This is a genomic window from Clostridium sp. AM27-31LB (assembly GCF_003480745.1).
Lineage (GTDB): Bacteria > Bacillota > Clostridia > Lachnospirales > Lachnospiraceae > Butyribacter > Butyribacter intestini.
The window spans coordinates 113,374-167,154 of record NZ_QUJS01000007.1; the positions used below are offsets into that span (position 1 = coordinate 113,374).

Here is a 53,781-nt window from a genome sequence, read left to right on the forward strand (position 1 = left end):
GAATCAGCAGAACGGGAAGAAATCTGCAGAAAATATGAAGAGCGTATGATTCCACAAAGTGATGACGAATCAGATTTTGTAGAAAAGGTAATTGGTTATTTAGAGGAAAATAAAAAAATATCGGATGAAGTATTTAGCAGGACGATATATACTAATTATTTTGATGAATCATTTCATGGGGAGATAAATTCTTTATATGATAAAGAGGGTCTGGCAGAAATAGTTTTGTCAATAAAAGAAAAAGATATTCGATTAATTTTTAAAAAAGATGAGTGTATAGAAGAAAAACATCAATTTGAAATTTTAAATAACTCCATTTATATAGATGACCCTTTTGTTATAGACGAAATGAATCATATATTAACATTTGGAATATCAGAACTTTCGCTTCATAAGAGAAATATTTTACGAAAGTTGATTCAAAAAGAAGACAAAGAAGTAGAGGAAAAGGCGTTTTCTGATTTATTGGTAGCAAATAAACTTGAGGATATTATCAAGATTATTAACAGAGTGGCTGCCGGAAAAGTAGTAAAAAAACAAAAATATATGTACCAGTTTGCTGATGATTCTTCTAAGGAACTGGATGTTGCTTCATTGTCAACGGGAGTCAAAGCGTTTTTGATTTTGAAACAATTATTATTAAATGGAAATCTGAGCGATAAAGATGTTATTGTATTAGATGAGCCTGAAATACATTTACATCCGGAATGGCAGTTGTTATATGCAGAAACAATTGTATTGTTGCAGAAAAAATTTGATTTTCATATTGTTGTAACAACGCATAGTGCTCATTTTATGGAGGCTTTAGAGTTATATTCAAAAAAATATGAAATATCCGAAAGATGTAATTATTATCTGGCAGATATGCAGGAGAATGGAGCAGTTTTTGAAAATGTAACAAAAAATATAAGTAAGATATATAAACAGATGGTTGACCCAACTTTATTATTAAGCAGGTTAAGAGAGGAACTGGAAACAGAAGATGACGAATTATGAGCAGATTAAAGGGTTGTTTCAGAAATTTGCAGACAAATATAAACGACAAATATGTATAGAAACAGAGCTTTCAAGTGCTTCAGAGGATAAGGCAGAAACAAAAAGAACGGGTGATAAGAAACTTGTTTATGAAAATAACAGGCAGGATTTGAAAATAATTGATATGGATGAGATTGCACATAATGTATATCGTATTGCACGGTTTCCGGATTCTGTTAAGGAAAGTGAATCACTTGCTTCAGCAGATGCGTTTGCAATCAGTTCTGAGGATATATGGTATTTTATAGAATTTAAAAATCAAAAAATATCAAAAGCAAAAGACAGCGTAACAAAAAAAGCGTTTCAAAACTGGTATTGGATTGTAGATATATTATATGAACTTAAAGATAAGAATAATATGCAATATAATACATTTAATTATGATAATCCTATTGCGTTTGCAAAAGAAAATGTAGTTTATATTTTGGTGGTTAGTGAGGAAAAAAATATTGTAGATGCTGATAAGATGCGTAAATGTCTTTTGGCTGGTCAAAAGTTTCAATCAGATTACATGAGAAAACTAGAAAAATATATTTTTAAAGAAGCATATATTTATACTCCTGAATTATTGGAAAATAATTTTGTTAAGCATTTTAAATATTAGGAATCATTGGTGAATATATCTCTTGCCATCTCCTAAAAAAGGACTATAATTTCATGCGGAAAAATCCAATAAAAAAGAAAAGAGATGTAAGACATGAAAGACAAAAGACTTATACTTAGAGGAGAGGTAGCACTTATTTTGGCAATCATAATAAACAGACCGTATTCAAGAGTAAAGATTACATTTGATGTGACCTGTCTGTTTGTAACAGCGTGTCTGACATACTTTGCACTTGGAAAAATTCTCGGACTCGAAATAGGTTTTCTGCAATTTTATAAATAATACTTGATGTACGGCAAAGCGTACGCTATAATATAAATGACATAATAGATTTCGTCAATTTGTAAAAGTATGTGTACTATTGACGAAAATGATAACTATATTTGTTTTATTAGCAAAACATATATAGATTTACAATTACGGATGACAATAATATATTATTATTAAAAAAATTTTACTGACGAGACTATTATTTAAAGAGATGTAGAGATTACTTTACTGAAAATTATTATTTTTAATTTAAAATTGAAACTTGATTATTTAAAGGAGATTTATTATGTCAACGATTAATATTACAAATGCAAGAAAGGATCTTTATAATCTTGTGGAAAATGTCAGTGTTTATCACGAGCCGGCATTGATTGTTGGCAAAAAAGGGAACGCTGTGTTAATTTCAGAAGATGATTGGAATGCAATACAGGAAACATTGTATTTAGATTCTATTCCAGGTATGACAAAATCAATTTTGGATGGAGTAAAAGAACCAATGGAGGATTGCATTTCAGAAGATATGGTACAATGGTGATGTATAAAGTTTTTTTACTAAACAGGCTGTTAAAGATTTAGAAAAATTAAAACAGGCAGGTATTTCATCTAAGGCAAAATTACTGGTAGATATTATTAAAAATGCCCCTTATCAGACTCCGCCACGATATGAGAAACTGGTGGGAAATCTTGATGGGATTATTTCGAGGAGAATAAATATACAACATCGGTTGGTCTATCAGGTATATGAAGATGAGTTTACAGAAGATGATATAAAATATCAGGGAACAATAAAAATTATCCGAATGTGGACTCATTATGATAATGTAAGATAAAATTTATAATTTATCTGCACAAAAAATTAACAGGGATGTCGCAAGCAGTACTATAGAATATACTTAATGTGACAGCCTTGTTAATTTTATTTTTACCAACATATTAATCTTCATTTCTGAATTAAGAAATTCTTTTTGCAGCGGTATATTATGATGAAAGAAATCAGGTAGTTCAATGTTTGAAAATGGATTTCAGAGATTTTTTGTTAAGTTTCATAAGTAAAAGCATTTAAGATTGATTTACGGGGGATAGTAAGGAATAACATGAAAAATAAAATTGACAATTTAATAAAAAAACTGATAAGCAGCGGCACCACAATCTCAACTATGGAGAGCTGCACATCAGGTCTTATTGCATCCATGATAACCGACACGGAAGGGGCATCAGCAATCTTTCCGGGCGGATATGTGACTTATCTTAATCAGACTAAGATTTTTGTCGGTGTGGATGAAGGTATAATAAATAAATACGGTGTGTATTCAAACGAGTGTGCTAAGGCAATGGCACAGACTGTTAAGGAAAAATTGAATACGGATATAGCAATCGGTATAACGGGAACGACAGGAAATGTTGACCCCAATAATGCAGACAGTGTTCAGGGAAAAGTATATTTTTGTATAATTGCAGGTGAAAAAGTAAATTCTTTTGAGTTTGATGCTGATGTTAAGGGCATGGACAGACATGAGATTAAGTTGTTGTATGCTGAAAAAGTGTTTGAGAAGCTGGAAATATTAATAACTAAAACTTCCCACACCAATAAGGTGCGAATCCCATTTTAGGTATGGGAAGTCTTAGTAAAATATTGTTTGCGTAAGATAACATATGTTAAAATATAAATAATAAAATAATGTTAGAAATTAACTGTATATTTCAATTATTTCCTAAAAAAATGTAATATAATACAAAAAAATATAAATACATAAACAGGTTATGGTAAAACTGCAAAAGTATAAATATTCAAACAGCACAATACATAATTAGTTGCTGATATTTACATTTGCGGTAAAACATAGGAAAAATTGGAGGAAACAGAAATGAAAGACAAATACGGAAAAACTCTTATTGCGTGTTATCTTGGCTTTATTACACAGGCGATAGCGGCGAATTTTGCACCATTGTTGTTTTTAACTTTTAAAAGAACATATGGAATACCGATAAGCGAGATAGCATTTATATCAACAACATTTTTCTTCACGCAGCTTTTAATAGACTTGTTCTGTGCCAAATTTGTTGACCGCATCGGTTATAGAAAGTGCGTTGTTGCATCTGAAATATTTTCGGCAGCAGGACTTATAGGACTTGCAATATTGCCGGAGATTTTGCCAAATGCGTATGCAGGAATTATTATAAGCGTTATTGTTTATGCTATGGGAAGCGGTCTTATAGAAGTGCTTGTAAGTCCGATAGTAGAAGCCTGTCCGTTTGAAAATAAAGGCAGTGTAATGAGCCTGCTTCATTCATTTTACTGCTGGGGGGCGGTAGGAGTCATACTTTTATCGACAGCGTTCTTTGCTGTATTTGGAATAGAAAACTGGCGGATACTCGCCTGCATATGGGCGTTAGTTCCTATTTATAATGTATTTAATTTCCTTAGTTGTCCGATAGAACGACTGACAGAAGAAGGAGAGGGGCTTGCAATAAGAGACTTGTGCAGACTTCCGATATTCTGTATTTCTATAATATTAATGGTCTGTGCAGGTGCAAGCGAAATCTCAATGGCACAGTGGGCATCAGCCTATGTAGAATCGGCACTAGGACTTTCTAAGAGTGTCGGAGACATTATGGGACCGTGTCTGTTTGCAGTCGCAATGGGGATAAGCCGATTGTTTTATGGAAAGTACGGAGAAAAAGTTGACCTTATAAAATTTATGACAGGTTCAGGCGTGTTGTGTCTTGTATGCTATCTGCTGGCGGGACTTGGAGCCAATCCCATTGCCGGTCTTGCAGGCTGTATAATATGTGGTTTTTCAGTCGGCATAATGTGGCCTGGTACGATAAGCATAACATCAGTAAGGATAAAAGCAGGAGGAACAGCTCTTTTTGCATTACTGGCAATGGCAGGAGATATGGGAGGTTCGATAGGACCTGCAATAGTTGGATTTGTAACACAAAATGCCGGTAATAATCTCAAAGCAGGAATGCTTGCAGGATGTGTATTTCCGATAGTTCTGGTAATATCGGTATGTATGTTGAAAGTTATGAAAGTGAAGCAATGAAACTTCCTGCCATAGTTTTAAACTATGGCAAACTACAAAATAAAGATATTATACATATGTAATGGTGAAATGATAATATAACTTCAGAAAAACAAAAGTATTGTTACGAGCAAGCAGCAGAGCAAATTGCAAATATACGCTTAACATATTGTTACTCGTAAATTAGTATTTAAAACTTTAACATAAGTATGAACAAAGAAACAAACAGGAGGTTATACAGATGAGTACATTAAAAACACCATTCAGATATGATTTTGTAGGAAGCTTTTTAAGACCACAGAAATTAAAAGATGCTAAGGCTGATTTTGCGGCAGGTAAGATTACACAGGACGAGCTTGAAAAAATAACAGATGACTGCGTCCGTGACATTGTCGCAAAGCAGAAAGCAGCAGGCTTTCATGCTATAACAGATGGAGAATTTCGCAGAAAGTTCTGGCATCTTGATTTTATGTGGGGATTTGAAGGTGTTGCTCATGAGAAAAAGGGCGGCGGAGTTCAGTTTAATGGAGAGATGGCAGACCTTGAAGCCACTTATCTTGTTGGCAGGGTTAAGGCAAAAGAACATCCATTTGTGGAATATTTTAAATTTCTTAAGCAGTTTGAGGATGAGAATACAGTGGCTAAATACACGATTCCTGCACCTGCACAGATGTACCAGCAGATGATAGTTCCTCAGAATATTGCTAAGACAAGAGAGTTTTATGAGGCGGATGATGAGCTTATACAGGATATAGGAACAGCATATCAGGAAGTTATCGCACAGTTTTATGAGGCTGGATGCCGTAATCTTCAGTTTGATGATTGCACATGGGGTGCGATTGTAGGGGATGCCGCAAAACAGAGATATAAATCACTCGGACTTGATATTGAAGATGTAAAGGCACAGCTTTTGAAAGTAAATAATCTTGCACTTGAAAAGAAACCGGAAGATATGGTTATAACATCACATATCTGTAGAGGTAATTATCATTCTACATTCTTTACAAGCGGACCTTATGATTCAGTTGCAGATTATGTATTTGCACAGGAAAATGTTGATGCACTTTTATTAGAGTATGATGATGAGAGATCCGGTGGATTTGCACCGCTTGCAAAAGTTTCACCTGATAAGAAAGTTGTTCTTGGTCTTATAACAACTAAGAAACCTGAACTTGAGGACAAGGAAACCGTAAAGGCAAGAATTGAACAGGCTGCAAAATACATTACGCTTGACCGTTTATGTTTAAGTCCACAGTGCGGATTTGCTTCGTGTGAGATTGGAAATAAACTTACGGAAGAACAGCAGTGGGCAAAACTTGCACTTGTGAAAGAGATAGCAGAAGAAGTCTGGAAATAAAGAAAGACTACCGTTAAAACAAAACAGACAGAGGGTTTTAGAGCTGTTACCATTTACACTATATATCGGGCAATAAAGAAACTAATTATATATTGTGTTATGAGCAAGTATAAAAGCAGATTGCAAATATTCGCTTGACTTATGTATATATATATGAAAGTTTTGCAAATGTCTGGAGATATATAGGTGAATAGTAGGCAGAAACCTCTGTCTTTTTTTCTTTGTCAGCGTAAAATTTTATTTGGATAAACAAAAAAAGAAATTATTTTGTGTTTGAATTTTATTTGGATAAACAAAAAAGAAATTATTTTGTATTTAGATTTTATTAGCGTAAAGCTTTATCTGAATAAAGAGAGAAGACACCATTTTGTGTTTGCTTTTTGCAAAGGTAGAAAATAAAAATAAGCAATGTTATAATGTAATGCAAAGGTTGAAATCAAATAATAATGTAACAATCAGAGGTATAAGAATACTTTGAGGTATTATATTGAATACTTTGCGGAGTTGTTAAAAGCAAAGTTTTAATTTTACTATAATTGCAAGTATGACACGGGTTATCAGAATTTGATTTATTTTTAGGAGGCAAAGTTTTATGGATGAAAGATTAAAAAAACAGCTTGATTTTGCATTGGAGATAGATAAGGAAAAAAATATATTCAGACAGACACATCTGTCAGGTCACGGCAGAAATGAAAATGATGCGGAACACGCATGGCATATGGCAATCATGGCATATCTGTTAAAAGAGTATTCAAATGAACCGGTGGATATTGGAAAAGTTATGCTTATGTGCCTGATACATGATATAGTGGAGATTGATGCAGGAGATACATATGCGTACGATGCTGAAAATCTTAAGACACAGAAAGCAAGAGAAGATGCGGCAAAAGAGAGGCTATTTTCAATACTCCCGGAGGAACAGAAAGACGAACTTATAAAGCTGTTTGATGAGTTTGAGGAATTTAAGACAGCGGAGTCAAAATTTGCTCATGCGATGGACAATCTCCAGCCTTTAATCTTAAATAACAGTAACGGTGGCGGTGACTGGATAGAACATGGTGTGACGGCAGAGCAGGTGTACGGCAGACAGAGCAAAACAAAACTTGGCTCTGAGCGTCTGTATGAGGTTATTGACAGAATTATAAAGGAGAACATTGTTAAAGGGAACATAAAGCCGGTTTAAAAGTATTTTATAGGAGTGTTCGTACGCTTTATAGCATCGTGTTTGTCAGCAGATAAAAGTCTGCTATTAGGGAAAAAATGTAATGTCGGGTTCTGTTATCAAGGAACTTCCGGTAGCTCTTGAATGTGAACTTATCAAAGTCATAGATGACAATAAGTATCTTGGCAGAATTAAAAATGTAAGTGTTGATGAGAGCGTATTAGGTGAGGATGGGACGAAGTTGAAATAAGATTTTTGTTTGACTTTTTTTTAAAACACAAATATAATAATTAACGAACGAGTAGCAGACTAGCGTAAATCCAGTTTTGTTACTCGTTTTTTATGTGTGTCTTATCACACATATTGATAAATTATTCTTGATCCAATCATGATTTATGGAATTGGTCCGGTTCCTGAGATGGGAGTAGAGGGTGCTGCATATGCTACTGTAATCGGACAGGTTGTATCTGCTGTATTGTTGTTTATTTTCCATATTAAATTAAATAAGGAATTTGAGCATGGAGTAAAATTCATGAAACCGAATGGCAGAATTATCAGGGAAATCTATGCGATTGGACTCCCTGCAATTATTGCACAGGCATTAATGTCTATCATGGTATATGTGATGAATCTGATTTTGAAGTTCAGTCCGTCAGCACAGACAGCATATGGATTGTTCTATAAGGTACAGCAGTTTGTACTGTTCCTCGCCTTTGGACTTAGAGATGCAATCACACCAATTATTGCTTTTGGGTATGGAATGAGGAGTAAAAAGAGGATAAATGACGGAATCAAATACGGACTTGTTTATACGATTGTACTTATGATTGTAGGTGTGGCAATTACGGAGATTTTTCCGGGGGCTTTTGCAACTTTATTTAATGCAGGACAATCAAGAGGATATTTTGTTGGAGCAATGAGAATTATTTCCATAAGTTTTATTTTTGCAGGAATAAATGTAGCATATCAGGGAATATATCAGGCGTTGGACGGTGGCATCGAGTCACTGGTTATTTCGCTTCTCAGACAATTTGTGATTATTTTACCATTGGCGGGTATTTTTTCAATTTTTGTAAGAAACGGTCAGATGGGAATTTCATTGATATGGTGGGCATTTTCGATAACGGAAGTAGTAGCTTGTGCAGTTGGATATGTATTTTTAAAGAGAATAATAAGAAATAAAGTGGAAAGTATAAGTAAAGTATGATTTGGGTCAGAAAAAGTGCAGAGTAAAGTGTGATTTAGGTTGGAAAAAGTGTAGAATAAGGTGTGATTTAGGTCGGAAAAAGTGTAGAATAAAGTATGATTTAGGTCAGAAAAAATGTAGAGCGGTATGTTGAATAGAACGGAAAAAATGTGATATACTCTTTTAAAGAGGTGATGATGAATGTATAGATTTGCGATAGAAAGTCTTTTGCAGTGGAAAGAAAAAGAAAACAGAAAACCTTTGCTCTTAATGGGTGCGAGACAGGTTGGAAAAACATGGTTAATGAAAGAATTTGGAAAAAAATATTATGATAAAGTTGCAAAGTTTGAAAGCATATTGTGAGAAATATCATCCCGAAAAAGCAGTACGATTTTCATCAAAAAAGTATATTGATCAGGGCTGGATGGAAAATATTCCATTATATGCGGTTTGCAATTTATGATATACTCAACTCCAAAATCCAGATGTTTCGCATCTGTAGCACTTTGTGTTATATGAATTTGTGATATAATAATCATTAGAGAAAAATATAAGGAGACAAAATCATGAACATAGAAATAAAAGAATACACGAAAAACGACCTTAAGACTATGATACAGATATGGAATGAGGTTGTTGAGGATGGAGTTGCATTTCCGCAGGATGAACTTCTTACAGAGGAGAGCGGAAAAGAATTTTTCAGGGCACAGACATACAGTGCGGTTGCAAAGGATAAAGAAAGTGGAGAAGTTTACGAGGAGATAAATGACAGGAAATGGAAAAATGAAAACATATATAAACAAATCTAATGATGAAATCATAAAAAAACATATAGCAAACATGAATGAATTTTGCATTGAAAATATAGATTTTGAGCAGGGAAAAGAACAGCTTCAAATGATATACAGGTATTATGTTAAGAGGTTTTCAAGTGATGAAATATCATATAAAAATCTTATTATATTAAAAGATGAAATGAGTCGCGATGTTAATATCGGTGAAAAATACAACAAAAATACAAGTCACTGGATGAAATATTTTGTTTCATGCAGTGGCAGTGAATGGAAAGAATTGTGGCAGGCATTATAAAATGACTTTATCTGTTCACATCCTACAAGATTTACTCATTGATGCATGGTCTGACAGATAATGGCTAATGTCATGTTCATGTTTGCAAGTGGGCAGTAAGTTTGCTATTGCATCTGCTTATATGCATTACCCCAATCGACCATTGAGTCAAGAATAGGTTTAAGTGACTGACCGAGTTCGCTTAGTGCATATTCAACTCTTAATATGTTGTCAATTAGTTACAAAAAGGTTACCCGGAGATAAATAGTATTCGTAATGATGTATTATTTTGATTTCTTCAAAAATATCAACAGGTCAGTACACTAGCGTAGAGTGCTATATACTTGCCATGATTTCGCACTTTAGCTGCTATTTCAGTATCCATTTCTTGTGATTATTTGACAGGCTGGTGTCCGAGAGTAATACATTTATAAATAATACTAAATAATAGTTTAAAAGTCTTTGCATGGAATTGATATAATAAATAAAGTATAATATCATTGAACAAGTTGTTTAATAAAATAAGCTACATTTATGTTACAGGATATAAGGATGAGGAGGAACATAGATATGAAAAAGAAAATAATTATACCATTAAGTATTATCGTACTTGTATTTTTAGTGGCAAATATTGTTACATACGCATATTCAAATGAAAATTTATTTGAATTTTTCTTTGCTGATAACAACGCTGTACAGAAGAAAATAACAAATAATCTCTTAACAAGAGAAAATCAAAAAATTGAAATTGATAATTATGTTATTGAGTTAGAAGAAGGCCTATGTGAAAAGAAAACACAGCTTGGATATTTGGTGATTTCAGTTTCCGATAAAAATGGTAATAAAGTGGATGCAGATATCGACAAAAAAAATAATACAATAAAATCATTTGGAAAAGATAATCGTTTTACATTTGAGTATGAAGCAACAGGTACATTTACTAAATATGCAGAATATAAAGGGAATAAATTATATATTTATGTTTCTTTTGAGATAAATAATGAAATTTGGCAGGATACAGACTTAAACAAATGCATAAAGATTACAGATACAGCAAAGAGAATCAATAAGAAATATAAGCAGTACAATTTTAATTTAAAATTTGCTGATGATTGCAAAGAATTTAAGTCAAAAGCTGGTGTGTTATATCTGTCGCCTTTAGGTTTGAGATATGTGACAAATAATACTATGGATGAGCTTGTAATCGCAATAAAAGATGAAAATGATAAAACAGTCAATAGTCTGAGCAATAGTGATAATATACTCAGCGAATCCGGTCAAAAGTACAATGGTAAAGCTAAAGTTCAGTATGCTGCCGAATTTGATGAATTGTTAGACTTAAAAAAGGTATATAATATTTATATCAACAAAAATAAATTGGAAGAAGTTAAGTAACAATACGATGTAAAATAAGGAGATTTCTAATGATCATAGACAGAAAAAATGTTGAAGACACTTTTAAAAAATATACTGATAATTATGATACAAGTGATGAGAAGATTAAACTTAAGGTTGACCACACCTACCGGGTGGCGGCTCTTAGTGAGAGGATAGCAATATCACTTGGACTTGATAAAGCTGATACAGACCTTGCGTGGCTTATCGGTATGCTGCATGATATAGGCAGATTTGAACAGTTAAAAAATTATGGGACTTTTTCGGATGCCGACTCTATCGACCATGCACACTATGGAGTTGAACTTTTGCTTGATGAGGGGCTTATATGGAAATTTGTTGATAAAACTAAATCAAAGGCAGATATTGAAGATGATAAATCAGAAGATAAGTTAAAAAAGGAATTTTCGGAGCTTGATATATTAAAAACTGCGATTTTTAATCACAGTGCATATCGCATTGAAGAAGGACTTCCTGAAAAAGTACAGATGTTTTGCAATATTATAAGGGATGCTGACAAGATAGATATATTAAAAGTGAATTATGATGTAACACTTGAGGTTATTTATGATGTAACAACGGAAGCTCTTAAAAATTCTAAAGTGACTGAGGAGGTTATGACGGCATTTATGGAGCATCACGCCGTACTTAGAAGTCTTAAAAAGACACCTATAGACAATCTTGTCGGTCATGCGGCACTTGTGTTTGAACTTGTTTATAATGAGAGTTTTAAAATTGTTAAGGAGCAGGGTTATCTTAAAAAGATGCTTTCTTTTAAATCTGCTAATAAAGAAACGGTAAAACAGTTTGAGTTACTTAACAGAGATATGGACGATTTTTTGAGAACAAAAAATTAATCGGAATATTTCTTCAACTGTAATAAGTTATGACAGATGGATGTTAGAAGATGGAAATAACCATTTAGGCGTTAAAATCGACCATTTAGACATGATTTTCATGAAATAGGGCATTTATATTGGCTTGCGGACAATCCGGTTGAGTCACCGGCGGGATATGATGTGTCTCTTATGAATCATGGACGAAACAGAAATAAAATATATGAGCCACAGGTTTTTGATGTTTCAAATGTAAAAAGAAAATACAGCAGTAAAGCTGCTTATGATATATCAGATAGTATGACTGACGATACCGTAAATTATATAAGTGTAGATGAACCTGAGTACAATAAGGCTTCAAAATTTGTAAAGGCGGCGGATATACTTGTTTCGGGAACTGTTGCTGCACAGGAAACAAAAATGCTTGAAACAGGTACAGATAAAGAGAAAATGCCATATACGATATATAAGATTGAAGTTAAGGATAAATATAAGGGTGATTGCAGCAGTACGATATATGCAAAAAGACTTGGTGGAAAAATAGATGGCAGAGAGAGCATTATGATTTTCCAATGAAATTTATATAAAGAGCAAGCCGAAAGACTTGCTCTTTTATAAATTTTATACATAAGTAATTATCACACTTCCGAATTTAACTTCTCCCGTCAGATAAACAACAGGTGAACCGGTACTTTTATTGCGATTTCGTTCTTCTATAGCACCTGCAAAGACTGAAGCTTTCGGTATAATCTGCCATTCTTTTGGAATGAAAAGCTGTGTAGAACCAAAACTCTGTCTGACATGGATCTCAGCAGACTCAGATATTATCTTTGCACTGTCAAAGTAAACTTTGAGTTCTCCGAATGAGCAGTCGAGGTCTGCTTTTTTAAAATCACCCGTGTTTATATATTTAGCTGATGCTCCAAAGCGGTTACTTCCATAGAAAGTATCGTTTGTATCTTCATTAAATACAGTCTGATGTCTGCCAACTTTGTCAGGGTCATCATAATCGTCCCATTCTGCGTGCTTGTTTTGGTTTGAATATTTATTGTTAAAATTCTTTTTTGGAAACAACATTGAAAAACCTATTGTCAGCAGTAAAGCAACAATAATAACAATTTTTGTTGATATATGCGGAAGTCCTAAAATGTTGTCAAATATTATCCATAAAAAGGCAAGTGAGAAGAAGAAACCTGCGAAACTTCTTTCTATAATTGAATTTATCGCTGTTCCGATAAAGATAACACCTAATATAAGTTTAGTTATGCTTACCGCAAGTGTTACAATGTGAAGCTGGCATAAGATAAGATAGCAGGCTACTGCGATGAGCATAAGCCCCCAAAAAATTGAATTTCTGTTTCTGTTCATGTTTAACCTCTTTTCCGTGCCTGATATGGCACTAAAATGTGTAAAGTTATTGTTGAAATTTTGCCGGTACCGTAATATGACAGGTTTATGTCAAATGATTTAAAATGCTGTGTAATATGTAATGCTATTATTTATGATAATTTAGTGTATGATGATTTTACAATTTGTGAAATCGCCTCTCCTCCATTTTATTTTTCAGCATTTTATAATATGCTCTTGAAACATAAACTTCTTTGTGCGTGTTATTAAATGATATAACACTTGATGCAGCAAGGTTTCTCTGTATTGAGTAGATAAGACTGCTGTTTACTATGGCTGATTTTGATATCCTGATAAAGGCTGCCGGGAGGATTTCTTCAAGTTCATAAAGTTTATATTTGGTTTCATACGCATCTGTTGCAGTATGAGCATATATAACAGAACTTTCTGTTTGAAAAAATAATATATCATTTAGGTTCATATAATATTCGGTATCGCCCTTGTAAAAAATTATCTGGTTTAAACTGCCGTTTCCGGCATCATAGCTGGCAAGCATTTGTTGTAGTTTGATAATATCCGGTGTAAGTTTGTGGCATTTGATGATGATTTCAGGTTCGCCTTCATCTGTCACTTCTAATAGTATTTTCAATTTTTTCATTCTCCCTTTTATGGTATTTCAGGTAATTGCAAAATATCATTTTTCAATATAAAATTGAATTTATTTTAGTCATAGATATGATAGTTTCGCAAATGCCTATATTGATGTCCCTTACATGATAAGATTAAAACATATGAGAGATTTTATGTAAATAGGATTTTGGCAAGAGGTAGATTTTTGATGGTAAGAGGTGAAAAATGATAGATTACCTGCTTGTATGGGCATATGAAAATTGATATAATTTAAAATACTATCAAGGAAATCACCAACTTCTATTGTGCATAGCCATAAATGATTGGTGAGGGCTTGCTTGTATCAGAAGGGTTCTGGTATGTTTACAGCAGAATCACAGCGGATTGCAAATATTCGCTTGAAAGAGGGAGGAAAATGCTTATGAAACATAATCTAAAAAAGAATGAAAAAAAGAAAAAAGTTGTATTTATCAACGGATGGAGAAAGATGTGCAGTATGGTACTTGTATTCAGCATGGCAGTATCACTTGGTGCAGGATATGTATCATCACAGAGGGTTGAAGCTAAGGCTTATGACACATCAATGTCTCAGTTTAACAAACAGTATCTCGATACAAACACTTTTACGGTAAAGGGTGAGGCTTATCTTGTCGGCACTGACAATGTTGCAAAGATAGGAAGTACGCAGACTGTTTATTCGGTGCCGGAGGGTACGAAGATTCAGGGAAAAACGATAAAATCCAAATATCTGCCACAGGATAATAACCAGACTGTCAAATATATCTGGAACGGCAGTGGAAATGTAGTCGGTGGAGGAATAGACTGGATAAGTGATCATAACTCCAGTGCAGCTTTCTTAGAGTATGAAACCACAAAATTCAAGGTACTTGCCTATGATGACCAGTGGGTTATCGTGTGGAGTGAAGGATATACACCATATAAAAACCTTACGGAATTTCAGTCGTGCAAAACTTATCTTGTACAGACGGCACACCGTCCGGGATTTTACCGTGTAAAGAGAGAACAGGTATGGCTTGATATGGGTCGTTATGAAAGCACCACCCCTAAGGATGGGGAGAAAGTTACTATTAAGGCAGAGGGCAAGACAACGAAGGCATTTGTCGGTATAAAACTTTTTAACGGAATACCGTCATGGGGGGATTCGTACCGTGTACCGATTAACACAAAGCTTCAGGTTGTATCTACAGAGCCGATAGAATCTAAGACAAAAGGTGACAAGTCAAAATACTATAAGATATATTTCAACGGTAAAAATTCCGTAGATTATATGACATATAAAAGTTCCGGATATTATTATGTGAATGCGAAGTATGTGAATCTATATAATAAAGATACAAAAGTTCCAAAGGAAGCTAAGGAAGGCAAGGTTTATAAACTTGCTGCAGGTAAAGAACTTAATGTATATGAGGAAAAGAGTACGACAAGTACGGTTCTGGGTTCAATGGAAAACGATGTCACAGTCGAATATTTTGCTGATGAGACAGATGATACATGGACAACTATATGGTTTAACAGTAAAAAGGCATATGTAAAGAGTTCATATTTTTCAAAGTCTACAGCCGTAAGCGGTGGAAGTAAGGTTACTAATCTGCATATAAAAGATATTGTTAATAATCAATATGTCGTTGGCTGGGATGACCTTTACAACAGCACGGGATATAAAGTGGGAGTTATTACTTCATGGGATAAATTTCTTCTTGCAGCGAGTAAACAGATACCGGGCAGCAGAAATTATGAACTTATAGAAGATGCTGATATTGAAACAAATTATTATAAGGTAAAAAAGTCATGCTTTAATAAGAGAAAAACGATAGATATTTTTGTTTACGGACCGTCAAGCAAAGTAAGTGATACAGCACATATGACGCTTTCTGCACCGCCTGAGAGAGATGTAAAACCGATAGCAGAAACGAAATTATCTTATAACAAGAAAAAGAAGAAGTATGTTACGAAAAACAATATTACTAAAAATACAGTAAAGATAGTGAATTTTTATACAGATTATGCAAAGCACCAACTTCAGTATTCTTCAAATAAGAATTTTAAAGATGCTAAAACTATCACTAAGTCAGGTGGAAATGTAAAAAAATATACAAGAAAATCTATTGTTATTAAGGGACTTAAACCTAACACAACATATTATTTTAGACAGAGATACAAGGCAGCGGTCAAGACAGATGCCGGAACAAAGTATCTTATTGCACCGTGGTCTAAGTCATTAAAGATTAAAACGCTTGCTAAGTAAAATAAATGTGTAAGTGCAATAAAAACAGCCGGGTTCGATAAAATCGAATCCGGCTGTTCTATGTTTTTGTTCTGTATCATGCATGGAACAATAGGCAAAATATCCATACATGATAAAGTTTTACTGGTTTTGATATAAAAATATAAGCATAATTTACATGATGAATAAATATTCATATGATGAATGTTATTCATCATGAATACTATCCATCGGTTTATTTTGAAACGGCTTCTACGCGAATAGTGTTTGTTTTTCCTGATACACCGCTCACCTGACCGCCGGTGAGGACAACATTGTCGCCTTTGTTTAAGTTAAATATTTTCTTTGCATGATTCATTGCGTGATAGAACATGACATCAACAGAGTTAAATTCCTCGCTGAGAACAGGAGTTACCCCCCAACTCAAATTTAATTTTCTCCATGCTTTTATGGATGTTGTCATGCCGATTATGTCAACAGGGCAGCGGAAACGGCTTACCATACGAACTGTATTTCCTGAAAGTGAACTTATGACAATACCCTTTGCGTTTGTATCAATAGCCATTGCACAGGTAGCGTGCGATATGGCATCAGTATTATCTTTTATTCTGTATTCAGTGGTTCTGAAGCGTTTCGCATAGTCAATATTCTTTTCCGTATATAATGCGATTTCTGCCATGTTTTTAACGGCAGCGACAGGGTATTTTCCTGAAGCTGACTCACCCGAAAGCATTATTGCCGATGAACCATCATAGACTGCGTTTGCAACATCAGAGATTTCTGCTCTTGTAGGGCGGGGATTCTGTATCATTGATTCAAGCATTTCAGTAGCAGTTATAACTCTTTTTCCGAGAAGTCTGCATTTTTTGATAAGATATTTCTGGATGGCGGGAACTTCTACAAATGGAATTTCCACACCTAAGTCACCTCTTGCAACCATGATTCCATCTGCAATCTCGCAAAGTTCTTCAATGTTTTCGACACCTGAGCGGTTTTCAATCTTAGCGATAATATCAATATCTGAACCGCCGTTTTCATTTAAGAAGTTTCTAAGGTCGAGTAAATCCTGCTTTGTTGAAACAAAAGATGCTGCAACAAAATCGACCTCATTTTTGATACCAAAAAGCAAATCTTTTTTATCCTGTTCGCTCAGATAAGGCCCTGTCATCACATGATTAGGGAAATTCATGCTCTTTCGGTCGGACATTTCTCCTCCGACCTTTACTTTACATATGGCATCATTTCCTTTAAGTTTAACAACCTCAAAAATAAGTAAGCCATTGTTTACAAGGATGGTGTCACCGATTTTCAGCTCATTTATAAGATTTTTGTAACTGACTGATACACGCTTATTGTTTCCCTCAACCTCGTCAGTAGTAAATATAAAGGTGTCACCATCTTTCAAAGTAATTTTATGATTTTCAAATGTGCGTATCCTGTATTCAGGACCTTTTGTGTCGAGCATTATCGCTATTGGAAGACCAAGTTCTTCTCTTACTTTTTTGATTCTGTCTATCTTCTGCTGATGTTCTGGATGAGTTCCGTGAGAGAAATTAAGTCTCGCAACATTCATGCCTGCCATGCACATTTGTTTTAATGTCTCTTCGCTTTCACTTGCCGGACCAATGGTACAAATAATTTTAGTTTTTCTCATGATGAGTAGCTCCTTTCGATTAGCCGATTTACTTTTCAGTGCTTTTATTTATCATATCATCGCCATGTTCGCCGGTAGCATCAACATCGCTGCCCGAAAACCACAATCCAAATGCGGTAAGACCAACAATGAATAATATACCGATAATAATCAAAATGATTCGTAACATAACTTTTCCCTCCTGATATATGTTGGTACAGTGATTTTTTTAACCGTACATATGATAAAAAGCTATGTTAAATTTTCTTTTTTCCATCCTTCATATGTATATAATCGATGATAAAGGCTGTTGACCTCGGCTCACAAGCGACTGAGATATATTCAGAAAGACCTTGATACAGAGGGATATGTATCGTATCAGATATATTTGCCAAATACAGCAGCGACTTGTAGGTGTTTGATAAAGTTCGTATTTTATGAGAAATCTCAGGACGGGATATAAGCTCCTGTCTGCCAAGCATCTCTGGAGTACATATATCTTCGCCGGAAGATGTTATGGATAAATTATATATTGCCTCTTCAGAATGAACAGATGCAGCCTGATCAATAAAAGGTGTGGATATGGTTGATGTGTAAGAAACAAGGCAGGAAAGAATTATACACAATGTAACAAGTAAACTTGTATATCTGCATTGTTTTTCGTTGAAACGCATATCTGCTCCACCTCCTTTTTAAAAAGCCGCTCATAAATTACTTATAAGAATAGCACATTGATATCAATAGGGCAAATATATTTTTGTAAAATTTATTGGATTTATGTAACAGTTCAGCCATAAAAAGATAATTGGCAATACAATGAGCTTGTTCATTGTATTGTTAAGTACCTTTTTATGGTAGAATAGCCTTTCATTTCTGAAATGAAATAAACAAAAGCTGCAAAGCAGCGACTGACAGCTCGCTGGCAGGTTTATGAATGTAAGAAATGCAAGGCTGAACTGTTACGGATTTATAAATGTAAGAAATGTAAGGGTGAACTGTTACGGCTTATGATTCATTTATGATAATGTCCTAATATACCGCAAAGGAAATTGAAAGAGTCTGATTACTCGCGAAATTATCGTCGTTTTTCGACAACTAAAAGAAAAATTAAAAAAAATTTGATTATTTTATTTGTTTTTATGTCGTATTATGATAAAATATGTACAAAAAATACTTGTTTATGTATAAAAATAAGCGGTTATATGCCGTGATTATAGTGGTATAGAATAATAAAAATCATGAATAGTTTTGTGTCTGGGCACACCTGGCACAAATTTTATGTATTAGTGTTCACACTTTATATGAGGGCGTAATCACTAAAGATGCAAAAATGTGTGCAGAAATGAGGCGTATGTATGAAAAGAAAAATATTATCACTTTTAATGACATTCTGTATGGTGTTTTCTTTGACATCCTGTGGAAGAGGAGGGAAAGTCGTCGACATGGTCACTAATGATACCGGCGAAAAGACGGAGGTATCACAGAACTCAGATACGGCGAAAAAAGCTGCCGATACGAACAAAGCCGGAATGAAGACTATTTCTAAAGAAGAGCTGAAGATAGGTGTTCTTTATATAGGAAGTGCATCGGAGACTTCAGGTTATACATATGCACATGAGATAGGTATTCAGGGTATGGCAAACAATATCGGTTTGTCGGATAATCAGATAGTAAGAAAAGAAAGTGTAAGTGACAGTGATGAGAAAGCTATAAAAGCAGCTTTGCAGGATTGTGTTGATAAGAAATGTAATGTAATCTTTGCGACAAGCTGGGGATATATGAACCAGATTGAAAAATTTGCAGAGAAATATCCTGACATATATTTTGCACATGCAACGGGTTATCTGAGCAATGGTAAAAATTTTACGAACTATTTCGGAAGGATTTATCAGACGAGATATTTATCAGGTATAGTTGCAGGGCTTAAGACAAAGACAAATAAGATAGGTTATGTTTCTGCTATGGGTACGGACAACAGCGAGTGTACCGGAGGTGTTGACGCATTTGCGATAGGTGTTGAGTCGGTAAACAAGGCTGCAAAGATAAAAGTTGCCGTGACAAATTCATGGTACGCACCGGATGATGAAAAGAAAGCATCAGATGCACTTATAGCAGCGGGGTGTGATGTGCTGGCACAGCATTGTGATACGACAGCACCACAGGAAGCTTCACAGGACAACGGTACATGGTCGATAGGATACAATTCAGATATGAGTAAGGAAACACCAAAAGCAACGCTCACATCTGTTATCTGGAACTGGAGTGCTTATTACACATCATATATAAGCAGTATCATCAATGCTTCATATGATGGCAAGAATTATTATGGTGGAATGAAAGAGAACCTTGTAAGCCTTACGGAACTGTCATCGCTTTGTGAGAGAGATACAGAGGATAAGATAAAAGAAGCAAAGGAAAATATCATTTCAGGAAAGTTTGGAGTGTTTGACGGAGTGTTAAAGACAAACACGGGAAAGACTGTAGGAAAAGAGGGAAAGACACTTGATGATGCCACTATAACAGGAAAGATAAACTGGTATTATCACAATGTATCGCTGATAAACTGGAAATAGACAGGGGGTATGCCGTTATGAGGATATTTGAAAACTGGAAATTAAAATATAAGATTTTATTTGTGGCACTTTTGCCAATTCTTGTGGTATGTATAGCCGTGATGGTGATTAATAATACGGTTATAAAAAATACTTTACTTGACAAGACAAAAAATGAACTTAAGGCGACGGCAGAGGCTTTGAGTGCCGCTTACAATCAAAATTCAGGTGAGTATTTCCAAAATGATGACGGCGAAATATGGAAAGGTACATACAATGTATCACTTTCACAGAAGCTGGTTACGGAAATGAGCGAGAAAACGGGAAGCAGTCTCACATTTTTCTATGGAGACAAAAGGCTTGTAACTTCCCTAAAAGATAAAAAAGGCGATTACATTCTTGGTTCAAAAGCAGGAGATTATCTAAAGAAAAATGTTCTTGAGGGAGGAAAGGATGTATTTACAAGTCGTGTCAGCGTAGAAGGGACTATGTATTATGGCTATTACATCCCGGTAAAGCAAAATAACAGTGACGACATAATCGGAATGATATTTGCCGGTATGCCGGCAAGGGAAGTTGATAAGACAATAAATCTCGTTAGCGGACTGTTGTTTTTGATATTAGGTATTGTGCTTGTTTTAACGATATTTGTCAGTGTACTTGCATCAAAGGAAATTGCATCGGCGATAGAGGATAGTGTACTTGTCGTACAAAATATGGCATCGGGAAATTTAAATGTAAGTATAAACCGGAAAAATCTCGGCAGAAAAGATGAAGTAGGTAAACTTTCAGCCGGTACGAAAAGCCTTCGTGAAAGTCTTGGCAATATGATAGGTGCAATATCGGATAATACACTTAGTCTTGATGTTGCATCTCAGGATATGAGTAATATCGCAGGGCAGGCAAGTGACGCTATGGACTCGATAAGTGAAAATCTTAAGAGTGTGCTTGAAAGTGCCAAAAATCAGGCAGAAGTGACTGCAAGTGTTGATGACAATGTCAATAATATCAACATGATGCTCAAACAGACCGGGGACGAGGCAGACGGACTTTCAGATGCAGCGGATGATATGCTTGGAACGGGCAGAGAGGTCGATAACAGTCTTAAAAATCTTTACAATTCAAACGAAGAAGTTCTTGATGCGATAGAGAGGATAAGAAAGCAGACGAGCGAGACGGATATTTCTGTTGATAAGATAAAAGAAGCGGTAAATCTTATAGCGTCCATTGCAGAGGAGACAAATCTTTTGAGTTTAAATGCGTCCATAGAAGCGGCGAGAGCCGGGGAGAGTGGAAAAGGTTTTGCTGTTGTAGCTGTTGAGATAAGTAAACTTGCGGAACAGAGTAATGCGGCATCTGCCGACATAGAAAAAATGATAATGGATCTCGGACAAAATTCTGAGAGAACAGTAGAGACTATGGAAATGGTTCAGGATGCGATAAACAGACAGTCGGATGATATGAACAATACCAGAAAGATATTTGAAAAGGTAAAAGACCGCATAAACCTTGTAGCAAAAGGTGTTGCAAATATTAGGGAAGCCACGGAGAGACTGGAAGGCGAGACTACATATATAGCTGAGGATATTAACGGACTTAATACGGCAGCAAACAAGAATATGAAAAATGTAAAAGAGACAATGGAAGCCGGTGAGGAAGTCCTTAAAGTTGTGAAGAATGTCAGTAGTATGTCCGTGAATGTCAATACAGCCGCTAATGAAATGATGCAGTCGGTTGAAAAATTCAGAAAAAAGTAAATATAAGATAGTAAAAGCCTTATCATCAGTGATAAGGCTTTTACTATCTTTAAAGAAAAAAGAGGATTGAACTATCAGTCTTTGCTGATAGTTCAAAAAATAATGTAAAAAATGTGTACTTAATTGTTGATTAAGTACGGTACAAAAAGGAGTTGGTCTGCGATAGAGGGAGCTATCACAGACCCAAATGAAAAAAATGAAAAAGAATCTATCTCAAACATAAGTCAATAAGCTAATTTAGTTGTTGTCGAAACAGGTGACAAAAATAAGAATCACTGTATGTTTAAATTCCTACTTTTGTTTTACTCACCCGCTTCATTTATGTTTATAAGTACATTATATATGTTAATTGTGTTTGTTTTGTGTTTCATTTATGAAGTGATTGTGAAAATAAGCCCTTAAATCTAAACAAAATCTAAAAAAACACCGACAGAAGGTATGTTTTTTGTCGGTGCTTTTAAAAAGTATTATTTTAAAGTAATAAAATAATTTATTTGTACTTGTATAAGTATTGTATATTAAAAATTTAAAATATATAAATATGATTAAATCTGTCCGTATTTCTTAAGAACAGCCTGTATTCTTTCAGTAGGGTTTAACAGATCACTTATTGACTGGTCATGATTGAGTGTGTCAATAAGAAGAGCAACATATTTGCTCATATCAACATTGATATAGTAATCTCTTTTTAGAACTTCTTCAGGCTGATATACAAGATTTGTAGTAAGAACTTTGTCGATAAGTCCTTTTTCGTGAGCTTCATCAAATTTTTCCATTCCGTTTGTGAAAAGACCAAATGTAGCAGCTACAAATATACGGTTAGCTTTTCTTCTCTTTAACTCTGTGGCAACATCTATCATACTTTCGCCTGAAGAAATCATATCATCAATAATAATAACATCTTTTCCTTTGAGGTCTGAACCTAAAAATTCATGTGCTATAATAGGATTTCTTCCATCGACAATTTTACTGTAATCACGGCGTTTATAGAACATTCCTACATCAATACCGAGGACATTTGCATAATAAACGGCGCGTCCCATAGCACCTTCGTCAGGACTTATAACCATAAGGTGGTCAGTATCAATCTTGAGGTCATCGACATTTTTAAGGAGAGCTTTTATAAACTGGTATGTCGGCTGAACCGTTTCAAAACTCTTTAAAGGAATGGCATTCTGAACACGAGGGTCATGTGCATCAAAAGTGATAATACTCTCAACACCCATCTGTGTAAGTTCCTGAAGTGCAAGGGCACAATCGAGTGATTCGCGTGCACTTCTTCTGTGCTGGCGGCTCTCATATAAGAAAGGCATAATAACAGTGATTCGTCTTGCTTTGCCACCGACAGCGGCAATAATACGCTTAAGATCCTGATAATGGTCATCAGGAGACATATGATTTGTCTGACCACATACAGTATAAGTCAGATTGTAGTTACATACATCTACTAAGATATAAAGATCCTGACCTCTGACTGATTCTCTGATAATACCTTTTGCTTCGCCGGAACCAAATCTTGGGCACGCTGAATCAATGATGAATGAGTCTCTGTTGTAGCCTGCAAAAGAAGCCGCGGTAGCATGATTTTGTGCTCTGTCATTTCTCCAGTCAACAATATAGTCATTGACTCTTTTTCCCATGTCCCTGCTGCTCTCAAGTGCAAGAATACCGAGAGTACCATAAGGGATTGTTTCAGCTAATTTGTCATGTCGTTTCATAATAGTTTGTCCTCCATAATGTATTTGGATAAAGGAAAATAAATAATTTTCCCAGGTTAAGAGATAGCAATCTTAATGCGTATATCGTCACCGGCTATCATATAAAAATTATAATATCCGGTAAATCTTGAAAAGATACGCTCACTGTATCGTTCTCTCAATTCCTGAAATGAGAGATTTGTTGATATAATTGTTGATTTTTGTTTCATGTGTCTTTCTTCTATAAAATAATACAACTGGGAAGTTGTAAAACTGTTTGCCAGTTCTGTGCCCAGATCATCAATGATAAGCAGTTCACAGTTTAGAATATATGAGACTTGTTCGTTATTAATATACTCATCAGTCTTATAGAACTTATTTTTTTCTAAAATATCAAAAAGCTGCAAAGAAGTCAAGTACACAACGGTATGCGAAGTGTCTAAAAGCTCTTTTGCTATGCAGTGTGTAAGAAAAGTTTTTCCAACACCGGTTTCACCATAAAAGATGAGGTTATCATATGCCGTGTCAAAATGTTTAACAAAGTCAAGACAAACATCTCTGACTCTGAGAATATTTTCACGCGCTGTTAATGATAAATTTTCTATAATATGACTATTATCATAAAAATCCGGGTTAAAAGTATTAAAATTCTCTTTTTCAAGTATATCAGATAAATTTGAATTGGCATATAAAGAATTTATCTCATATTGTTTAAGACAGTGGCATGGTTTATTATCAATGTATCCTGTGTCCATACAGTCTTTACATGAATAGATAGGCGAAAGATAATCAGCCGGATAACCGTTTTTTGTAAGAAGTTCAATCTTTTTGCTGACAAGCTGTGATTTTTTTTCACGGTATGTCTGTTCATCAAGTTTTTCATCGGGACTAAGAAGTTCCATGCGTGCCTGATTTGTGGAAAGATTGATGATTTCATTTTGAATTTCCTTAAGTTTTGGAATTTTGTTAAAAAGCTTTTCATATCTTGCTGCAACAATGCGTTTGTTTTTTAATCTCAACTGGTCATACTTATACATGATATCACGATATTGAGTGTTTGATAATCCCATAAATTTCCTCCATTATAAAGATATGTACTCTAGGTATCTTCTTAAAACGAGTTGTTTTGGCTGGATTTACGATATACTGTTTTCATTTTTCGTACACTGTGTACGCATTGTGAAAATGTCATTGTGTATCAAAAATCCATCTCGAAATTCTTCGTTCAGAAAATTCCGGGAGCACATAGATGGAAAGTTTTGCTGTTGCTGGTTCAGCGTGCAAATCTTTATTATCTGTTTAAAAGTTTTTTTTCGAGTTCACTTATCTCAGCGTGAGATGTATCTCTCTGTCTGAAAGTGTTAAATTGGTTTTTCTTTACATAACCATTAACGGAGCTGCCTGTTGTGTTATATCTGTAGCTGCCTGAATTTGAGTTATCCTTTTGTGATTTTTTATCAGCTTTGTTCTTGGCATATATTTCGTCAGCTTTTTCAACATCGAGTAATGTTTTTATACCTGATTTATGCCAGTTGTCGAGTATGCCATCTGTATATTTGAAGTCTGCTTTCTGGATTTTTAACATTGTGCGGTTGCACGCTTCAAGAATTACGCTTAAGTCAATGCTCCAGTCTTTCTGCCACTTTTCAACAAACTGTTTTTCAATCATTGCGAGAGGTCTTCCAAGTCCAAACGCTTTTGATATGGCGGTATGTGCCGTATTGTAATCAGTAGATTCTTTTTTTGCATCTTCAGGTGTTTTTACACCGCGCTCATGCCAGGCTAATGCAACAGCCTGTATGTAGCTTGAATTACTCTTTCCGAGTGAGATACAATATTCATAAAGATGAAGAAGTAAGTCGGAAGAAAAGTGCAATGTACCATAAAGATATGATATAAGTTCTATCTCATTTGGCTTGAACGGTCTTTCAAGAAACGATTCGATAACCTGACATGCCCATTTAAAATCCTGATTTGAGGCAAGTTCTTTTAATTGTTTAGGAGAGACAGTAACAGGTTTGCTGTTTAAAAATCTGTTTTCTGTTTCTTTAGTGCCGGAAAAAGGCATCTGTTCAGTACTTGCTATATCATCAATTACTTCGTCAGTCTGTGTATCCTTCTTTATGGATTCATATACATCATCAGGGTTATACATATCTATGGAAATTAAGTTATCTTCATTATCAACAGTGATGCAGATAAGCCCTTTTTTTTCCCAATGCTGTAAAGCACGAATAATATCTCTTTCGGTGCTGTCCATTTTATCAGCAAGCTCGGAAACCGATATGTCCGTTTTTCCAGCCTGGATATATTCTGACAGGTAAAGATAAACTTTTACATAACTGCCGTTTGCATCAAGCATAAAATGCTCGATAAAAGCATTGCTTATCACTGTATTCGGTTTTATATATCCCGTACAGGAGAAAACATTTTCCATGATAAACCTCGTTTCTTTGTAGTATAAAATTTATGATATACATAGTCCACCGAATTGTATTTTATCATGTTTTAAAAATGTTTCAAGTCATTGATGTAAAACAGCTATGTGGATTGATAAAATGTGGATAATGTGGAAAATGTTAATAATAGGACAAAATGCCTGAAATACCTATTATACCGGGAATAAAAATATCCACAATGGATTGTGAAGAATTATTAACAATCTATTGTGGATAATGTGGATAACTTATTTGTTGACGAGTGCTTCGCCTATGGATACTACATTTCCGGCACCCATAGTTATCAACAAATCACCGTTGATACAATTTTCAAGTAAAAATTTTTCAATTTCATCAAAACTTGGAAAATAGTATGCTTTTTTGCCAAGTTTTTCAAGCTCCGCCTGGAGTGTTTTTGATGAAATATCGCCCGGATCCTGTTCTCTGGCAGCATAAATATCAGCAAGAACAATATTTTCTGCAAGTGAAAGAGCCTGTGCAAATTCTTTTAAAAGAGCTCTTGTTCTGCTGTAAGTGTGCGGCTGGAAAACGCACCAGAGGTGTTTGTGTGGATATTTCTGTGCTGCAGCAAGTGTAGCTGCGATTTCTGTCGGATGGTGTGCATAATCATCAATGACAGTAACACCGTTAAATGTACCTTTAAGTTCAAAACGGCGTTCAGTTCCGACAAAATCAGAAAGACCATTTAATATAGAAGCTTCGTCTATTCCATAATATTCTGATAAAGCTATTGCCGAAAGTGAATTTGATATATTGTGCCTGCCAACTACATTAAGCTTAATCTGCATATCTGTTTTCTGACCGTTTCTTATGAGTGTGTAACAGCCATGACCTTTTTCATCAAAGCTGATGTCTGCTGCAGAGTAATCGGCACCATCATCAAGACCGAAAGTGATGACCTTGCATTTGAGTCCGTCTGTTATCTCGTTTAATTTGTCAATATCCTTATTTATAACAAGGACACCGTTTTCTGGTATAAGTTCTGCGTATTTGCGGAATGAATGTCTTATGTCGTCAATGTCTTTGAAGAAATCAAGATGGTCTGCATCGACATTTAAGATGATTCCTGCTGTAGGATGGAATTTTAAAAAGCTGTTTGTGTACTCGCAGGCTTCAGTGATGAAATTCTCTGAATGGCCGATGCGGATATTTCCGCCTATTGCATCAAGAATACCGCCTACTGATATAGTAGGGTCTTTTTTTGCCGCAAGAAAAATCTGTGACAGCATTGAAGTGGTAGTAGTTTTGCCGTGAGTACCGGAAATGCCGATGGCATTTGGATAATTTTTCATGACCTGACCTACCATTTCAGCTCTTTCCATCATAGGAATACCAAGCTCTTTTGCCCTGACAAATTCAGGATTATCAGGATGAATTGCAGCAGTGTAAACCACAAAGTCAATATCTGCTGTAATATTTTCGGTTTTCTGTCCATATATGATATTTATGCCTAAGCTCTCAAGATGATCTGTTATCTTGCTTTCTTTCATATCTGAGCCACAGACATTGAAGCCGTTTTCATGAAGAAGCTGGGCGAAACCGCTCATGCTTATACCCCCGATTCCGATAAAAAATACTTTGCATGGATTATTAAGATTTATTTGATACATAATTCCACCGTCCTATCTGTTTTTATAAGTTATCTCTTCTTATATTAAAACAATGAATGGAAAAAAACAATTACAAAATAAAAATGTAATAAAAATATAAATTATTTGTAATTAAAAGGGATTAAAAAACTTATTATGGATGCACGAATTAAAATTTAGAATTAAAGAGAAAAAGCTGATGAACTAAAGGAACAACAAGGAAATTTTTGCTAAATATATATACATAATAGGTAAATCATGAAAAAATTTGTTAAATATTACAAAAAATAGTTTAAAAAAAATGACGAATTTGTTCACATTTTGTTCATGATGTGTTATAATAAATTGCACGGGGAATGAATATACTATATTGTCACAAAAAAAATCCGTAATTGTGAAATATGAAATTTCGTAAAAGGTCATAAATGGTTTATTCCATTGCCTTGAACTTATAGGTGGACAAGTAATGGGTGACTGTATATATATGAATTTCAAACGAAAAAACATAAAAGGGGTGATAGTGTGATTAAAAAAGAAATGATAGCGATGCTTTTGGCAGGCGGACAGGGCTCAAGACTTGGAGTTCTCACTGCTGATGTTGCAAAACCGGCAGTGTCATTCGGAGGAAAGTACAGGATTATTGATTTTCCGCTTAGCAACTGCATTAATTCAGGAGTAGACACGGTAGGTGTTCTTACACAGTACCAGCCACTTAGGCTGAATACACATATTGGAATAGGTATTCCGTGGGATTTGGATAGAAATGTAGGTGGTGTGTCTATACTGCCACCATATGAAAAGAGTGCAAGCAGTGAATGGTACACGGGAACGGCAAATGCAATCTATCAGAATTTAAAATACATGGAATATTTTAATCCTGACTATGTGCTTATACTTGGCGGAGATCATATTTATAAGATGGATTATGAGGTCATGCTTGATTTTCACAAGGCAAATAAGGCTGATGTTACACTTGCAACGATTCCGGTTCCTATCGAGGAAGCAAGCAGATTTGGTGTAGTGATAACTGATGATAGCGGAAAGATTCAGGAGTTTGAGGAAAAACCTGAGCATCCGAGAAGCAATCTTGCTTCAATGGGTATTTACATATTCTCGTGGCCTGTTTTAAGAGAGGCACTCATAAAGCTTAAAGACCAGCCGGCGTGTGATTTTGGAAAACATATTATTCCTTATTGCCATGAGCAGGGAAAACGCATCTTTGCATATGAGTACAACGGATACTGGAAAGATGTAGGAACACTCGGAGCATACTGGGAAGCAAACATGGAACTTACAGACCTTATACCTGTATTTAATCTTTATGAGGAGTATTGGAAGATTTATACAAAGAGTGATAAGATTCCACCGCAGTTTGTATCAGATGAAGCGTCTATTGACAGATCGATTATAGGTGAAGCTTCAGAGATATATGGCAATGTAAGTAATTCTGTTATAGGTACCGGTGTATATATTGCACCCGGAGCTGTAGTAAGAGACTCCATCATTATGAGTTCATCATATATTGATGAGGGCACTGTTATAGACAAGGCTATAATTGCAGAAAGTGTAAAGATAGGAAAGAATTGCAAGATTGGTGTCGGTGAAGAAAAACCAAACAAGTTTAAGCCTGATATATATGCTTTCGGACTTGCGACTATAGGTGAGGATAGTGTTATCCCGGATGGAGTAAGTGTAGGAAAGAATACGGCTATATCAGGAGTGACGGAACTTAGCGATTATCCAAACGGATTGCTCGACAGTGGTGAAAGTTTGATTAAGGCAGGTGATAAGGTATGAGAGCAATAGGAATCGTGCTTGCTGGAGGAAACAGCAGCAGAATGAAAGAGTTATCAAACAAAAGGGCAGTGGCAGCTATGCCTATCGCCGGCGGATACAGGAGTATTGACTTTGTTCTTAGCAATATGAGCAATTCGCATATCCAGAAAGTAGCTGTATTTACACAGTACAATGCAAAATCACTTAATGAACATCTCAATTCATCAAAGTGGTGGGATTTTGGAAGAAAGCAGGGAGGTCTGTATGTGTTTACACCTACGACTACACCGGAAAACAGCTATTGGTACAGAGGAACTGCCGATGCTATAGCACAGAACCTTGATTTTCTCAAATCAAGCCATGAACCATATGTTGTAATCGCTTCAGGTGATGGCGTTTATAAAATGGACTACGCAAAAGTGCTCGAATACCATATTGCAAAAAAAGCAGACATTACTATAGTTACATCGACGGTTGATGAGAGAGATGATCCAAGTAGATTTGGTGTTATAAATACCGATGCTGACGGCAGAGTTACTGACTTCGAGGAGAAGCCTATCACGACAGACGGTCGTCAGGTTTCAACGGGTATATATATAATAAGAAGACGCCAGCTTATAGAACTTATAGAAAAAGCTGCTGAGGAAGAAAGACATGACTTTGTAACAGATATTCTTATAAGATATAAAAATGTCAAGAAGATATATGCTTATAAGATGGATACATATTGGAGCAATATCGCATCAGTTGATTCTTATTACAATACAAATATGGATTTTCTTAAGAAAGATGTGAGAGATTACTTCTTTAGACAGTATCCTGATATATATTCAAAGGTTGAAGATCTTCCACCGGTTAAATATAATCTCGGTTCAAATGTGAAGAACAGTCTTGTTTCGAGCGGTTGTATAATAAACGGTTCGGTAGAAAATTCTATTCTGTTTAAAAAGGTGTATGTTGGAAATAACTGTACTATCAAAAATTCCATCATTTTAAATGATGTATATATAGGAGATAATACTCACATTGAAAACTGCATAGTTGAGAGCCGTGATACTATCAGGGCAAATACAAGTTATGTAGGAGAAAATGGTCAGATAAAGATTGTTATCGAAAAGAATGAAAGATATGCACTATAATAGGAAGAAATACATTTAAAAAAGAATATATAAAGCATTAGCACATCATGGCAGTTTGTCATGATGTGTTGTGGTGATAAAGGAAAAAAGGGGGTTAAGCTGTGCAGATAACAGATATAAGAGTACGAAAGCTTACAAAAGAAGGAAAGATGAAAGCTGTTGTATCGGTTACATTTGATGATGTATTTGTTGTTCATGACATAAAAGTCATAGATGGCGACAAAGGACTGTTTATTGCAATGCCAAGCAGACGTGCGGGAGACGGTGAATATCGTGATATAGCACATCCTATAAATTCAGATATGCGTGACAGGCTTCAGAGTGAGATACTTGCAAAGTATGAAGAAGCTGTTAAAGAAAGCAGGGAAAATGAAACTGCTGAGGAATAATATGCGGCAGCAGTTAGTATGTGATACTGTAAAACTAGAAAATATAAAAATGGTATAAGGTAAAAATCGCTAAAAGCATCGTATAAAAACGATGCTTTTTGTGCATTTTGTAGAAAAATGAAAAAAGTTGTGAAAAACTGAAAAAAGGCTTGCAAAACCTTTTGAGTCGGTGTATAATAGCAACTGCTGTGACATTGATAGCTGTGAAGCGTGAGGTTGCTGCCTTGATGGCAGGTTTTCCGTGGAGCGAATGTCAAGTTAGGAAACTGGCGACAAGTCACTGTACAACAATTTGATATCTTATATGTAACATTAGGAAACATATTTAGATAAGGCGGGATTTTCTGCGGCTTAATTGTAAACCATAGCAGGAAACACCCGGATAAGTGTACAGTCACCACTTGTTCCGCTGAAATTAGCAGACTTGGCAAAAAGCCAGATCAGTATGTCTGCAAAAAGTGCGAAAAGGAGGCGGCTTTTTTTATGGCAACAAATGTAATGAGAATTACACTTAAAGCGTATGACCACAATCAGATCGATCATGCTGCTGGAAAGATTATTGAGACATTGAAGAAAAACGGGGCAAAGGTTAGCGGTCCTGTACCTCTTCCAACAAAGAAGGAAGTTGTAACAATTCTTCGTGCCGTTCATAAGTACAAGGATTCCAGAGAGCAGTTCGAGCAGAGAACTCACAAGAGACTGATTGATGTTATCGCTCCTACACAGAAGACTATCGAAGCTCTTACTAAGATGGATATTCCTTCTGGCGTAGCAGTCAATCTTAAAATGAAAGAAAAATAATTCTGAGAATATCTCAGTTTGGAATGTTTCTTATATTATAAGAAAGAATTCCTATTTGAAATGAGTAAGTCCTTAGGGTTTATATATAAATCGCGTAATATGCGGTTCGAGTTTTTGGTTTACGAACTTGCACATTATAGACCGTCTAGGATGATTTCAAATTTTTTAGAATTTGAAATCCGCTGTAGATTAACAGGAGGTGCAAAACAATGAATAAAGCTATTTTAGCTACAAAGGTCGGTATGACACAGATCTTTAATGAAAACGGAGTTTTAACTCCAGTCACTGTACTTCAGGCTGGCCCTTGCTATGTAACACAGGTAAAGACAGTTGACAATGATGGATACAGTGCAGTTCAGGTAGGTTTTGTTGATAAGAAAGATAAAGTTATCACAAAAGATGCCTCAGGTAAAAAAGAAATCAAGAGAAGTCATGGTGTTAATAAGCCGTTACAGGGACATTTTGCAAAGGCTGGTGTTTCTGGAAAGAGATATCTGAAAGAATTCAAGTTTGAAAACGCTGAAGAGTACACACTCGGTCAGGAAATCAAAGCTGATATCTTTGAAGCAGGCGACAAGATCGATGCAACAGGAACTTCAAAAGGTAAAGGATTCCAGGGTGCAATCAAGAGACATGGTCTTCACAGAGGACCTATGGGACATGGTTCTAAGTTCCACAGACACGCAGGTTCAAATGGAGCTTGTTCAGATCCGAGCCGTGTATTCAAGGGTAAGAAGATGCCTGGTCAGATGGGTTCAGTAAAAGTTACTATCCAGAACCTTGAAATCGTAAAGGTAGATGCAGAGCAGAACTTAATCTTAGTTAAGGGAGCTGTTCCGGGACCTAAGAAAGCTTGTGTAGTATTAAAGGAAAGCGTTAAGGCTTCTAAATAATTCTTTTAGAAAGGAGGAAAACACAGATGGCTAACGTATCTGTTTATAATATGGAAGGTAGCGAAGTTGGCAAGATGGACTTAAATGACAATGTATTCGCTGCAAAAGTAAATGAACATTTAATGCATATGGCTGTTGTTTTACAGCTTGCAAATAAACGTCAGGGCACACAGAAAGCTAAGACTCGTTCAGAGGTCAGAGGCGGTGGAAGAAAGCCTTGGAGACAGAAGGGAACAGGTCATGCAAGACAGGGTTCTACAAGAGCTCCACAGTGGACAGGCGGCGGAATCGTTTTCGCTCCAACTCCTAGAGATTACTCTTTCAAGATGAACAAGAAAGAGAAAGCAGGAGCAATTAAGTCTGCTTTGACAACAAGAGTAAATGAAGAAAAATTCTTCGTATTAGATTCTCTTAAATTTGATGAGATTAAGACAAAGAAAATGGTTGCTGTACTTGATGCATTAAAAGTAAACAAAGCACTTGTAATCCTTGATGGTGAGGACAATGCAAATGTTGCAGTTTCAGCAAGAAACATTGAAGGAGTAAGAACTGTTCCTGTAAATGCAATCAATGTATATGACATTATGAAATATGAGACAGTTATTCTTACAAAGAGTGCTGTAGCTAAAATCGAGGAGGTGTACGCATAATGGCAGATTTAAAGTATTATGACATCATCCAGAAGCCTATTATCACAGAGAAATCTATGACAGCTATGGAAGAAAAGAAGTACACTTTCGCTGTACACACAGAAGCAACTAAGGCTCAGATTAAAGAAGCTGTTGAGAAGCTTTTTGAGGGAACAAAGGTTGCTAAAGTCAACACAATGAACTTAGACGGAAAGACACGTCGCCGTGGTAGAACAGTTGGAAAGACAGCTAAGTCTAAGAAAGCTATTGTTAAGTTGACAGAGGATAGCAAGGACATCGAAATCTTTGAAGGTCTGTAAGATACAGCCCTAAAGATGAGATAAAGCATCCAGAGGTCGGAAATATCGCGTGGAAAACCTATCGCGCGAATCATTTTATAATGAGTATTGAAAGGAGAAAATGTCATGGGAATTAAATCATTTAACCCATATACACCTTCTAGAAGACACATGACAGTTGTTGACAGAACAGAGCTTTCAACGGCTGCACCTGAGAAGTCGCTCACAGTGTCATTGAAGAAGAACGCTGGTCGTAATGCTCAGGGTAAGATTACTGTAAGACATCGCGGTGGCGGTTCAAAGAGAAAATACAGAATCATTGATTTTAAGAGAAATAAAGATGGTGTTCCAGCAACAGTAAAGAGTATTGAGTATGATCCAAACAGAACAGCAAACATTGCACTTATCGCATATGCTGATGGACAGAAAGCTTACATCCTTGCTCCAGAAGGACTTAAGGTTGGACAGAAAGTTATGAACGGTGCTGATGCTGAGATCGCAGTTGGAAACTGTCTCCCACTTGAGAATATTCCGGTTGGTACACAGATTCACAACATCGAGCTTATGCCTGGTAAGGGTGGACAGCTTGTACGTGCAGCAGGAAACAGTGCACAGCTTATGGCTAAAGAAGGAAAGTATGCAACGCTCAGACTTCCTTCAGGCGAAATGAGAATGGTACCTATCGGTGCCCGTGCAACAATCGGTGTTATTGGAAACGGTGAGCATGCACTTGTAAACATCGGTAAAGCAGGACGTAAACGTAACATGGGTATCAGACCTACAGTTCGTGGTTCTGTTATGAACCCTAACGATCATCCACACGGTGGTGGTGAAGGTAAGACCAGTGTCGGACGTCCGGGTCCATGTACTCCTTGGGGTAAACCTGCTCTTGGTCTTAAGACACGTAAGAAGAACAACAAGTCAAATAAGATGATTGTTAGAAGAAGAGATGGTAAAGCCTTAGCTAAATAATTTAAGCTGAGAAATGTTGAAGTAAGGCTTCAGCCTTAGCTAAATAATTTAAGCTGAGAAATGTTGAAGTAAGGTTTCAGCCTTAGCTAAATAATTTATTTAACAGGCAGCCACATGAGTTGAATTGGATTAGCCGGTGATCATTATACCGGCAGAATGGAGGATACAATGGCACGTTCATTAAAAAAAGGACCTTTTGCTGATGCCAGCCTTCTTAAGAAGGTAGATGCTCAGGTAGCATCAGGTGACAAGCAGGTTATTAAGACATGGTCTCGTCGTTCCACTATTTACCCATCATTCGTAGGTTTGACATTCGCAGTACATGATGGAAGAAAGCATGTACCTGTTTATGTTACAGAGGATATGGTTGGACACAAACTCGGCGAGTTCGTTTCTACAAGAACTTACAGAGGTCATGGTAAAGACGAAAAGAAGAGATAATATATAAATTGATGATGCTATGTGTGGCACAAGCCACCGTAGCAATTTCACAGAACTTGAAAGGAGGCTTCATCAAATGGCAAAGGGACATAGATCTCAAATAAAGAGAGAGAGAAATGAGAACCAGAAAGACACTAGACCTTCAGCAAAATTATCATACGCTAGAGTATCAGTACAGAAGGCTTGTTATGTGTTAGATGCCATCAGAGGCAAAGATGTAGAGACAGCAATCGGTATTTTAACATACAACCCAAGATATGCTTCAAGCATCATTTTAAAATTATTACAGTCTGCAGTTGCAAATGCTGAAAACAACAATGGAATGAATCCTGCTGATTTATACATTGAAGAGTGTTTCGCAAATAAAGGACCGACAATGAAGAGAATCAGACCAAGAGCTCAGGGTAGAGCTTACCGCATCGAAAAGAGAATGAGCCATATTACAATTATTCTTAACGAGCGTTAATAATTGCATCTGGTCTATGAAAGGAGAATATAATGGGACAGAAAGTTAATCCTCATGGTTTAAGAGTCGGCGTTATCAGTGACTGGGATTCTAATTGGTTTGCAGAGGAGAAATTTGCAGATTACCTTGTAGAAGATTACAAGATTAGAGAGTTCGTAAAGAAGAAGTTATACAGCGCCGGAATTTCAAAAATTGAGATTGAAAGACCTACTGACAAAGTTAGAGTTATTATTCATACAGCTAAGCCTGGTTTCGTAATCGGTAAGGGCGGCGAGGAAATAGAGAAATTAAAGAAAGAGCTTGCAAAAGTTATTGCTAGAAAGACAGCACTTGACATCAAGATTATGGATGTTAAGAACCCTGACAAACACGCTCAGTTAGTAGCTGAGAACATTGCTGCACAGTTAGAGAACCGTGTTTCTTTCCGTCGTGCAATGAAGTCTGCAATGGGTAGAACATTAAAGACTGGTGCAAAGGGTATCAAGGCATCTGTTTCAGGTCGTCTTGGTGGAGCTGATATGGCTCGTACAGAGTTCTACAGCGAAGGTACTATTCCACTTCAGACTTTGCGTGCAGATATTGATTATGGTTTCGCAGAGGCTGACACAACTTATGGTAAAGTTGGTGTTAAGGTATGGATCTACAATGGTGAAGTACTTCCAACAAAGAACAATGCCAAAAAGGAAGGGAGCGATAAATAATGTTAATGCCTAAGAGAGTTAAACATCGTAAGCAGTTCCGCGGTAGAATGACAGGAAAAGCGCTCAGAGGAAATAAGATCACAAATGGTGATTTCGGTATTGTGGCAATGGAGCCGGCTTGGATTAAGTCAAACCAGATTGAAGCAGCCCGTATTGCTATGACACGTTACATCAAGCGTGGTGGTAAAGTTTGGATTAAGATTTTCCCAGATAAGCCGGTAACAAAGACTCCAGCCGAAACTCGAATGGGTAAAGGTAAAGGTGCTCTTGAATATTGGGTAGCAGTAGTTAAACCTGGTCGTGTAATGTTTGAAATTTCAGGTGTATCTGAAGAAGTAGCCAGAGAAGCTTTACGTCTTGCAACACACAAATTACCTGTTAAGTGTAAGATCGTATCTCGTGCAGACTTAGAAGGAGGTGCGGGCAGTGAAGAGTAAGCAGTTTTTAGAGGAATTAAGAAATAAATCTGTTGAAGAATTAAACGCTGATTTAGATGCTGCAAAGAAGGAACTTTTCAATTTAAGATTCCAGAATGCAACAAATCAGTTAGACAATACAAGTAGAATCAAAGAGGTTAAGAGAAATATTGCCAGAATTAAGACAGTGCTCGCAGCACAGAATTAATTTGCATAACTCATTAACATGTTGAACGCAATCAACTTTGAAAGGAGGACACGATCGTGGAGAGAAATCTTAGAAAGACTCGTGTAGGTAAAGTAGTAAGCGATAAGATGGATAAGACAATCGTTGTTGCAATCGTAGATAACGTAAAGCATCCACTTTACAACAAGATCGTCAAGAGAACTTACAAGTTAAAGGCTCATGATGAAGAAAATACATGCAAGATTGGTGATAGAGTCAGAGTAATGGAGACAAGACCTTTATCAAAGGATAAGAGATGGAGACTTGTTGAAGTTATCGAGAGAGCTAAATAATTCATCAATATTATATAGAGCGTATGTAAGACAAGTTAATATATATATTCGTGATTGATAACCGCATTATTATGCGGCAGAAAATGGAGGTAAACATGGTACAGCAGGAATCAAGACTTAAAGTAGCTGATAATACAGGTGCTAAAGAACTTCTTTGTATCAGAGTTATGGGTGGTTCAACCAGAAGATATGCCAACATCGGTGATGTCATCGTTGCTTCTGTTAAAGATGCAACACCAGGCGGAGTTGTAAAAAAAGGTGATGTTGTTAAAGCCGTTGTAGTTCGTACAGTAAATAGTACACGCCGTCCTGATGGTTCTTACATCAGATTTGATGAGAATGCAGCAGTAATCATCAAAGATGACAAGACACCAAGAGGAACTCGTATCTTTGGACCAGTCGCTAGAGAATTAAGAGACAAACAGTTCATGAAAATCGTTTCATTAGCACCAGAAGTGTTATAAGGAGGTGTCACACAAAATGGCAACTAGCAAGATTAAAAAGGGCGATACAGTAAGAGTTATCGCTGGTAAAGATAAAGGCAGAGAAGGCAAAGTAAGTTCTGTAAAGAATGGTAAAGTCGTTGTTGAGGGCATCAACCAGGTTACAAAACATGCTAAGCCAAGCCAGGCAAATCCACAGGGTGGTATCGTACAGCAGGATGCAGCAATTGATGTATCAAATGTTATGTATGTTAGCAATGGAAAAGCTTCACGTGTCGGATTCAAGATTGAAGATGGCAAGAAGGTTCGTTATGCAAAAGCAACTGGTGAAGTAATCGACTAATTTCAGAAAGGAGGCAGTTAGCTTTGACTCGTTTAAAAGAGACTTATCAGAATGAGATCGTTAAAGGAATGACCGACAAATTCGGTTATAAAAATGTTATGCAGGTACCAAAGCTCGCAAAGATCGTTATCAACATGGGTATTGGTGAAGCAAAAGAAAATTCAAAAGTTTTAGATGCAGCAGTAGCTGAACTTGAAATCATCGCCGGACAGAAAGTTGTTACAACAAAGGCTAAAAACTCTGTTGCTAACTTCAAAATCAGAGAAGGCATGCCTATCGGATGTAAAGTTACACTCCGTGGCGACAAGATGTATGAGTTCTTAGATCGTCTTGTAAATTTAGCATTACCTCGTGTACGTGACTTTAGAGGTGTAAACCCTAATGCATTTGATGGTAGAGGTAACTATGCACTTGGAATCAAGGAACAGTTAATCTTCCCTGAAATCGAATATGACAAAGTAGACAAAGTAAGAGGTATGGACATTATATTTGTTACTACCGCTGAAACTGATGAAGAGGCTCGTGAATTATTAACACAGTTCGGTATGCCTTTCAAGAAATAAGGAGGTAATTTCATGGCTAAGACTTCTATGAAAGTTAAGCAGCAGCGCAAAGCTAAATTCTCTACAAGAGAGTATAGCCGTTGTAGAATTTGTGGTCGTCCACATGCTTATTTAAGAAAATACGGAATTTGCAGAATCTGCTTCCGTGAGTTAGCTTATAAAGGACAGATTCCAGGCGTGAAGAAAGCAAGCTGGTAAGGAGGTAAACTAAGATGATGACGAGCGATCCTATTGCAGATATGCTTACAAGAATCCGTAATGCAAACACTGCAAAGCATGATACAGTAGATGTACCTGGCTCAAAAATGAAGGTTTCTATCGCTGAAATCCTCAAAAAAGAAGGTTACATTAAGGATTTTGAAATGATAGATGTTGATGGAATCAAGATGATCCACATCACATTAAAATACGGCGCAAACAAGAACGAGAAGATTATTACAGGAATCAAGAGAATTTCTAAACCTGGTCTTCGTGTTTATGCCGGAAAAGATGAACTTCCTAAGGTACTTGGTGGACTTGGTATTGCAATCATTTCTACAAACAAGGGTGTTATGACAGACAAGGAAGCTAGAAAAGAAAATGTTGGCGGCGAGGTTCTTGCATTTGTTTGGTAATCCGGACGATGCAACCCTAAGCTTAATATAAACCGAAAGAAAATATGGAGGTGCGGCATATGTCACGTATCGGAAGAATGCCTATCGCGATACCATCAGGTGTAACTGTTGATATTGCAGAAAATAATAAAGTGACTGTAAAAGGACCAAAGGGAACTCTTGAGAGAGTTTTACCTGCAGAGATGGAAATTAAGAAAGAGGGCGAGGAAGTTATCGTAAACCGTCCAAACGATCTTAAGAAAATGAAATCTTTACATGGTCTTACTAGAACTCTTATCTACAACATGGTTGTAGGTGTTACAGAGGGCTATCAGAAAGAGCTCGAAGTAAACGGTGTTGGTTACAGAGCTCAGAAACAGGGAAAGAAACTTACACTTTCTCTTGGATATTCTCATCCTGTTGAGATGGAAGATCCAGAAGGTCTTGAAGTAATCGTTGAAGGACAGAACAAAATTATCGTTAAAGGTATCGATAAGGAAAAAGTCGGCCAGTACGCAGCTGAAATCAGAGAAAAGAGAGCTCCGGAACCTTATAAGGGTAAAGGAATCAAATACTCTGATGAGGTTATCAGACGTAAAGTTGGTAAGACAGGTAAAAAATAAATTTCGTGAAGGCAAAAGTGAGGATGGTCTTGACAGCAAATGTCATGTTTACATGACAATATTGCTGTGGAGAGCATACGAACGCGCCCGCGAGCGAGGAAATACGAAGTATTTTCGAGCTTTTGTCTGAACAGGCAAACAAAAAAAGTATAAGGAGTGAATATACGATGATTAAAAAGCAGTCAAGAAGTGAAGTTCGTGTGAAGAAACACATGAAGGTTCGTAATCGTTTCTCAGGCACAGCCGAGAGACCTCGTTTAGCTGTATTTAGAAGCAACAATCATATGTACGCTCAGGTTATCGATGATACTGTTGGTAATACTTTGGTATCAGCTTCAACTTTACAGAAAGATGTTAAAGAAGGTTTAGAGAAAACTAACAATGTTGAAGCAGCTGCTAAACTTGGCGAAGTAATCGCAAAGAAAGCATTAGATAAAGGTATTACAACTGTTGTCTTTGATAGAGGCGGTTTCATATATCAGGGTAAGGTTAAAGCTTTAGCTGAAGCAGCAAGAGAAGCAGGATTAGAATTCTAATATTGGTTGGGATTCGTGAATTGATTTAGGAGGAAAACTCATGAAACGTACAATTATTGATGCCAGCCAGTTAGAGCTGGAAGATAATGTAGTAACAATCAAGCGTGTTACCAAAGTAGTTAAAGGTGGACGCAACATGAAATTTACTGCATTAGTAGTAGTTGGCGATAAGAACGGACATGTTGGTGTTGGTCTTGGAAAAGCAACAGAAATTCCTGAAGCTATCCGTAAAGGAAAAGAAGACGCCATCAAGAAACTTGTTGAAGTTCCTATCGACGAGAACGGCAGTGTACCACATGACTTAACAGGTAAGTTTGGTAGTGCATCCGTACTTATTAAGAGAGCTCCGGAAGGTACTGGTATCATCGCAGGTGGTCCAGCCCGTGCCGTACTTGAGCTTGCAGGTTACAAAAACATCCGTACAAAGTCTCTTGGTTCTAACAACAAGCAGAACGTAGTACTTGCAGCAGTAAACGGTCTCAGCAACCTCAAGAGACCTGAAGATGTAGCAAAGGCTCGTGGTATCTCATTGGAGGAACTTTTAGGCTAATTGTTTAAACTGAATGGAGGCTATTATGGCAGATAAGTTAAAGGTTACATTAGTAAAATCTACAATCGGTGCCATTCCAAAACAGCGTGCAACTGTTGAAGCATTAGGCTTAAAGAAAGTAAACAAGACAGTTGAGTTGCCTGACAACGAAGCAGTTAGAGGAATGATCTGGCACGTAAGACACCTTGTTAAGGTCGAAGAAATCTAATATAGATTCGTGAATAAAGAACGCGGTAAGGGGAGAGTTATTTTAAATAACTCACTAGCCCCCTGCGGCGTTCTTTTTATATTTCACGAAAAGTTGTACATCATGATACTCATGATAATTCTGAGGGGTATTATAAGCATTATCATCCATTAAGAAGTTCAGGCAAAACATATCATTTTTATTCTTGGTATTTAGCAAATTAGGGGGGGAATAATGAAAAAAGAAAATTATTGTAAATGGAATGATGCTTCAATATCTGATATAGAATGGGAACAAATGATGGGGGAAACAGACTTTGAGTATCCAAAGGCTTTTTCATCTTTAGTTCATTTTATTAAGAGTTTGTCGGAAGAGGAAGAAAAGGCTTTTATAAATAAGATAGAAAAACTTGAAATGGAAAATGAAGAAGAAAGAAAAAAGCAATTATTAAACATGAAGAGTTATTTCATAAAAATTGGTGTCAGATGTATGGAAGATAAATATACAGTCAAAGAAATTAAGCAAAATTTGTATTGCCACATGATTATGATTGTATATGGTTTGCTAAATAGCTAAAATAGTAACAGAGAAAAATCCTTTATTCTAAAATATAGATTTAATAAAAATTTTACTGTACAAACGGGTGGTGTTTGTGGTAAAATATTGAACTGTAGCGAGGGCAATGGCAAGCGGAGCTTGCCGTTAGAAAAAAGCAAGAACAGCTTTTTTCCGAAGTTGTGAAGTTTGCCGTTAGAAAAAGCAAAAGCAGCTTTTTTTCGAAGTTGTGAAGCTTGCCGTTAGAAAAAGGCAAGAACAGCTTTTTTCCGAAGTTGTGAAGTTTGTCGTTAGAAAGAGCAAGAACAGCTTTTTTAACAGTGAGCGTTTTACATTTGCCCGTTAGTGATTTGTGTGGCTGTAGGGTACAGCCCGTAGTTTTAGGAGGTTAAATAATGAATTTATCAGAATTAAGTCCAGCAGCAGGTTCAAAACAGAGCGACAACTTTAGACGTGGTCGTGGTCATGGTTCAGGAAACGGAAAGACAGCAGGTAAGGGTCATAAAGGTCAGAAGGCTCGTTCTGGTGCTCCACGTCCTGGTTTTGAAGGTGGACAGATGCCACTTTACAGACGTATTCCAAAGAGAGGTTTTACAAACATCAACTCTAAGGAAATCGTTGCTATTAATGTTGACAAATTAGAGAAATTTGCAGATGGTGATGTAGTTACAGTTGAAGCATTACTTGAAACTGGTATTATCAGCAATCCTAAGGATGGCGTTAAGATACTTGGAAATGGAGAATTAACTAAGAAGCTTACAGTACAGGTAAACGCATTCAGCAAGAGTGCTGTTGAAAAGATTGAGGCTCTTGGTGGAAAAGCTGAGGTGATCTAAGGATGTTTGAAACAGTCCGTAATGCATTTAAGATCAAAGATTTAAGAAAGAAACTTTTTTATACTTTCTTTGCTTTGATAGTTGTCCGTATTGGTTCACAGCTTCCAGTTCCGGGAGTTAAGTATGAGGCAATCAGGGAGATGTTCAATTCACAGAAATCACTTGATTTCTTTAACCAGTTGACAGGTGGTTCATTTGAGCAGATGTCAATATTTGCGTTGAACATTACACCATACATTACAGCTTCCATTATTATTCAGCTTCTTACGATTGCAATTCCACGCTTAGAGGAATTACACAAAGATGGTGAAGAAGGAAGAAAGAAACTCACAGAGTACACGAGATATGTGACAATAGGACTTTCAGTATTAGAAAGTGCTGCTATGGCTATCGGATTTGGTAACAGCGGATATCTTACTGACGATAAGATTACATTCACATCAGTTTCAGTCATCATTGTATCATTGACAGCAGGTTCTGCTTTCTTAATGTGGTTAGGTGAGCAGATTACTGAAAAGGGTGTAGGAAACGGTATATCTATTATCCTTTTATACAACATCGTATCAAGACTGCCAAACGATATGGCAAATCTCTACGAGAAGTTTATAAAGGGTGCGACTACAGTAACAAATGGTTTATTGGGAGCTGTTATAATCTTAGCTGTCTTACTTGGAATGGTTGTATTTATCATTATTCTTTCAGATGGTGAGAGAAGAATCAGCGTACAGTATTCAAAGAAGACACAGGGAAGAAAACTTGTAGGTGGACAATCTTCACATATTCCGCTTAAAGTAAACACAGCAGGTGTTATCCCGGTAATCTTTGCAGGTTCACTTTTTTCAATGCCTATTGTTATTGCAGGATTTGCAGGTATTCAGCCGGCATCAGGTGCAGGTGCTTCATTTGGACAGAAGATATTGAAGGTATTAAACCAGAACTCATGGTGCAACTTTGACAGCTTAGGCGAGTTCAAATACACAATTGGTCTTGTTGTTTATATAGTATTGCTTATATTCTTTGCATACTTCTATACTTCAATAACATTCAATCCACAGGAGATTGCAATGAACATGAAGAAACAGGGTGGTTTCATTCCCGGAATCAGACCTGGAAAGCCAACGACTGATTATCTTACAAAGATTCTTAACAGCATCATTTTGCTCGGTGCAATTGGTTTATCATTCGTAGCAGTAGTACCTATTTTCTTCTCAGGTGCGTTTGGTGCAAATGTATCATTCGGTGGAACATCACTTATCATTATTGTAGGTGTTGTACTTGAGACATTGAAGCAGGTAGAATCGCAGATGTTAGTTCGTCATTATAGAGGATTCATCAGTGAGTAATGTTAGGTCTGTAAAGTAACAGAGTTGTTACTGATGCAAAGACATCGTACTTATAAATATAAAGTCATACATTCAGGTGATATACCGTCTGTTATACAGAGGTATGTTACCGTATGTGTGGCTTTTTCTTTTTTATTGTATAGGAAAATGCTCGTAATGTAGTGTGGCACCAACAAGAATTGCAAAGCAATTCTTGCAGGAGCAAAACGCTGTTTTTGCTCTTTTTTAAGTGAAAAAGTAGTGGATATTTTGCTATTAGGGTGTTAGAATATTTTTACTAATAACAACTTAAAAAGAAAGGGAATACAAAGATGAAAAAAAATTGCTTTAAAAAAACAAATTTAAAACGATATATTGCACTTATTCTTGTATTTGCCTTGATGTTTCAGACAGGCATAAAATATACAAATGCAAATGAATCTCAAGAAACACAGGTGCACACTGCCTATAAGGTAAGGGATATGTATAATATGGCAATACCTATCAGGTTTGATGGTGAGGATGAGTATTTAAACGGGAAAGTAACAGAAACAAATGATATTACAAACATAGAACTCATTGATAATACATATAATAAGTCTGAATATTCTGTGCGTGAATATTATAGAGCAGTATCTAATCAGACGTTAAATTTAAGAACGGTTTACCTTTCAGAAAATGATAACAAATTTACATCTATAAAGCTTGCTCACACCAGAGGATATTATTCACCAAAGACAGATGAGAATCCAGAGGGTTATACTACAGACAAAGAGTATAGAAGATTAGAGCTTTTAAGGGATTGGAGTAATAAAGTACAGGAGGCAGTAGATAACGGTGCAAAATTAAAAAATATGGCTGGTGAGGAAATTGGCTTTGATAAGCTTGACTCAGACAACGACGGTTATATTGATGCCATTACCGTTTTGTTTACACCGACTGATGCAAAGTATGCAAGTTCATGGGATGGAGGGACTATACCTCTATGGGCTTATCATACGATAAATAATCGTATCACTATTAAAACAGCTAAAGGGACATTGACAAGCAACAGATATAATCAGGCTCCAATTCAGAATGACCCGGTGAGTATTTATAAAGAAGCCGGAAGCGATATATATTTTGTAAATAATAAAACGCTTATTCATGAGATGGGACATATATTTGGTTTATTAGATCTTTATACAGCTTCGGGAAAAAGTGAACCGGTGTGTTTTATGTCGGCTATGGCGAAAGCATTGTCTCCGGTCGTGCAGTTTATGACATCCCGTGAAAGAGAGGCGGTGGGATGGCTCGATGCAGATAATATTACACCTATTACAAAGGCAGGTGAATATACACTTCCGCCGACAAAGGATAAAAGACAGGATGGGACGGTGGCATATACATTGGAACTTCCTAATAATCATAAACTATATCTGGAGTATCGCTATGTGGACGATAGAGAAATAAACAGATTTGATTTAAATGCCCAAAATCGTAAAATATATAATTTACTTGGAAATTATGTGTCTGCAAATGGACTAAAGAAATCCGGGCTTCTTGTCTGTGATTCTGATATGAGTGTTAGATTTCCTAAAAATTTAAGTGGTGTGACACAATTATCTGCAATAGGCGGACAATATAACACAAGAATTGATGCACCAATGTCAGTTGGAGAAGACATAACATACGGTGGATACACAATATCCGTAACAGAGCTTACAAAAGAAAAAATAACATTTAATGTAAGTGGAAAGGAAATAGATGGCGAGCAACCGACAGAGCAGCCTGAAAATACTGGGAAACCGACAGCAAACGGTGTTACATTATTAGCACCGTCAGAAGTTGGTGGAAATCTTCAGATGACTGCCGTACGAGGAAGTCAGATTCAGTTCCTTGCACAGATAAACGGAAAGAAAATATCGGATGGAGACATAAAGTGGTATGTAAGCGGAGAAACAGCAGCGGACACAGAAATTGACTATGAGACAGGACTACTGAAAATAGGGGCATTTGAATCACCGACAAGTGTGTTGAAAGTAGTTGGGAAGTCTGAAAAAAATGATGAAAAAACGATAACGATAAATGTAAATGTAAAAATTGGAAAAAAGACATATTCGGTAACATATCTTCCCGGAAATGATGTGGTTGGAAGTGTTGAGTCAATAAGCAAATTGCAAGATACATCACTGAACTTAAAAGCTGCATTATATACAAAAACAGGATATACTCAGACAGGCTGGTCGCTCAGTGAGGGTGGCGAAAAGACATATGATTTAAATGGGGAATATAAAGAAAACGAAGCTATTAAATTATATCCGTATTGGTCAAAATCAGAGAAACCAACGGAAACAGCGAGTGCAAAACCAAGTCAGACAGAGAAACCAACGGAAACAGCGAGTGCAAAACCAAGTCAGACAGAGAAACCAACGGAAACAGCGAGTGCAAAACCAAGTCAGACAGAGAAACCAACGGAAACAGCGAGTGCAAAACCAAGTCAGACAGAGAAACCAACGGAAACAGCGAGTGCAAAACCAAGTCAGACAGAGAAACCAACGGAAACAGCGAGTGCAAAACCAAGTCAGACAGAGAAACCAACGGAAACAGCGAGTGCAAAACCAAGTCAGACAGAGAAACCAACGGAAACAGCGAGTGCAAAACCAAGTCAGACAGAGAAACCAACGGAAACAGCGAGTGCAAAACCAAGTCAGACAGAGAAACCAACGGAAACAGCGAGTGCAAAACCAAGTCAGACAGAGAAACCAACGGAAACAGCGAGTGCAAAACCAAGTCAGACAGAGAAACCAACGGAAACAGCGAGTGCAAAACCAAGTCAGACAGAGAAACCAACGGAAACAGCGAGTGCAAAACCAAGTCAGACAGAGAAACCAACGGAAACAGCGAGTGCAAAACCAAGTCAGACAGAGAAACCAACGGAAACAGCGAGTGCAAAACCAAGTCAGACAGAGAAACCAACGGAAACAGCGAGTGCAAAACCAAGTCAGACAGAGAAACCAACGGAAACAGCGAGTGCAAAACCAAGTCAGACGGCAGAACCGAATGAAACAGCGAGTGCAAAACCAGGTCAGACAGAGAAACCAACGGAAACGGCGAGTGCAAAACCGGGTCAGACAGAGAAACCAACGGAAACAGCGAGTGCGAAACCAGGTCAGACAGAGAAACCAACGGAAACAGTGGGTGCAAAGCCGGGTCAGACAGAGAAACCAACAGAAACGGCGAGTGCAAAGCCAAGTCAGACAGAGAAACCAACGGAAACAGCGAGTGCAAAGCCAGGTCAGACAGAGAAACCAACGGAAGAAACAGCAAGTGCAAAGCCAGGTCAGACAGAGAAACCAACGGAAACAGCGGGTGCGAAGCCAGGTCAGACAGAGAAACCAACGGAAACAGCAAGTGCAAAGCCAGGTCAGACGGCAGAACCAACAGAAACAACAGAGCCGAATGAAACCACAACTCCAACGGTGTCTCCGAACAGTATGGTTAAATTGAACAAAACTTCAGTTGTACTGTATCTGCCGAAATATAAAACATTTACTTTGATAGCTAAGGTAGACGGGAAATCGGTTAAAGCGAATTTCAAAAGCAGTAATCCGAAAATAGTAAAAGTTAATGCAGCAGGGAAACTTACGGCGGTAAAGTCCGGAAAAGCAGTAGTTAAAGTTACGGTTAATGGAAAGAAATTTATATGTAAGGTCACGGTGAAAAAAATATCACTTAAGATAAAACCGGTTAAGAGAACGCTTTATCTGAAAGGCAATAAGAGTATTCGTTTAAAAACGATAGTAACAGGTCCGTACAGGAAAGTCCGGTATAAAAGCAGTAATAAAAATATCGTAAAAGTGAACGGTAAAGGAAAAGTGACCGCAGTAAGAAAGGGAAAGGCAAAGATAACTGTTACGGCTAACGGAATAAAGAAAAAATGCAGGATAACGGTATTGTCAGTAAAACGAAAAAAACATAAAGGATAAGTGAAATATATAAAAATGTGGAAAAATTCACATAAATATCAATTATTTTTGGCAGATAAGACAGATAAATTTTTAGGCATTGCTTTTAACAGGTTGTACGGAAATGAGGAAACAAAATGAACATAATAGAGATAAAAGATTTTGAAGCAAAAGAACTTGATATATATGCAAGATTGTCTGAGGGACAGCTTTTAAACAGAGCAAAGCCTGATAAGGGAATATTTATAGCGGAAAGTCCGAAAGTAATAGAGAGGGCACTTGATGCAGGATATGAGCCGATTTCATGTCTTATTGAGAAAAAACATATTGAGGGCGAGGGGAAAGTTGTATTAGAAAAGTGCGACAGGATATATCAAAACAGAAAAATATATTCAGATGCAGAAAAACAGGAAAATCTTGTTTTGAAAAACAACAGAGAAAATACGGTATCAGAAGAAAAATATGCCTTAAAAAGTACCGGATACAAAGAAAAAAATATACATGAATTCCCTGTATATACGGCAGAATTTGAGATTCTCACAAAACTCACGGGATTTAAACTAACGAGAGGAATGTTGTGTGCGATGCACCGCAGACAACTTCCGGCACTTGAAGAAATCTGCAAGGATGCAAGGCGGATAGCTGTTCTTGAAAATGTAATGAATCCGACAAATGTGGGGGCTATATTCCGCTCAGCGGCGGCACTCAATATAGATGCGGTAATACTGACAAACGGCAGCAGTAATCCTTTGTATCGCAGAGCTGCAAGAGTTAGCATGGGAACAGTCTTTCAGATACCGTGGACATTTGTAAATATATCAGATGATGACAATGGAGAGAGTTATATAAAAAGACTTCACAGCCTCGGATTTAAAACAGCGGCAATGGCACTTGATGATAATTCTGTAAGCATAGATGATAAAGATGTAATATCAGAAGAAAAACTTGCGATAATTCTCGGAACGGAGGGTGACGGACTTTTACAGAGTACAATATCTGAGAGTGATTATACTGTCAGGATACCAATGTCACATGGAGTCGATTCGCTAAATGTTGCGGCGGCAAGTGCAGTAGTATTTTGGGCTGTTGCCCATTCACAAGTTTAACATAGCTGTCAGGCGGTGCTTTGCAAACAAAAGATTATGCTGCACTGATGTGCAGCTATAAATGAGTTTATACCAAACGGTCAGATGGTATTTGGCAGACTAAAGTTTATTTGTTGAAAATAATTAAATAATTGACATGGTAATGTAACAGTTCAGCCATAAAAAATAATTGACAATACTTGAGCTTGCTCATTGTATTGTTGATTATCTTTTTATGGTAGAATAGCCTTTCATTTCTGAAATGAAATAAACCAAAGCTGCGAAGCAGCGACTGACAGCTTGCTGGCAGGTTTATGAATTGAAGAAATAAAAGGCTGAACTTTTACATGGTAAGAGCAGAGTCAAAAAATTTGTATTGAAATAACTGACAATTTAGGATAGAATATATATTGAGCGTTCTTTGAATAAAAATTTTATGTTCAGAGATGATAACAGTTGATAGCAATAAAATTGATGCAAAGTAACATAACTGTTACGATGTGAAATACACGATATGTGTATAGTATGGCAAATTTAATATCATTCATGCAGTATAAAACACATGAATGTAAAAAACTGATTTTTTGAGAGGAGAACAAAATATGAAGATTATTATGTTAGGTGCACCTGGAGCAGGTAAAGGAACACACGCAAAGAAGATTACTGAAAAATTTGGTATTCCGGCTATTTCTACAGGAGATATTTTTAGAGAAAATATCAAAAACGGTACGGAGCTTGGAAAGAAGGCTAAAGAGTATATGGATGCAGGAAATCTTGTACCGGATGAACTTGTATGTGACCTTGTTGTAGACCGCCTCAAACAGGATGATTGCAAAAATGGATATATTCTTGACGGATTTCCAAGAACAATTCCTCAGGCAGAAGCACTTACAGCGGCACTTGCAAAGAATGACGATGCCATCGATTATGCACTTGAGATTTTCATCGAGGATCAGGCTATCATAGACAGAATGAGCGGAAGAAGAGTCTGTAAGTCTTGTGGAGCAACATATCATGTAGTAAATATTCCTCCAAAAACAGAGGGAGTATGTGATGAGTGCGATGGCGAGCTTATTGTAAGAGATGATGACGCTCCGGAGACTGTTAAAAAGAGACTTGATGTATATCATGAGCAGACAGCTCCACTTATTGATTACTATAAGAAACAGGGAATCTTAAAAGTTATTGACGGTTCAAAGGGACTTGATACCTGTTTTGAGGAGATTTGCGGAATTCTTGAGGGATGATTTTAGAAAAATTGAAATCCCCATAAAATGATGCATGGGGTTCAAAAGGTATTTTGCCATGAGTTTATACCACGGATTGATTTATTTTTATCCGGTTTTGAACCTTGCATCATATAAAATAAAGAATTGTAGTATTTATAGCATAACGGACACTATATGTGCATGATATAAATTGTCTCAATATCAAAAAAATAAAGAAAGAAGGCACATTAACATTATGGCAGTAACAATTAAATCAGAACATGAAATTGAATTGATGCGTGAGGCAGGAAGGATTCTTGCGATAGTTCATGACGAACTTGCAAAGATTATCCGTCCGGGTATAAGTACATTTGAGATTAACAGAAAATGTGAAGAAATTATAAGAAGTTATGACTGTATCCCATCATTTCTTAATTATCAGGGATTTCCGGCATCTGTGTGCACATCAATAAATGAGCAGGTAGTACATGGAATTCCAGATAAGAAAGACATTCTTAAAGATGGAGACATCATCAGTCTTGATACGGGTGTTATTTATAAAGGTTATCAGTCTGATGCAGCGCGTACTCATGCAGTAGGTGAGATTTCACCTGAGGATCAGAAACTGATTGATGTTACAAAGCAGAGTTTCTTTGAGGGAATGAAGATGGCGAAAGCCGGAAATCATCTCTATGATATTTCAAAGGCAATTCAGGATTATGCTGAGTCAAACGGTTTCTCAGTTGTAAGAGAGATGGTAGGTCACGGCATAGGAAAAGAGATGCACGAAGAACCACAGATACCAAACTTTAAACCAATCGGCAGAGGAATGAAGCTTCGTGCCGGCATGACATTTGCAGTTGAGCCTATGATAAACAGAGGAAAGAAAGAAATCTGGATACTTGACGATGGTTGGACTTGTGTCACAAGAGACGGTATGAATTCAGCACATTATGAAAATACACTTCTTATAACAGAAGGAGAGCCGGAACTTTTATCATACAATAAGGATCTGGTATAAGATTTGAAGTTATAAATAGGGTCAGGCAGCGATGCAGAAAATATCATGTCACTGTTTAGAATATAATTAAACAGCGGCAGGTAACCGATACAGCATATGTTAAGGTTCGTATCATTGTCTGACTTAAAATAAGTAAAAAAATTGCCGATTATTTTATAGGCAGGTTATAGAAAATGTTTACTGTTTGATGATGGATTTAATATTTGCCATAAACAGTAACAATAAATGATTTATCAAGACGGAGGTTATTTATGTCTAAAGAAGATGTTATTGAAATTGAAGGAATTGTAGTTGAGAAGCTTCCAAATGCCATGTTTAAGGTAGAACTTGAAAATGGTCATCAGGTGCTTGCACATATCAGCGGAAAGCTCAGAAAGAACTTTATCCGTATATTGCCGGGAGATAAGGTTACAATGGAAATGTCACCATATGACCTTACAAAGGGACGCATCACATGGAGAGATAAATAAGATTAGGGTTAAAGACAAATCATGGTGGTTTGTCTTTTTGTTTATTTTAATTAGATATTTGCACAATTTAATTCCATATATATATGATAGTTTTGCAAACATCTAAGTATAAAAATATAAGGAAGTACAATTAGAACAGAATATAATTGGTTATGTATAAGCATAAAAATACATTATAATAGGAGAACACAAATGTTAAAAAGAAAAAGAAAACTGATAGCGATGTTTCTGGTTCTTGCGGTTTTGCTAGGTGGTTTACAGCAGACTGCCGTGTCGGGTGTGAAAGCACAGGCAGCAGTTAAGACACAGACGGCGGTGAATAATAAAGTAACCGTTAGGACACAGACTGCAGATGGCAAAAATACAGTTAAAAAAAGTAACAAAGTTAAAGCAAAATTAAAAGGTGACAGCATTTCAGAAGCGGCAGATGTTACAACCGGCTCAGCTATTTATGATGATACATTGCCGACAATGGATGTTTCCATAAAGCAGGGTGGCTCAAAACAGATAAAATTAAAATGGAATTCATATGAGGGTGCAGCGTATTATACCGTATTTTATGTAAAAGGAAGTTTTCATCAGACTCCTGATAATTCGGGTAATACATCCGAAAGCACAAATGATGGAAAAACAGAAAATCTTTCACAGAAAACTTTATACAATGAAACAGAGTTTACACTTAATGTCAGCAGAGGTGAGAATTATTCATTCTGCGTTGTTGCATATTCGGGTGCGGATGATGCTGTTGCAAGGACAGACAGACTTACAAGCTGTATTCCTAAAAAGAACAGTGTCAGATTTACAAGGCTTAGTTCAAGAAGAGTAAAGTTAAGCTGGAATAAATCAAAAGGTGCAGAAAAATACATTATATATAAGAAGGTAAACAATAATAAATACAGAAAACTTGCTGAGACAAAAAAGTTAAGATATAACGATGGAAAAGTCAGGGCAGGTAAAAGGTATAAATATTGTATAGCTGCCGTAGGCATTTATAATAATGAAACATTCAAGACAGAGTCTAATGCAAAAAGTTTTGTAATTGCAAATTTTGTAAGCACGGGTCACCAGAAATACAGTTATCATGAGATGAGCGGTGATCTTAAACAGCTTGCAAATACATATTCTGACTATGTAAAAGTAAATGTAATCGGAAAATCAAATGACAAGAGAAATATCTATGATGTTGTGGTAGGCAATCCAAAGGCAAAGAAAACAATGCTTGTCGTAAGTTCGATACACGCAAGGGAGTATATGACGGCACAGCTTTGCATGGCTCAGATAGAACATTATCTCAAAAATTATAACGGTCGTGTGAAAGGTGTCAGATTAAAGAGCACATTAAACAAAATTGCGATACACTATATACCGATGACAAATCCTGACGGTGTGACAATATCGCAGTTTGGTATATCCAAGATAAGAGACAGCAAACTTCGTAAAGCACTTTACAGGATGCCGGGTGCAAAAAGTACCTCTTCATGGAAAGCAAATGCAAGAGGTGTAGATCTCAACAGAAATTATAAATACAACTATCATGCAAAATACGGCGGCAGGCGTGGCGGTTCAGGATATTCAGGACCATATGCGGAGAGTGAGCCTGAGACAAAAGCAGTTGTAAAACTGATAAATACATTAAAGAAGAATACAAAATTAAAAGGCACGGTAAATTATCACGCAATGGGTTCTATAGCATTTGGAAGTGTCCGGAGAGGAATTAAAAAAACTACAAAAAAGACTACAATAAAAATGTATAACCTTGCCAGAAAAATTACGGGGTATGCGAGCAGTGCCAGCTATGAAAGAGGAGGAAAAAGTGTTGGTGCACTGAGAGAGTACACAATGTATAACATGAAAGTACCGAGTATCACTCTTGAGATAGGTGTCGGCGGCTGTCCTCTCCCAAGTTCACAGTTTGGTTCAGTGTGGAGAAGAAATTACAGTCTTGTGATAAGAGAAGCGAGACTGCTGGGGTAAGGATAGAGTTTATTATGTTAAGTGGCGACGATAATAAAGTAACAGTTCAGCCTTTTATTTCCTCGATTCATAAACCTGCCAGCAAGCTGTCAGTCGCTGCTTCGCAGCTTTGGTTTATTTCATTTCAGAAATGAAAGGCTATTCCACCATAAAAAGATAATCAACAATACAATGAGCAAGCTCAAGTATTGTCAATTATTTTTTATGGCTGAACTGTTACATAATAAATGAAAAAT

The 53,781-nt window shown here is 36.5% G+C and carries 60 protein-coding genes and 2 pseudogenes (1 of these 62 only partly in view); 52 read left to right on the top strand and 10 right to left on the bottom strand.

Annotated elements, in window-relative coordinates:
- The 14 genes and pseudogenes from DW721_RS11250 to DW721_RS11315 all read left to right on the top strand — a co-directional run.
- On the top strand, window positions 1-996 hold the 3' portion of the coding sequence (locus tag DW721_RS11250; RefSeq protein ID WP_118745817.1) for an AAA family ATPase. Its footprint begins 294 nt before the window's first position; only the last 996 of its 1,290 coding nucleotides appear in the window; its start codon lies beyond the left edge, outside the window; the stop codon is at window positions 994-996.
- Window positions 983-1,639 carry a hypothetical protein gene (locus tag DW721_RS11255; protein ID WP_118745818.1) on the top strand — a complete coding sequence of 219 codons (657 nt, stop codon included), beginning with the start codon at window positions 983-985 and terminating at the stop codon, window positions 1,637-1,639. The genes DW721_RS11250 and DW721_RS11255 overlap by 14 nt, the downstream gene beginning before the upstream one ends.
- Window positions 1,640-1,732: 93 nt before the next feature.
- Window positions 1,733-1,921 carry a DUF6198 family protein gene (locus tag DW721_RS11260; protein WP_118745819.1) on the top strand — a complete coding sequence of 63 codons (189 nt, stop codon included), beginning with the start codon at window positions 1,733-1,735 and terminating at the stop codon, window positions 1,919-1,921.
- A 274-nt stretch (window positions 1,922-2,195) separates the two neighbouring features.
- Entirely contained in the window at window positions 2,196-2,444 is a 249-nt protein-coding gene (locus DW721_RS11265) for a type II toxin-antitoxin system Phd/YefM family antitoxin (RefSeq protein ID WP_022013202.1), read from the top strand.
- A 61-nt stretch (window positions 2,445-2,505) separates the two neighbouring features.
- Window positions 2,506-2,739: a Txe/YoeB family addiction module toxin gene (locus DW721_RS11270; protein ID WP_347560380.1), complete on the top strand. Its 234-nt coding sequence runs from the start codon at window positions 2,506-2,508 to the stop codon at window positions 2,737-2,739.
- A 264-nt stretch (window positions 2,740-3,003) separates the two neighbouring features.
- The gene (locus DW721_RS11275; RefSeq protein ID WP_118745820.1) at window positions 3,004-3,519 is read left to right on the top strand and encodes a nicotinamide-nucleotide amidohydrolase family protein; all 516 of its coding nucleotides are present in this window, start codon (window positions 3,004-3,006) and stop codon (window positions 3,517-3,519) included.
- 255 nt (window positions 3,520-3,774) lie between these two features.
- Window positions 3,775-4,956 carry an MFS transporter gene (locus DW721_RS11280; protein ID WP_118745821.1) on the top strand — a complete coding sequence of 394 codons (1,182 nt, stop codon included), beginning with the start codon at window positions 3,775-3,777 and terminating at the stop codon, window positions 4,954-4,956.
- Between the two features lie 220 nt (window positions 4,957-5,176).
- A complete protein-coding gene (locus DW721_RS11285) occupies window positions 5,177-6,292 on the top strand; it encodes a 5-methyltetrahydropteroyltriglutamate--homocysteine S-methyltransferase (protein ID WP_118745822.1) in 1,116 nt (371 codons plus the stop codon).
- 592 nt (window positions 6,293-6,884) lie between these two features.
- The gene (locus DW721_RS11290; RefSeq protein ID WP_118745823.1) at window positions 6,885-7,475 is read left to right on the top strand and encodes an HD domain-containing protein; all 591 of its coding nucleotides are present in this window, start codon (window positions 6,885-6,887) and stop codon (window positions 7,473-7,475) included.
- 82 nt (window positions 7,476-7,557) lie between these two features.
- Window positions 7,558-7,704 carry a hypothetical protein gene (locus DW721_RS11295; RefSeq protein ID WP_243036002.1) on the top strand — a complete coding sequence of 49 codons (147 nt, stop codon included), beginning with the start codon at window positions 7,558-7,560 and terminating at the stop codon, window positions 7,702-7,704.
- A 138-nt stretch (window positions 7,705-7,842) separates the two neighbouring features.
- Window positions 7,843-8,661, top strand: a complete 819-nt coding sequence (locus DW721_RS11300; protein WP_347560379.1) for an MATE family efflux transporter — start codon at window positions 7,843-7,845, stop codon at window positions 8,659-8,661.
- 180 nt (window positions 8,662-8,841) lie between these two features.
- A pseudogene (locus DW721_RS11305) lies at window positions 8,842-8,970 on the top strand (AAA family ATPase); the annotation flags it as partial.
- Between the two features lie 236 nt (window positions 8,971-9,206).
- Window positions 9,207-9,449: a hypothetical protein gene (locus tag DW721_RS11310; protein WP_118745825.1), complete on the top strand. Its 243-nt coding sequence runs from the start codon at window positions 9,207-9,209 to the stop codon at window positions 9,447-9,449.
- The gene (locus tag DW721_RS11315; protein WP_118745826.1) at window positions 9,406-9,729 is read left to right on the top strand and encodes a hypothetical protein; all 324 of its coding nucleotides are present in this window, start codon (window positions 9,406-9,408) and stop codon (window positions 9,727-9,729) included. Before DW721_RS11310 ends, DW721_RS11315 begins: the two co-directional genes overlap by 44 nt.
- Window positions 9,730-9,833: 104 nt before the next feature.
- Here the strand turns inward: DW721_RS11315 and DW721_RS11320 are convergent.
- A pseudogene (locus DW721_RS11320) lies at window positions 9,834-9,929 on the bottom strand (winged helix-turn-helix transcriptional regulator); the annotation flags it as partial.
- Window positions 9,930-10,278: 349 nt separating this feature from the next.
- On the opposite strand from DW721_RS11320, the gene DW721_RS11325 reads away from it, so the two are divergent.
- From DW721_RS11325 to DW721_RS11335, 3 genes are all read left to right on the top strand, one after another.
- Window positions 10,279-11,103, top strand: a complete 825-nt coding sequence (locus DW721_RS11325) for a hypothetical protein (protein WP_118745827.1) — start codon at window positions 10,279-10,281, stop codon at window positions 11,101-11,103.
- A 29-nt stretch (window positions 11,104-11,132) separates the two neighbouring features.
- Complete coding sequence (locus tag DW721_RS11330) at window positions 11,133-11,960, top strand: HD domain-containing protein (RefSeq protein ID WP_118745828.1); 828 nt, start codon at window positions 11,133-11,135, stop codon at window positions 11,958-11,960.
- A 171-nt stretch (window positions 11,961-12,131) separates the two neighbouring features.
- On the top strand, window positions 12,132-12,515 hold the full coding sequence (locus DW721_RS11335) for a hypothetical protein (protein ID WP_118745829.1): 384 nt from the start codon (window positions 12,132-12,134) through the stop codon (window positions 12,513-12,515).
- A gap of 45 nt (window positions 12,516-12,560) precedes the next feature.
- Here DW721_RS11335 and DW721_RS11340 read toward each other — a convergent pair whose 3' ends face one another.
- Window positions 12,561-13,307, bottom strand: a complete 747-nt coding sequence (locus tag DW721_RS11340; protein WP_118745830.1) for a hypothetical protein — start codon at window positions 13,305-13,307, stop codon at window positions 12,561-12,563.
- A 157-nt stretch (window positions 13,308-13,464) separates the two neighbouring features.
- Window positions 13,465-13,935, bottom strand: a complete 471-nt coding sequence (locus tag DW721_RS11345) for a LytTR family DNA-binding domain-containing protein (protein WP_118745831.1) — start codon at window positions 13,933-13,935, stop codon at window positions 13,465-13,467.
- Between the two features lie 402 nt (window positions 13,936-14,337).
- Between DW721_RS11345 and DW721_RS11350 the strand changes: the two genes are divergently transcribed.
- The gene (locus DW721_RS11350) at window positions 14,338-16,182 is read left to right on the top strand and encodes an SH3 domain-containing protein (protein ID WP_118745832.1); all 1,845 of its coding nucleotides are present in this window, start codon (window positions 14,338-14,340) and stop codon (window positions 16,180-16,182) included.
- A 214-nt stretch (window positions 16,183-16,396) separates the two neighbouring features.
- Here DW721_RS11350 and pyk read toward each other — a convergent pair whose 3' ends face one another.
- From pyk to DW721_RS11360, 3 genes are all read right to left on the bottom strand, one after another.
- Entirely contained in the window at window positions 16,397-17,815 is a 1,419-nt protein-coding gene (gene pyk, locus DW721_RS11355; RefSeq protein ID WP_118745833.1) for a pyruvate kinase, read from the bottom strand.
- Between the two features lie 28 nt (window positions 17,816-17,843).
- On the bottom strand, window positions 17,844-17,984 hold the full coding sequence (locus DW721_RS16135) for a hypothetical protein (RefSeq protein WP_022014846.1): 141 nt from the start codon (window positions 17,982-17,984) through the stop codon (window positions 17,844-17,846).
- 67 nt (window positions 17,985-18,051) lie between these two features.
- Window positions 18,052-18,468 (bottom strand): hypothetical protein, encoded by a 417-nt coding sequence (locus tag DW721_RS11360; protein ID WP_118745834.1) that lies wholly within the window; start codon window positions 18,466-18,468, stop codon window positions 18,052-18,054.
- 681 nt (window positions 18,469-19,149) lie between these two features.
- Between DW721_RS11360 and DW721_RS11365 the strand changes: the two genes are divergently transcribed.
- Window positions 19,150-20,367, top strand: coding sequence for a BMP family ABC transporter substrate-binding protein (locus tag DW721_RS11365; RefSeq protein ID WP_118745835.1), 1,218 nt, complete (start codon window positions 19,150-19,152; stop codon window positions 20,365-20,367).
- A 17-nt stretch (window positions 20,368-20,384) separates the two neighbouring features.
- The gene (locus tag DW721_RS11370; RefSeq protein WP_118745836.1) at window positions 20,385-22,103 is read left to right on the top strand and encodes a methyl-accepting chemotaxis protein; all 1,719 of its coding nucleotides are present in this window, start codon (window positions 20,385-20,387) and stop codon (window positions 22,101-22,103) included.
- Window positions 22,104-22,648: 545 nt separating this feature from the next.
- Here DW721_RS11370 and DW721_RS11375 read toward each other — a convergent pair.
- From DW721_RS11375 to murC, 4 genes are all read right to left on the bottom strand, one after another.
- The gene (locus DW721_RS11375) at window positions 22,649-23,821 is read right to left on the bottom strand and encodes a ribose-phosphate pyrophosphokinase (RefSeq protein ID WP_055945185.1); all 1,173 of its coding nucleotides are present in this window, start codon (window positions 23,819-23,821) and stop codon (window positions 22,649-22,651) included.
- Window positions 23,822-23,877: 56 nt separating this feature from the next.
- Entirely contained in the window at window positions 23,878-24,870 is a 993-nt protein-coding gene (locus tag DW721_RS11380) for an ATP-binding protein (RefSeq protein WP_022014851.1), read from the bottom strand.
- A 221-nt stretch (window positions 24,871-25,091) separates the two neighbouring features.
- Window positions 25,092-26,237 (bottom strand): DnaD domain protein, encoded by a 1,146-nt coding sequence (locus DW721_RS11385; protein WP_118745837.1) that lies wholly within the window; start codon window positions 26,235-26,237, stop codon window positions 25,092-25,094.
- A 249-nt stretch (window positions 26,238-26,486) separates the two neighbouring features.
- Window positions 26,487-27,869: a UDP-N-acetylmuramate--L-alanine ligase gene (murC, locus tag DW721_RS11390; protein WP_022014853.1), complete on the bottom strand. Its 1,383-nt coding sequence runs from the start codon at window positions 27,867-27,869 to the stop codon at window positions 26,487-26,489.
- Window positions 27,870-28,370: 501 nt separating this feature from the next.
- On the opposite strand from murC, the gene DW721_RS11395 reads away from it, so the two are divergent.
- The 32 genes from DW721_RS11395 (at window position 28,371) to DW721_RS11555 (ending at window position 53,545) form a co-directional block, all read left to right on the top strand.
- Window positions 28,371-29,645 (top strand): glucose-1-phosphate adenylyltransferase, encoded by a 1,275-nt coding sequence (locus DW721_RS11395; protein WP_022014854.1) that lies wholly within the window; start codon window positions 28,371-28,373, stop codon window positions 29,643-29,645.
- Entirely contained in the window at window positions 29,642-30,763 is a 1,122-nt protein-coding gene (glgD, locus tag DW721_RS11400; RefSeq protein ID WP_055945180.1) for a glucose-1-phosphate adenylyltransferase subunit GlgD, read from the top strand. Before DW721_RS11395 ends, glgD begins: the two co-directional genes overlap by 4 nt.
- 101 nt (window positions 30,764-30,864) lie before the next feature.
- The gene (gene spoVG, locus DW721_RS11405; protein WP_022014856.1) at window positions 30,865-31,152 is read left to right on the top strand and encodes a septation regulator SpoVG; all 288 of its coding nucleotides are present in this window, start codon (window positions 30,865-30,867) and stop codon (window positions 31,150-31,152) included.
- Window positions 31,153-31,635: 483 nt separating this feature from the next.
- Window positions 31,636-31,953: a 30S ribosomal protein S10 gene (gene rpsJ, locus DW721_RS11410; RefSeq protein ID WP_022014857.1), complete on the top strand. Its 318-nt coding sequence runs from the start codon at window positions 31,636-31,638 to the stop codon at window positions 31,951-31,953.
- Window positions 31,954-32,162: 209 nt separating this feature from the next.
- Entirely contained in the window at window positions 32,163-32,846 is a 684-nt protein-coding gene (gene rplC / locus DW721_RS11415) for a 50S ribosomal protein L3 (protein ID WP_055945175.1), read from the top strand.
- 26 nt (window positions 32,847-32,872) lie between these two features.
- Complete coding sequence (rplD, locus tag DW721_RS11420) at window positions 32,873-33,496, top strand: 50S ribosomal protein L4 (protein ID WP_022014859.1); 624 nt, start codon at window positions 32,873-32,875, stop codon at window positions 33,494-33,496.
- The gene (gene rplW / locus DW721_RS11425) at window positions 33,496-33,795 is read left to right on the top strand and encodes a 50S ribosomal protein L23 (RefSeq protein ID WP_022014860.1); all 300 of its coding nucleotides are present in this window, start codon (window positions 33,496-33,498) and stop codon (window positions 33,793-33,795) included. The genes rplD and rplW overlap by 1 nt, the downstream gene beginning before the upstream one ends.
- A 105-nt stretch (window positions 33,796-33,900) precedes the next feature.
- The gene (gene rplB, locus DW721_RS11430; protein ID WP_022014861.1) at window positions 33,901-34,746 is read left to right on the top strand and encodes a 50S ribosomal protein L2; all 846 of its coding nucleotides are present in this window, start codon (window positions 33,901-33,903) and stop codon (window positions 34,744-34,746) included.
- A gap of 168 nt (window positions 34,747-34,914) precedes the next feature.
- Window positions 34,915-35,187 (top strand): 30S ribosomal protein S19, encoded by a 273-nt coding sequence (gene rpsS / locus DW721_RS11435; protein WP_022014862.1) that lies wholly within the window; start codon window positions 34,915-34,917, stop codon window positions 35,185-35,187.
- Between the two features lie 76 nt (window positions 35,188-35,263).
- Window positions 35,264-35,653, top strand: coding sequence for a 50S ribosomal protein L22 (gene rplV, locus DW721_RS11440; RefSeq protein ID WP_022014863.1), 390 nt, complete (start codon window positions 35,264-35,266; stop codon window positions 35,651-35,653).
- A gap of 32 nt (window positions 35,654-35,685) precedes the next feature.
- Window positions 35,686-36,354 (top strand): 30S ribosomal protein S3, encoded by a 669-nt coding sequence (gene rpsC, locus DW721_RS11445; protein ID WP_022014864.1) that lies wholly within the window; start codon window positions 35,686-35,688, stop codon window positions 36,352-36,354.
- Window positions 36,354-36,791: a 50S ribosomal protein L16 gene (gene rplP, locus DW721_RS11450; RefSeq protein WP_022014865.1), complete on the top strand. Its 438-nt coding sequence runs from the start codon at window positions 36,354-36,356 to the stop codon at window positions 36,789-36,791. Before rpsC ends, rplP begins: the two co-directional genes overlap by 1 nt.
- Window positions 36,781-36,978, top strand: a complete 198-nt coding sequence (gene rpmC / locus DW721_RS11455; RefSeq protein WP_022014866.1) for a 50S ribosomal protein L29 — start codon at window positions 36,781-36,783, stop codon at window positions 36,976-36,978. Before rplP ends, rpmC begins: the two co-directional genes overlap by 11 nt.
- 53 nt (window positions 36,979-37,031) lie before the next feature.
- Entirely contained in the window at window positions 37,032-37,289 is a 258-nt protein-coding gene (gene rpsQ, locus DW721_RS11460; protein WP_082440773.1) for a 30S ribosomal protein S17, read from the top strand.
- A gap of 95 nt (window positions 37,290-37,384) precedes the next feature.
- Window positions 37,385-37,753: a 50S ribosomal protein L14 gene (rplN, locus tag DW721_RS11465; protein ID WP_022014868.1), complete on the top strand. Its 369-nt coding sequence runs from the start codon at window positions 37,385-37,387 to the stop codon at window positions 37,751-37,753.
- A 16-nt stretch (window positions 37,754-37,769) separates the two neighbouring features.
- Entirely contained in the window at window positions 37,770-38,075 is a 306-nt protein-coding gene (rplX, locus tag DW721_RS11470) for a 50S ribosomal protein L24 (RefSeq protein WP_022014869.1), read from the top strand.
- Window positions 38,076-38,098: 23 nt separating this feature from the next.
- Window positions 38,099-38,638 (top strand): 50S ribosomal protein L5, encoded by a 540-nt coding sequence (gene rplE, locus DW721_RS11475; protein WP_022014870.1) that lies wholly within the window; start codon window positions 38,099-38,101, stop codon window positions 38,636-38,638.
- 12 nt (window positions 38,639-38,650) lie between these two features.
- Entirely contained in the window at window positions 38,651-38,836 is a 186-nt protein-coding gene (locus DW721_RS11480; protein ID WP_022014871.1) for a type Z 30S ribosomal protein S14, read from the top strand.
- 14 nt (window positions 38,837-38,850) lie between these two features.
- Window positions 38,851-39,252, top strand: a complete 402-nt coding sequence (rpsH, locus tag DW721_RS11485; protein ID WP_022014872.1) for a 30S ribosomal protein S8 — start codon at window positions 38,851-38,853, stop codon at window positions 39,250-39,252.
- Window positions 39,253-39,311: 59 nt separating this feature from the next.
- Entirely contained in the window at window positions 39,312-39,854 is a 543-nt protein-coding gene (gene rplF / locus DW721_RS11490) for a 50S ribosomal protein L6 (protein ID WP_022224482.1), read from the top strand.
- A 167-nt stretch (window positions 39,855-40,021) separates the two neighbouring features.
- Window positions 40,022-40,390, top strand: coding sequence for a 50S ribosomal protein L18 (gene rplR, locus DW721_RS11495; RefSeq protein WP_022014874.1), 369 nt, complete (start codon window positions 40,022-40,024; stop codon window positions 40,388-40,390).
- A 40-nt stretch (window positions 40,391-40,430) separates the two neighbouring features.
- A complete protein-coding gene (rpsE, locus tag DW721_RS11500; protein ID WP_022014875.1) occupies window positions 40,431-40,940 on the top strand; it encodes a 30S ribosomal protein S5 in 510 nt (169 codons plus the stop codon).
- A gap of 25 nt (window positions 40,941-40,965) precedes the next feature.
- On the top strand, window positions 40,966-41,148 hold the full coding sequence (rpmD, locus tag DW721_RS11505) for a 50S ribosomal protein L30 (RefSeq protein ID WP_022014876.1): 183 nt from the start codon (window positions 40,966-40,968) through the stop codon (window positions 41,146-41,148).
- A 213-nt stretch (window positions 41,149-41,361) separates the two neighbouring features.
- Entirely contained in the window at window positions 41,362-41,703 is a 342-nt protein-coding gene (locus DW721_RS11510; protein WP_118745838.1) for a hypothetical protein, read from the top strand.
- A 374-nt stretch (window positions 41,704-42,077) separates the two neighbouring features.
- Window positions 42,078-42,518, top strand: a complete 441-nt coding sequence (gene rplO, locus DW721_RS11515; protein ID WP_022014878.1) for a 50S ribosomal protein L15 — start codon at window positions 42,078-42,080, stop codon at window positions 42,516-42,518.
- Window positions 42,519-42,520: 2 nt separating this feature from the next.
- Complete coding sequence (gene secY, locus DW721_RS11520) at window positions 42,521-43,861, top strand: preprotein translocase subunit SecY (protein ID WP_022014879.1); 1,341 nt, start codon at window positions 42,521-42,523, stop codon at window positions 43,859-43,861.
- 311 nt (window positions 43,862-44,172) lie between these two features.
- Entirely contained in the window at window positions 44,173-47,808 is a 3,636-nt protein-coding gene (locus tag DW721_RS11525) for an Ig-like domain-containing protein (RefSeq protein ID WP_118745839.1), read from the top strand.
- A gap of 116 nt (window positions 47,809-47,924) precedes the next feature.
- On the top strand, window positions 47,925-48,893 hold the full coding sequence (locus tag DW721_RS16420) for an RNA methyltransferase (protein ID WP_243036003.1): 969 nt from the start codon (window positions 47,925-47,927) through the stop codon (window positions 48,891-48,893).
- Window positions 48,894-49,474: 581 nt separating this feature from the next.
- The gene (locus tag DW721_RS11540) at window positions 49,475-50,119 is read left to right on the top strand and encodes an adenylate kinase (RefSeq protein ID WP_118745840.1); all 645 of its coding nucleotides are present in this window, start codon (window positions 49,475-49,477) and stop codon (window positions 50,117-50,119) included.
- A gap of 217 nt (window positions 50,120-50,336) precedes the next feature.
- The gene (gene map / locus DW721_RS11545) at window positions 50,337-51,101 is read left to right on the top strand and encodes a type I methionyl aminopeptidase (protein WP_118745841.1); all 765 of its coding nucleotides are present in this window, start codon (window positions 50,337-50,339) and stop codon (window positions 51,099-51,101) included.
- 251 nt (window positions 51,102-51,352) lie between these two features.
- A complete protein-coding gene (infA, locus tag DW721_RS11550; protein WP_022013568.1) occupies window positions 51,353-51,571 on the top strand; it encodes a translation initiation factor IF-1 in 219 nt (72 codons plus the stop codon).
- Between the two features lie 192 nt (window positions 51,572-51,763).
- Window positions 51,764-53,545: a M14 family zinc carboxypeptidase gene (locus DW721_RS11555; RefSeq protein ID WP_118745842.1), complete on the top strand. Its 1,782-nt coding sequence runs from the start codon at window positions 51,764-51,766 to the stop codon at window positions 53,543-53,545.
- Window positions 53,546-53,781 lie beyond the last annotated feature (236 nt).

Excerpts from the sequence above, each read along its gene's own strand:
- rplD (WP_022014859.1), top strand. The coding sequence starts at position 32,873 with ATGGCTAACGTATCTGTTTATAATATGGAAGGTAGCGAAGTTGGCAAG.
- DW721_RS11265 (WP_022013202.1), top strand. The coding sequence starts at position 2,196 with ATGTCAACGATTAATATTACAAATGCAAGAAAGGATCTTTATAATCTT.
- rplR (WP_022014874.1), top strand. The coding sequence starts at position 40,022 with ATGATTAAAAAGCAGTCAAGAAGTGAAGTTCGTGTGAAGAAACACATG.
- DW721_RS11285 (WP_118745822.1), top strand. The coding sequence starts at position 5,177 with ATGAGTACATTAAAAACACCATTCAGATATGATTTTGTAGGAAGCTTT.
- rplB (WP_022014861.1), top strand. The coding sequence starts at position 33,901 with ATGGGAATTAAATCATTTAACCCATATACACCTTCTAGAAGACACATG.
- rpsJ (WP_022014857.1), top strand. The coding sequence starts at position 31,636 with ATGGCAACAAATGTAATGAGAATTACACTTAAAGCGTATGACCACAAT.
- DW721_RS11260 (WP_118745819.1), top strand. The coding sequence starts at position 1,733 with ATGAAAGACAAAAGACTTATACTTAGAGGAGAGGTAGCACTTATTTTG.
- DW721_RS11525 (WP_118745839.1), top strand. The coding sequence starts at position 44,173 with ATGAAAAAAAATTGCTTTAAAAAAACAAATTTAAAACGATATATTGCA.
- DW721_RS11340 (WP_118745830.1), bottom strand. The coding sequence starts at position 13,307 with ATGAACAGAAACAGAAATTCAATTTTTTGGGGGCTTATGCTCATCGCA.
- DW721_RS11325 (WP_118745827.1), top strand. The coding sequence starts at position 10,279 with ATGAAAAAGAAAATAATTATACCATTAAGTATTATCGTACTTGTATTT.
- rpmD (WP_022014876.1), top strand. The coding sequence starts at position 40,966 with ATGGCAGATAAGTTAAAGGTTACATTAGTAAAATCTACAATCGGTGCC.
- rplW (WP_022014860.1), top strand. The coding sequence starts at position 33,496 with ATGGCAGATTTAAAGTATTATGACATCATCCAGAAGCCTATTATCACA.
- DW721_RS11555 (WP_118745842.1), top strand. The coding sequence starts at position 51,764 with ATGTTAAAAAGAAAAAGAAAACTGATAGCGATGTTTCTGGTTCTTGCG.
- pyk (WP_118745833.1), bottom strand. The coding sequence starts at position 17,815 with ATGAGAAAAACTAAAATTATTTGTACCATTGGTCCGGCAAGTGAAAGC.
- rpsE (WP_022014875.1), top strand. The coding sequence starts at position 40,431 with ATGAAACGTACAATTATTGATGCCAGCCAGTTAGAGCTGGAAGATAAT.
- DW721_RS11295 (WP_243036002.1), top strand. The coding sequence starts at position 7,558 with ATGTCGGGTTCTGTTATCAAGGAACTTCCGGTAGCTCTTGAATGTGAA.
- rpsH (WP_022014872.1), top strand. The coding sequence starts at position 38,851 with ATGATGACGAGCGATCCTATTGCAGATATGCTTACAAGAATCCGTAAT.
- DW721_RS11365 (WP_118745835.1), top strand. The coding sequence starts at position 19,150 with ATGAAAAGAAAAATATTATCACTTTTAATGACATTCTGTATGGTGTTT.
- DW721_RS16135 (WP_022014846.1), bottom strand. The coding sequence starts at position 17,984 with ATGTTACGAATCATTTTGATTATTATCGGTATATTATTCATTGTTGGT.
- DW721_RS11300 (WP_347560379.1), top strand. The coding sequence starts at position 7,843 with ATGATTTATGGAATTGGTCCGGTTCCTGAGATGGGAGTAGAGGGTGCT.
- glgD (WP_055945180.1), top strand. The coding sequence starts at position 29,642 with ATGAGAGCAATAGGAATCGTGCTTGCTGGAGGAAACAGCAGCAGAATG.
- DW721_RS11540 (WP_118745840.1), top strand. The coding sequence starts at position 49,475 with ATGAAGATTATTATGTTAGGTGCACCTGGAGCAGGTAAAGGAACACAC.
- DW721_RS11290 (WP_118745823.1), top strand. The coding sequence starts at position 6,885 with ATGGATGAAAGATTAAAAAAACAGCTTGATTTTGCATTGGAGATAGAT.
- rpsS (WP_022014862.1), top strand. The coding sequence starts at position 34,915 with ATGGCACGTTCATTAAAAAAAGGACCTTTTGCTGATGCCAGCCTTCTT.
- infA (WP_022013568.1), top strand. The coding sequence starts at position 51,353 with ATGTCTAAAGAAGATGTTATTGAAATTGAAGGAATTGTAGTTGAGAAG.
- DW721_RS11315 (WP_118745826.1), top strand. The coding sequence starts at position 9,406 with ATGACAGGAAATGGAAAAATGAAAACATATATAAACAAATCTAATGAT.
- DW721_RS11310 (WP_118745825.1), top strand. The coding sequence starts at position 9,207 with ATGAACATAGAAATAAAAGAATACACGAAAAACGACCTTAAGACTATG.
- rplV (WP_022014863.1), top strand. The coding sequence starts at position 35,264 with ATGGCAAAGGGACATAGATCTCAAATAAAGAGAGAGAGAAATGAGAAC.
- DW721_RS16420 (WP_243036003.1), top strand. The coding sequence starts at position 47,925 with ATGAACATAATAGAGATAAAAGATTTTGAAGCAAAAGAACTTGATATA.
- DW721_RS11510 (WP_118745838.1), top strand. The coding sequence starts at position 41,362 with ATGAAAAAAGAAAATTATTGTAAATGGAATGATGCTTCAATATCTGAT.
- DW721_RS11370 (WP_118745836.1), top strand. The coding sequence starts at position 20,385 with ATGAGGATATTTGAAAACTGGAAATTAAAATATAAGATTTTATTTGTG.
- DW721_RS11280 (WP_118745821.1), top strand. The coding sequence starts at position 3,775 with ATGAAAGACAAATACGGAAAAACTCTTATTGCGTGTTATCTTGGCTTT.
- DW721_RS11385 (WP_118745837.1), bottom strand. The coding sequence starts at position 26,237 with ATGGAAAATGTTTTCTCCTGTACGGGATATATAAAACCGAATACAGTG.
- DW721_RS11350 (WP_118745832.1), top strand. The coding sequence starts at position 14,338 with ATGAAACATAATCTAAAAAAGAATGAAAAAAAGAAAAAAGTTGTATTT.
- rplF (WP_022224482.1), top strand. The coding sequence starts at position 39,312 with ATGTCACGTATCGGAAGAATGCCTATCGCGATACCATCAGGTGTAACT.
- rplC (WP_055945175.1), top strand. The coding sequence starts at position 32,163 with ATGAATAAAGCTATTTTAGCTACAAAGGTCGGTATGACACAGATCTTT.
- DW721_RS11360 (WP_118745834.1), bottom strand. The coding sequence starts at position 18,468 with ATGCGTTTCAACGAAAAACAATGCAGATATACAAGTTTACTTGTTACA.
- murC (WP_022014853.1), bottom strand. The coding sequence starts at position 27,869 with ATGTATCAAATAAATCTTAATAATCCATGCAAAGTATTTTTTATCGGA.
- map (WP_118745841.1), top strand. The coding sequence starts at position 50,337 with ATGGCAGTAACAATTAAATCAGAACATGAAATTGAATTGATGCGTGAG.
- DW721_RS11330 (WP_118745828.1), top strand. The coding sequence starts at position 11,133 with ATGATCATAGACAGAAAAAATGTTGAAGACACTTTTAAAAAATATACT.
- rplX (WP_022014869.1), top strand. The coding sequence starts at position 37,770 with ATGGCAACTAGCAAGATTAAAAAGGGCGATACAGTAAGAGTTATCGCT.
- DW721_RS11480 (WP_022014871.1), top strand. The coding sequence starts at position 38,651 with ATGGCTAAGACTTCTATGAAAGTTAAGCAGCAGCGCAAAGCTAAATTC.
- rpsC (WP_022014864.1), top strand. The coding sequence starts at position 35,686 with ATGGGACAGAAAGTTAATCCTCATGGTTTAAGAGTCGGCGTTATCAGT.
- DW721_RS11275 (WP_118745820.1), top strand. The coding sequence starts at position 3,004 with ATGAAAAATAAAATTGACAATTTAATAAAAAAACTGATAAGCAGCGGC.
- rplP (WP_022014865.1), top strand. The coding sequence starts at position 36,354 with ATGTTAATGCCTAAGAGAGTTAAACATCGTAAGCAGTTCCGCGGTAGA.
- DW721_RS11335 (WP_118745829.1), top strand. The coding sequence starts at position 12,132 with ATGAATCATGGACGAAACAGAAATAAAATATATGAGCCACAGGTTTTT.
- DW721_RS11375 (WP_055945185.1), bottom strand. The coding sequence starts at position 23,821 with ATGAAACGACATGACAAATTAGCTGAAACAATCCCTTATGGTACTCTC.
- rplN (WP_022014868.1), top strand. The coding sequence starts at position 37,385 with ATGGTACAGCAGGAATCAAGACTTAAAGTAGCTGATAATACAGGTGCT.
- rplO (WP_022014878.1), top strand. The coding sequence starts at position 42,078 with ATGAATTTATCAGAATTAAGTCCAGCAGCAGGTTCAAAACAGAGCGAC.
- DW721_RS11380 (WP_022014851.1), bottom strand. The coding sequence starts at position 24,870 with ATGGGATTATCAAACACTCAATATCGTGATATCATGTATAAGTATGAC.
- DW721_RS11255 (WP_118745818.1), top strand. The coding sequence starts at position 983 with ATGACGAATTATGAGCAGATTAAAGGGTTGTTTCAGAAATTTGCAGAC.
- secY (WP_022014879.1), top strand. The coding sequence starts at position 42,521 with ATGTTTGAAACAGTCCGTAATGCATTTAAGATCAAAGATTTAAGAAAG.